At 62.1% G+C, this 56,374-nt stretch carries 54 protein-coding genes, 1 rRNA gene and 2 pseudogenes (1 of these 57 cut by a window edge); 21 read left to right on the top strand and 36 right to left on the bottom strand.

What is annotated here, in order from left to right:
- The 8 genes and pseudogenes from M5J06_RS07140 to M5J06_RS07105 all read right to left on the bottom strand — a co-directional run.
- Positions 1–1,020, bottom strand: the 5' portion of a protein-coding gene (locus tag M5J06_RS07140; protein ID WP_369815760.1) for an alpha/beta hydrolase-fold protein. The gene continues 894 nt to the left of window position 1, outside the view; the window shows 1,020 of its 1,914 coding nt (coding positions 1–1,020); the start codon lies at positions 1,018–1,020; its stop codon lies beyond the left edge, outside the window.
- A 302-nt stretch (positions 1,021–1,322) separates the two neighbouring features.
- The gene (locus tag M5J06_RS07135) at positions 1,323–2,354 is read right to left on the bottom strand and encodes an alpha/beta hydrolase (RefSeq protein ID WP_250224301.1); all 1,032 of its coding nucleotides are present in this window, start codon (positions 2,352–2,354) and stop codon (positions 1,323–1,325) included.
- Positions 2,355–2,498: 144 nt separating this feature from the next.
- Positions 2,499–4,244, bottom strand: coding sequence for an arabinofuranosyltransferase AftB family protein (locus M5J06_RS07130; RefSeq protein ID WP_250224300.1), 1,746 nt, complete (start codon positions 4,242–4,244; stop codon positions 2,499–2,501).
- 48 nt (positions 4,245–4,292) lie between these two features.
- Positions 4,293–5,300, bottom strand: coding sequence for a decaprenyl-phosphate phosphoribosyltransferase (locus M5J06_RS07125; RefSeq protein WP_070523811.1), 1,008 nt, complete (start codon positions 5,298–5,300; stop codon positions 4,293–4,295).
- Complete coding sequence (locus tag M5J06_RS07120) at positions 5,297–5,824, bottom strand: phosphatase PAP2 family protein (RefSeq protein ID WP_070517733.1); 528 nt, start codon at positions 5,822–5,824, stop codon at positions 5,297–5,299. The genes M5J06_RS07125 and M5J06_RS07120 overlap by 4 nt, the downstream gene beginning before the upstream one ends.
- Positions 5,814–7,766: a glycosyltransferase gene (locus M5J06_RS07115; RefSeq protein WP_250224299.1), complete on the bottom strand. Its 1,953-nt coding sequence runs from the start codon at positions 7,764–7,766 to the stop codon at positions 5,814–5,816. The genes M5J06_RS07120 and M5J06_RS07115 overlap by 11 nt, the downstream gene beginning before the upstream one ends.
- 94 nt (positions 7,767–7,860) lie before the next feature.
- Positions 7,861–8,019, bottom strand: a pseudogene (locus M5J06_RS07110) (three-helix bundle dimerization domain-containing protein); the annotation flags it as partial.
- Positions 8,020–8,548: 529 nt separating this feature from the next.
- Complete coding sequence (locus M5J06_RS07105; protein WP_250224298.1) at positions 8,549–8,722, bottom strand: hypothetical protein; 174 nt, start codon at positions 8,720–8,722, stop codon at positions 8,549–8,551.
- 64 nt (positions 8,723–8,786) lie between these two features.
- Here M5J06_RS07105 and M5J06_RS07100 point away from each other — a divergent pair.
- Together M5J06_RS07100 and M5J06_RS07095 are read left to right on the top strand one after the other, a co-directional pair.
- Positions 8,787–10,003, top strand: a protein-coding gene (locus tag M5J06_RS07100) for an IS3 family transposase (RefSeq protein ID WP_250224349.1) whose coding sequence is annotated in 2 segments (ribosomal slippage) — positions 8,787–9,048 and positions 9,048–10,003 — 1,218 coding nt in all. Because the reading frame shifts where the segments join, the coding sequence is not laid out codon by codon here.
- Between the two features lie 561 nt (positions 10,004–10,564).
- Positions 10,565–10,960: pseudogene (locus M5J06_RS07095) on the top strand (IS110 family transposase); the annotation flags it as partial.
- Positions 10,961–10,962: 2 nt separating this feature from the next.
- Here M5J06_RS07095 and M5J06_RS07090 read toward each other — a convergent pair.
- From M5J06_RS07090 to glf, 3 genes are all read right to left on the bottom strand, one after another.
- Positions 10,963–11,571 (bottom strand): three-helix bundle dimerization domain-containing protein, encoded by a 609-nt coding sequence (locus tag M5J06_RS07090; protein ID WP_250224297.1) that lies wholly within the window; start codon positions 11,569–11,571, stop codon positions 10,963–10,965.
- Positions 11,572–11,660: 89 nt separating this feature from the next.
- Complete coding sequence (locus M5J06_RS07085; protein WP_070821746.1) at positions 11,661–11,858, bottom strand: hypothetical protein; 198 nt, start codon at positions 11,856–11,858, stop codon at positions 11,661–11,663.
- Between the two features lie 81 nt (positions 11,859–11,939).
- On the bottom strand, positions 11,940–13,136 hold the full coding sequence (glf, locus tag M5J06_RS07080; protein ID WP_046647608.1) for a UDP-galactopyranose mutase: 1,197 nt from the start codon (positions 13,134–13,136) through the stop codon (positions 11,940–11,942).
- A gap of 168 nt (positions 13,137–13,304) precedes the next feature.
- Here glf and M5J06_RS07075 point away from each other — a divergent pair, with 168 nt between their 5' ends.
- Entirely contained in the window at positions 13,305–15,236 is a 1,932-nt protein-coding gene (locus M5J06_RS07075) for an N-acetylmuramoyl-L-alanine amidase (protein WP_250224296.1), read from the top strand.
- Positions 15,237–15,325: 89 nt separating this feature from the next.
- Here M5J06_RS07075 and M5J06_RS07070 read toward each other — a convergent pair whose 3' ends face one another.
- The 7 genes from M5J06_RS07070 to serS form a co-directional block, all read right to left on the bottom strand.
- Positions 15,326–16,426: an HNH endonuclease signature motif containing protein gene (locus tag M5J06_RS07070; RefSeq protein WP_250224295.1), complete on the bottom strand. Its 1,101-nt coding sequence runs from the start codon at positions 16,424–16,426 to the stop codon at positions 15,326–15,328.
- A gap of 45 nt (positions 16,427–16,471) precedes the next feature.
- Positions 16,472–17,317: an HAD family hydrolase gene (locus tag M5J06_RS07065; protein WP_144014310.1), complete on the bottom strand. Its 846-nt coding sequence runs from the start codon at positions 17,315–17,317 to the stop codon at positions 16,472–16,474.
- A gap of 115 nt (positions 17,318–17,432) precedes the next feature.
- On the bottom strand, positions 17,433–18,980 hold the full coding sequence (gene glpK, locus M5J06_RS07060; RefSeq protein WP_250224294.1) for a glycerol kinase GlpK: 1,548 nt from the start codon (positions 18,978–18,980) through the stop codon (positions 17,433–17,435).
- 24 nt (positions 18,981–19,004) lie between these two features.
- Positions 19,005–19,742, bottom strand: coding sequence for an MIP/aquaporin family protein (locus M5J06_RS07055; protein ID WP_250224293.1), 738 nt, complete (start codon positions 19,740–19,742; stop codon positions 19,005–19,007).
- Between the two features lie 74 nt (positions 19,743–19,816).
- Positions 19,817–21,541: a glycerol-3-phosphate dehydrogenase/oxidase gene (locus tag M5J06_RS07050; RefSeq protein WP_070531823.1), complete on the bottom strand. Its 1,725-nt coding sequence runs from the start codon at positions 21,539–21,541 to the stop codon at positions 19,817–19,819.
- Between the two features lie 324 nt (positions 21,542–21,865).
- Positions 21,866–23,563, bottom strand: a complete 1,698-nt coding sequence (locus M5J06_RS07045; RefSeq protein ID WP_250224292.1) for a lysophospholipid acyltransferase family protein — start codon at positions 23,561–23,563, stop codon at positions 21,866–21,868.
- Positions 23,564–23,657: 94 nt separating this feature from the next.
- A complete protein-coding gene (gene serS / locus M5J06_RS07040; RefSeq protein WP_070531816.1) occupies positions 23,658–24,920 on the bottom strand; it encodes a serine--tRNA ligase in 1,263 nt (420 codons plus the stop codon).
- A 66-nt stretch (positions 24,921–24,986) separates the two neighbouring features.
- Between serS and M5J06_RS07035 the strand changes: the two genes are divergently transcribed.
- From M5J06_RS07035 to M5J06_RS07025, 3 genes are all read left to right on the top strand, one after another.
- The gene (locus M5J06_RS07035) at positions 24,987–25,718 is read left to right on the top strand and encodes a GntR family transcriptional regulator (RefSeq protein WP_185963230.1); all 732 of its coding nucleotides are present in this window, start codon (positions 24,987–24,989) and stop codon (positions 25,716–25,718) included.
- A gap of 72 nt (positions 25,719–25,790) precedes the next feature.
- Positions 25,791–26,921 carry a septum formation family protein gene (locus M5J06_RS07030; RefSeq protein ID WP_070523861.1) on the top strand — a complete coding sequence of 377 codons (1,131 nt, stop codon included), beginning with the start codon at positions 25,791–25,793 and terminating at the stop codon, positions 26,919–26,921.
- Between the two features lie 30 nt (positions 26,922–26,951).
- Entirely contained in the window at positions 26,952–27,299 is a 348-nt protein-coding gene (locus M5J06_RS07025) for a metallopeptidase family protein (protein ID WP_070523864.1), read from the top strand.
- Between the two features lie 23 nt (positions 27,300–27,322).
- Here M5J06_RS07025 and M5J06_RS07020 read toward each other — a convergent pair whose 3' ends face one another.
- Both M5J06_RS07020 and pheA read right to left on the bottom strand, forming a co-directional pair.
- Entirely contained in the window at positions 27,323–27,970 is a 648-nt protein-coding gene (locus M5J06_RS07020) for a histidine phosphatase family protein (protein ID WP_070523866.1), read from the bottom strand.
- Positions 27,971–27,981: 11 nt separating this feature from the next.
- Positions 27,982–28,887 (bottom strand): prephenate dehydratase, encoded by a 906-nt coding sequence (pheA, locus tag M5J06_RS07015; RefSeq protein ID WP_250224291.1) that lies wholly within the window; start codon positions 28,885–28,887, stop codon positions 27,982–27,984.
- Between the two features lie 41 nt (positions 28,888–28,928).
- Here pheA and M5J06_RS07010 point away from each other — a divergent pair, with 41 nt between their 5' ends.
- The 3 genes from M5J06_RS07010 to M5J06_RS07000 all read left to right on the top strand — a co-directional run bounded on the left by M5J06_RS07010 (position 28,929) and on the right by M5J06_RS07000 (position 32,265).
- A complete protein-coding gene (locus M5J06_RS07010; RefSeq protein WP_250224290.1) occupies positions 28,929–30,074 on the top strand; it encodes an amidase in 1,146 nt (381 codons plus the stop codon).
- The gene (locus M5J06_RS07005; RefSeq protein ID WP_250224289.1) at positions 30,071–30,769 is read left to right on the top strand and encodes a CPBP family intramembrane glutamic endopeptidase; all 699 of its coding nucleotides are present in this window, start codon (positions 30,071–30,073) and stop codon (positions 30,767–30,769) included. Before M5J06_RS07010 ends, M5J06_RS07005 begins: the two co-directional genes overlap by 4 nt.
- A 206-nt stretch (positions 30,770–30,975) precedes the next feature.
- Positions 30,976–32,265: an LCP family protein gene (locus M5J06_RS07000; RefSeq protein WP_230307981.1), complete on the top strand. Its 1,290-nt coding sequence runs from the start codon at positions 30,976–30,978 to the stop codon at positions 32,263–32,265.
- A gap of 109 nt (positions 32,266–32,374) precedes the next feature.
- Here the strand turns inward: M5J06_RS07000 and M5J06_RS06995 are convergent, their stop codons facing one another.
- The 3 genes from M5J06_RS06995 to M5J06_RS06985 are packed head-to-tail and all read right to left on the bottom strand — an operon-like array spanning position 32,375 to position 34,977.
- Positions 32,375–33,304, bottom strand: coding sequence for a DUF5926 family protein (locus M5J06_RS06995; RefSeq protein ID WP_250224288.1), 930 nt, complete (start codon positions 33,302–33,304; stop codon positions 32,375–32,377).
- A 21-nt stretch (positions 33,305–33,325) separates the two neighbouring features.
- Positions 33,326–34,030, bottom strand: a complete 705-nt coding sequence (locus tag M5J06_RS06990; RefSeq protein WP_070523881.1) for a glycerophosphodiester phosphodiesterase family protein — start codon at positions 34,028–34,030, stop codon at positions 33,326–33,328.
- Positions 34,030–34,977: an L-lactate dehydrogenase gene (locus M5J06_RS06985; protein ID WP_070523884.1), complete on the bottom strand. Its 948-nt coding sequence runs from the start codon at positions 34,975–34,977 to the stop codon at positions 34,030–34,032. Before M5J06_RS06985 ends, M5J06_RS06990 begins: the two co-directional genes overlap by 1 nt.
- Positions 34,978–35,117: 140 nt before the next feature.
- Between M5J06_RS06985 and M5J06_RS06980 the strand changes: the two genes are divergently transcribed.
- A complete protein-coding gene (locus M5J06_RS06980; RefSeq protein ID WP_250224287.1) occupies positions 35,118–36,959 on the top strand; it encodes an alpha/beta-hydrolase family protein in 1,842 nt (613 codons plus the stop codon).
- Positions 36,960–36,983: 24 nt separating this feature from the next.
- On the opposite strand, the gene msrA is transcribed toward M5J06_RS06980, so the two are convergent.
- Complete coding sequence (msrA, locus tag M5J06_RS06975; protein ID WP_250224286.1) at positions 36,984–37,634, bottom strand: peptide-methionine (S)-S-oxide reductase MsrA; 651 nt, start codon at positions 37,632–37,634, stop codon at positions 36,984–36,986.
- Between the two features lie 165 nt (positions 37,635–37,799).
- Here msrA and M5J06_RS06970 point away from each other — a divergent pair, with 165 nt between their 5' ends.
- From M5J06_RS06970 to M5J06_RS06955, 4 genes are all read left to right on the top strand, one after another.
- Positions 37,800–38,402 (top strand): superoxide dismutase, encoded by a 603-nt coding sequence (locus M5J06_RS06970; RefSeq protein ID WP_070523894.1) that lies wholly within the window; start codon positions 37,800–37,802, stop codon positions 38,400–38,402.
- A 217-nt stretch (positions 38,403–38,619) separates the two neighbouring features.
- Positions 38,620–40,326 carry a carbon starvation CstA family protein gene (locus tag M5J06_RS06965; RefSeq protein WP_250224285.1) on the top strand — a complete coding sequence of 569 codons (1,707 nt, stop codon included), beginning with the start codon at positions 38,620–38,622 and terminating at the stop codon, positions 40,324–40,326.
- On the top strand, positions 40,316–40,573 hold the full coding sequence (locus M5J06_RS06960) for a cory-CC-star protein (protein WP_046647629.1): 258 nt from the start codon (positions 40,316–40,318) through the stop codon (positions 40,571–40,573). The genes M5J06_RS06965 and M5J06_RS06960 overlap by 11 nt, the downstream gene beginning before the upstream one ends.
- Entirely contained in the window at positions 40,564–41,538 is a 975-nt protein-coding gene (locus M5J06_RS06955) for an ArsA family ATPase (RefSeq protein WP_070562191.1), read from the top strand. Before M5J06_RS06960 ends, M5J06_RS06955 begins: the two co-directional genes overlap by 10 nt.
- Here the strand turns inward: M5J06_RS06955 and M5J06_RS06950 are convergent.
- The gene (locus tag M5J06_RS06950) at positions 41,535–42,407 is read right to left on the bottom strand and encodes a LysR family transcriptional regulator (protein ID WP_070562188.1); all 873 of its coding nucleotides are present in this window, start codon (positions 42,405–42,407) and stop codon (positions 41,535–41,537) included. The genes M5J06_RS06955 and M5J06_RS06950 overlap by 4 nt on opposite strands.
- Before the next feature lie 70 nt (positions 42,408–42,477).
- Between M5J06_RS06950 and M5J06_RS06945 the strand changes: the two genes are divergently transcribed.
- Complete coding sequence (locus tag M5J06_RS06945; RefSeq protein WP_250224284.1) at positions 42,478–43,629, top strand: MFS transporter; 1,152 nt, start codon at positions 42,478–42,480, stop codon at positions 43,627–43,629.
- A gap of 11 nt (positions 43,630–43,640) precedes the next feature.
- Positions 43,641–44,933: a copper oxidase gene (locus M5J06_RS06940; protein ID WP_250224283.1), complete on the top strand. Its 1,293-nt coding sequence runs from the start codon at positions 43,641–43,643 to the stop codon at positions 44,931–44,933.
- Between the two features lie 127 nt (positions 44,934–45,060).
- Here the strand turns inward: M5J06_RS06940 and M5J06_RS06935 are convergent, their stop codons facing one another.
- Positions 45,061–46,497: a TM0106 family RecB-like putative nuclease gene (locus tag M5J06_RS06935; RefSeq protein ID WP_186312199.1), complete on the bottom strand. Its 1,437-nt coding sequence runs from the start codon at positions 46,495–46,497 to the stop codon at positions 45,061–45,063.
- A gap of 75 nt (positions 46,498–46,572) precedes the next feature.
- On the opposite strand from M5J06_RS06935, the gene M5J06_RS06930 reads away from it, so the two are divergent.
- Positions 46,573–47,205, top strand: a complete 633-nt coding sequence (locus M5J06_RS06930; protein ID WP_070523907.1) for a DUF6474 family protein — start codon at positions 46,573–46,575, stop codon at positions 47,203–47,205.
- Between the two features lie 195 nt (positions 47,206–47,400).
- On the top strand, positions 47,401–47,718 hold the full coding sequence (locus M5J06_RS06925) for a histone-like nucleoid-structuring protein Lsr2 (protein ID WP_070523909.1): 318 nt from the start codon (positions 47,401–47,403) through the stop codon (positions 47,716–47,718).
- Here the strand turns inward: M5J06_RS06925 and M5J06_RS06920 are convergent.
- Positions 47,715–48,353, bottom strand: a complete 639-nt coding sequence (locus M5J06_RS06920) for a LuxR C-terminal-related transcriptional regulator (RefSeq protein WP_010188464.1) — start codon at positions 48,351–48,353, stop codon at positions 47,715–47,717. The two genes, M5J06_RS06925 and M5J06_RS06920, sit on opposite strands and share 4 nt — an antisense overlap.
- Before the next feature lie 36 nt (positions 48,354–48,389).
- Positions 48,390–49,562 carry a sensor histidine kinase gene (locus M5J06_RS06915; protein WP_250224282.1) on the bottom strand — a complete coding sequence of 391 codons (1,173 nt, stop codon included), beginning with the start codon at positions 49,560–49,562 and terminating at the stop codon, positions 48,390–48,392.
- Between M5J06_RS06915 and M5J06_RS06910 the strand changes: the two genes are divergently transcribed.
- Entirely contained in the window at positions 49,561–50,115 is a 555-nt protein-coding gene (locus M5J06_RS06910) for a DUF2020 domain-containing protein (protein WP_101736152.1), read from the top strand. The genes M5J06_RS06915 and M5J06_RS06910 overlap by 2 nt on opposite strands.
- A gap of 55 nt (positions 50,116–50,170) precedes the next feature.
- Here M5J06_RS06910 and M5J06_RS06905 read toward each other — a convergent pair whose 3' ends face one another.
- Together M5J06_RS06905 and M5J06_RS06900 are read right to left on the bottom strand one after the other, a co-directional pair.
- Positions 50,171–50,323, bottom strand: a complete 153-nt coding sequence (locus M5J06_RS06905; RefSeq protein ID WP_168162985.1) for a hypothetical protein — start codon at positions 50,321–50,323, stop codon at positions 50,171–50,173.
- Complete coding sequence (locus M5J06_RS06900) at positions 50,323–51,081, bottom strand: class E sortase (protein ID WP_154762766.1); 759 nt, start codon at positions 51,079–51,081, stop codon at positions 50,323–50,325. The genes M5J06_RS06905 and M5J06_RS06900 overlap by 1 nt, the downstream gene beginning before the upstream one ends.
- A 65-nt stretch (positions 51,082–51,146) precedes the next feature.
- Between M5J06_RS06900 and yidC the strand changes: the two genes are divergently transcribed.
- On the top strand, positions 51,147–52,133 hold the full coding sequence (gene yidC, locus M5J06_RS06895; RefSeq protein ID WP_070624361.1) for a membrane protein insertase YidC: 987 nt from the start codon (positions 51,147–51,149) through the stop codon (positions 52,131–52,133).
- Here the strand turns inward: yidC and M5J06_RS06890 are convergent.
- The 4 genes from M5J06_RS06890 to M5J06_RS06875 form a co-directional block, all read right to left on the bottom strand.
- Complete coding sequence (locus M5J06_RS06890) at positions 52,090–52,698, bottom strand: TetR/AcrR family transcriptional regulator (protein ID WP_250224281.1); 609 nt, start codon at positions 52,696–52,698, stop codon at positions 52,090–52,092. The two genes, yidC and M5J06_RS06890, sit on opposite strands and share 44 nt — an antisense overlap.
- Positions 52,699–52,766: 68 nt before the next feature.
- Positions 52,767–53,027: a GlsB/YeaQ/YmgE family stress response membrane protein gene (locus M5J06_RS06885; RefSeq protein ID WP_144268948.1), complete on the bottom strand. Its 261-nt coding sequence runs from the start codon at positions 53,025–53,027 to the stop codon at positions 52,767–52,769.
- 140 nt (positions 53,028–53,167) lie between these two features.
- Positions 53,168–54,064, bottom strand: coding sequence for a universal stress protein (locus tag M5J06_RS06880; RefSeq protein ID WP_070523921.1), 897 nt, complete (start codon positions 54,062–54,064; stop codon positions 53,168–53,170).
- A gap of 40 nt (positions 54,065–54,104) precedes the next feature.
- Positions 54,105–54,251: a hypothetical protein gene (locus M5J06_RS06875; protein WP_167595824.1), complete on the bottom strand. Its 147-nt coding sequence runs from the start codon at positions 54,249–54,251 to the stop codon at positions 54,105–54,107.
- Here M5J06_RS06875 and M5J06_RS06870 point away from each other — a divergent pair.
- A complete protein-coding gene (locus tag M5J06_RS06870) occupies positions 54,187–55,239 on the top strand; it encodes a pseudouridine synthase (RefSeq protein WP_144268947.1) in 1,053 nt (350 codons plus the stop codon). The two genes, M5J06_RS06875 and M5J06_RS06870, sit on opposite strands and share 65 nt — an antisense overlap.
- A gap of 34 nt (positions 55,240–55,273) precedes the next feature.
- On the opposite strand, the gene M5J06_RS06865 is transcribed toward M5J06_RS06870, so the two are convergent.
- On the bottom strand, positions 55,274–56,089 hold the full coding sequence (locus tag M5J06_RS06865; protein WP_250224280.1) for a hypothetical protein: 816 nt from the start codon (positions 56,087–56,089) through the stop codon (positions 55,274–55,276).
- Positions 56,090–56,279: 190 nt separating this feature from the next.
- Positions 56,280–56,374, bottom strand: a 5S ribosomal RNA gene (gene rrf, locus M5J06_RS06860); the annotation flags it as partial.

Below are 56,374 nucleotides of genomic sequence, written 5' to 3'. Positions count from 1 at the left end.
GGTCGGACGGAACTTGACCACCGGCTCGACGCCAGCGCGCTTAGCGTAATCAACGAAGGTCTGGGTGGACATGCGGGAGATGGCCTCCAGGCCCACGCCGGCCATGTTGGCCTGGCCCTTGGCCACCGATCCGATCTGGCCGTAGTCATCCTTGCCGTTACCGGCGGAGACATAGACCTTCATGTCCTTGAGGTTCTCGATGCCCAGCTTCGGATCGTGGTCGATCCAATCCTGGGAGTACAGGTCACCCCACATGTTGGTAGAGGTGAATCCGCCGGCATCGGCCTGCGCGGCTGTAATGGCCTCCGGCATGCCGGTGGTGGTGGTATCGAGGTAGCCCGAGAAGGAGCCAACGTACTTGAAGGCCCAAGGGTTGCGCTCAGCAAGGTTGACAGCGGCGGTACCGCCCATGGAGATACCGGTAACGGCGCGCTTGCCGTTGGAGCGGTAGCCCTTCTCCAGGATCGGGATGAGTTCCTTCATCAGGAAGGTCTCCCACATGTAGTGCCTGCCGTTGTCTTCCTTCTGCCAGTCGGAGTAGAAGGAGGACTCGCCGCCCACCGGCATGATGAGGTTGACGTTGCGGTCAGCGTACTGGGACAAGATATTGGTCTCGATGGTCCAGCCGGACTCGTCATCGCGGGCGCGCAGGCCATCAAGAGCCCAGACCTCCGGGAAGGTCTTGTCCGGGTTGGAGTACCAGTCACGCGCGAGCTGGATCTGCACGACCTGTTCCTTATCCGGCATGGCGGCGGACTTGATGTAGACCTTGAGGTGGCGGTTGGTCAGGTACTCAACGCGGGACACGGACACGCCCTCCGGCAAGCCCTCGATCTTCGGGTATTCCGTCTCCACCGGGGTACGCTGCGGCGGATTGGACGGGGCGAAGGAATCGGAGAGGTTGGAGCTGCCCAGAAGATCAGTAATTCCGTCGCTGGAAGAGCCGGAAGACTGCGCGTTTGCAATAGGCAGCAGCGCAAAGCCCACGGCCACGGCGGTGGGCAGTGCAGCGATGGTCAGGCCCTTGCGGGCTGCGGACGGGGAACGCAGGCCGGAAGCCTTGGCGGACCGGCGGGGCTGAGTTGACGCAGTGTTCGGCATTGAAGAGTCCTTGTTAGGGGTAAATCGAGATGAGGGCACGCGCTACCGCGAGCGGGCTCCGCAGGTTCCCCTCCTGCGGAACTCGCCACCGTACGCGTAGTGAGCGGTCTAATGTGTTCTCAAGTTTAAGTTTAACTTGAGACTTTGGGAAGGGGGACACGCCCACCATGTCTATGAAAAAGCCGCCGTGCTCAAGAGCACGGCGGCCACGCAGGAGATGATTACCAAGCGTTCATTACGTTAAGCACCTGTGGCTTGGAGCGTTCGAGTTGGTATCCGAACTGCTCCCAGTTGTGCAGGCCCTGTGCCGGGTAATTCGTCTGCAGGCGAACGCCCATTGCGCGGGCCTTCAGCTCCCACAGGCGGGTCGTGCCGTTGGCAAAGCCCTCCAGCGCCACGCCGGCCGCGATGTGCTCCGGACGGTAGCGCTGCTGATCCACCGGCCCCGGGATGCCGGACGCGGCGGAGACATAAACATCCGTTCCGTTCGCAGCCAGTTCCGGGATCAGATTGAAGGGGTCATTGCTGAAGCGCTTCGGGTTGATGATGGACCCGTACATGGCGTTGATGTTGAAGCCGCCAGCGTCGAGAAGCGCCAGGCGCATAAAGGTCTGAGCACCCGGCAAGGTCGTGGTGAGGTAGCCGGAGTAGGACAGCGCCTGGCGGAACTGCCCCGGGTGCTTGCCAGCGAGGGTGATGGCAGCGGTAGCGCCCATGGACAGGCCGGCAACTGAGTTATTGTTGCGGGCCACTCCAAAGTTGCCCTCCAGGTAGGCCGGCAGCTCCTGGGTCAGGAAGGTCTCCCACTGGTAGTTGACCGGCTTGACCAAGTCATAGGTGGCCGGGCCGTTCCAGTCCGCGTAGAAGGACGCTGCGCCACCCACCGGCATCACCAGGGTGATGTTGTGGTCGACATAGGTGCGCGCGGCATTGACGTCATTGATCCAGGCATTGGTGGAATCGGTAGCGCGCAGGCCATCGAGCAGGTACAGACCTGCGTTGCCGCCGTTCTTAGCCGGCTGGATCTGCACTGGGATGTTGCGGCCCATTGCCTGGGACCACACGTCGCAGCGCTGCACCCAGTAGCCGACGCGGTCCCACTCGCAGGCACCGGTGGCGTCGCCACGCAGCCAGTCCCGGTTGGCGGCGGATGCTTCTTGCGTACCCGCGGTCGCTACCAGGCCCAAAGCCACAGCGATGGCTGCCACCACTGAGAGGACCCGAGTCCGCAGGCCAGAGCTTAGTGAACTCATGTTTCTCCTTAACGTTTTTACTGCCACTACTACATCGCCAACACGCCAGCGATAGTTACAGATCAATAACAAGAATCTTGTTTAGCGTAATGCACCCTGGCAATTTTCGCCTACCCATGGGGGTGCTCCCCAGCTCACGCCAAGCTAATGGACAGGATAATCGCTCGGGTCAGACGGCAACATGAGCGTGCGCCCCGAGGTCAGCGAGAAAGCTAGGTTCGCGCGGAAGCGCTCCCACGTCAGGGGCGCGCTATAGGAAGCGATGAGCTCCTGCACTTCTGGGCTGTCCAGCGCGGCGCGCGCCTGGCGGGTCTTGTCCTTGTCATACCACGGCGGGAGATACTCGATGTCCGCGCCCGTGAGTGCTGCTTGCCATTCCAGCTCAAGGGATTTGTCGTGGCCCACGCGCCCGCCTTCCTCGCGGGGCATGCGTGCGGCCATCGGCGTGGCCAGACCAATCGTGTCAAGAACCCGGACATTGAGCGGCGCGTTCATCGACGTCATGCCCAAGTTCACCAGGTAGACCGTCGGCGGTTCGTTCATTCCCGGCTCGCGCGGAACGGTGAGCCAGTTGAGGAGGTCCTTTTCTTTATCCTCCACATAGATGGTGGCCAGGGCATCTCCGCCGACGAGTTTCTCGCCGGCTTCTTCATAGCCGCGCATGAACTTCATCCCCAGGTAATCCCGCGCCGAGCGCGGCGGGTGGCCCGCCTCGCGGTGGGTGGCATAGGTCCAGAAATCACGCTCATCCACGATGGACAGCGGCTTTTCATAGGCATCCCAATCCGTCGGATGCCCGCGCAGCACGATGATGAATGCCCACACCGCGCAGAAGGCCACCGCGAGCGAAGACACAAGACCCTTGAGCGGCAGCACGAAAACGGGGAGAAGGGCGGCGAAGAGCGGCAGCAGCAGCATACGTCCGTGCATGAAGTCACCGCCGACGCGCAGCACGTACAGCACGTGCACCGCCGCCGCCCCGACCATCAGGTAGGTCACGGTCGTGGCGCTGCGCAGCGCTGCCGGGCGCAGCTGGGCGCGGAAGGTCCACAACGCCGCACCCGCCAGCACGAGAACGGGCAGGTACAGGGCATAAGGCCCCACGAAATCCTTCAGGTAGTTCAGGCCGCTGCCCCACGCGCTTGACGACGCCGACTTGGCCACCGCCGTGTGCGGAGTCACCAGGCCGTAGTAGCCCATGCGGAAGAATTGGTAGCCCGCGGGGATGGGAAGGGCCGCGCCGAGGATGCCCAGCCACGCCTTCCAATTACGGTGTGCCGCCAAGAGCAGCAGGCCGGCCAGTCCGCCGTAGAGCGCGAACTCCGGGCGCACGAGCCAGGACAGCCCGGCCCACAGCGCTAGCCAGTAGGCGCTGGCGCTATCGCGGGACTGCGCCCAGTGCTGCAGCAGCGCCCACAGGGCCGCGAGGTAGAAGATGGACAGGCCCCATTCGAGCCCGGAGGTGAAGAAGTCACGGGCTGGGGGCAGCGCGAGGTAGACCAGCGCGCCCGCGGGAGCCACCAGCGGTGCGGCAGGCTGGCCCGAGCGGAAGAAGGCGCGTGCCGTGGCCCACGCCCCCAGCACCATCGCCGCAACCGCCAGCACGAGGCCCAGGTTGACGGCGATGGATTCCAGCGGGGCGTTCGTTACCCACCGCACGAGGAGGATCAGGTATTGCCACAACGTCGAGGTATTGGCCTCCACGCGCTCGCCCGCGTTGAAGACGGGCCCGTTTCCCTCCTCGAGGTTGCGCACAGTGCGCAGGACGATCAGGCCGTCGTCGGAGATCCAGCGGCGGGCGAATCCACCCCAAAACGAGAAAACTCCGATCACGATGACCGAGGCCAGCGCGCTGAGCGCGGCCGCGGTACGTGTATCGGATTTTCGCATGAGGAGAGAGTTTAGCACTTGCCTTGCCCTGTTCCCGATCGCCGCTGGCTAGCCCACCATTACCGGCATGATGTAGACCGCCATGGCGATGCATGCCAGCCACACCAGGGCCAGAATTTGAAGGACGCGGTCCTCCAAGGCGATCTCGTCTGGTGCACCGCCATTGCCGCGGTCCACATCGGCGGCATAGCGCAGGATGGCGATGGTGAACGGCACCATGGAGATTTGGTACCACACGCTGGCCGGCCCATCAGACTCGTTGGAGAGCTGGAAGCCCCACAGGGAGTAGGACATAACCACGGCAGTAGCCGCCAGCGTCCATACGAAGCGCAGGTAGGTGGGCGTGTAGCCCTCCAGGGATTTGCGGATCTTGGCGCCCGTGCGCTGGGCTAAAAGGATCTCCGAGTAGCGCTTACCCGAGGCCATGAACAAGGAGCCGAACGCGGCCACCAACAGGAACCACTGGGAAAGCTCAATGCCCGCGGCCACGCCGCCGGCCATGGTGCGCAGCATGAAACCGGAGGACACCAGGGCGATGTCGATCACCGGCATGTGCTTCCACCCGAAGCAGTAGCCCAGCTGCAGGCCGATATAGATAGCCATGACGATGGCGAGCTGCAGACCGGCCGTGGCCAGGAAGGACAGGCCAATCGAGCCGATGATGAGCACGGCCGCCATGACATAGGCCAGGCCCACCGGAAGCACGCCCGCCGCGATCGGGCGGAAGCGCTTCGTCGGGTGTGCACGGTCAGCCTCCACATCGCGGGCATCGTTGATGAGGTAAATGGAGGACGCGCCCATGCAGAAGACGATGAAGGCAAGGAGGACGTCGAGAAGCACGCGCGAATGGAACAGCGAGTCCGCACCCGCGGCCGCAGGGGCGGCCAAGACCAGGACGTTCTTGACCCACTGCTTGGGGCGCAGGGCCTTGACCATGCCGTCGGCAAGGTTCTTCGGGGGCTTGCGCTTGCGGCCGGTATCGATGCCGGAGGTGTGCGGCTCAGAGTGGAAGACTCTCTGCTCACCGTCGTCGACGCGGTTTGGTCGTTCGCTCATGCGGTCTTCCTTTCATAGCGGTGACATGCTTCCGCGGTGGCGGCCCCCAGCAGGGCGCCGAACGCCGTATCGGATGGGTAATGTACCCCGAGCACCATACGCGAGGCCATCATGACCGGCACACCGACGAGCGGTGCCGGGGTTCCCAGAACGTGCGCGGCGCCCACGAGGAACGCGGTTGTCGACGTCGCGTGGGAGGACGGAAAAGACAGCTTAGACGGGGTTTTCACGCCCACCTTGACGTAGTCATAGTCCGGGCGCTTGCGGCGCACAATGCGCTTGATCACAACGCTGGCCGCGTGCGCCGTGAAAGCGCCCACGCCAACAGCTACCCACTGGCGGCGGCGCGCCGGCTTCTGGTAATTCACAGCGGCACCCAGACCAGAGAGAGCCAGCCAGCCCAGGGCGTGCTCGCCGAAGTGGCTTAAGCCCCGCGCGGTGGGCAGAACGCCGGGGGCCTCGAAGGCCACGTCCTGAATCTTCTCGAGGACGTGGGATTCGGCGACAGAAAGCTTATTGGGCATCGAAGACCTTTCGCCAGGACTCGCGGGAGGTCAGCTCCGGCAGGGCCGCGCGGTACTCGGCGCGCAGGTCGTCGAAGTTCTCCTCGATTTCCTTGAGCAGCTCGCGGGTGGACTTCACCAGCTCGAGGGCCAGCTCTCGGTCGCGCTTGCGGAAGGCCACGCCGGTGCCGCCCGCGGTGGAAACGGTGGCGGAATCGACGCGGGAGAGCGTGAACCAGCGGGCCTCCTCCGGGGTGAGGTTGAGCTGCGGCGCCTCGTGATGAGCCGGGTCTTCCTTGGTAACCAGGTGCTTGGCAGACTTGATGAGCCACGGGATCTTCTTGATCTTGCCCAGGCGGCCGCCGATGTTGCGGGTCGGCACGCCCGGCGCGCCGGTGGGCGCGGGCAGCTGATCCGCCGACTCGATGATGACGGCGTCCGGGAATTCCTTGCGGATCGCCGCGATGCGCGGCAGCGAGGACTCCAGGATGTCGAAGAGTTGATCCGGGCCGGCCAGGAAGTCCTTCATGGCTTCTAGCTGGATGGCCATGGTGGAGTACTCCATGCACATGGTGTGCTTGAGGGTGGACTTGAAGATGGACTTGGTAATCCCGCGCGCATCGCCCTCGTGGTAGAGGGCCGCCACGATGAGGCGGTTGCGCAGGTGAAAGTAGGCCTGCCAGTCGATGGCATCGTCCTTATCCGCCCACGCCATGTGCCAGATGGCAGCGCCCGGCCAGGTCACCGTCGGGAAACCGTGGGCGGCGGCGCGCAGGGAATATTCAGTGTCATCCCACTTGATGAACAGCGGCAGCGGCTGCCCGATGCTCTCCGCGACGACGCGCGGGAAGAGGCACATCCACCAGCCGTTGTATTCCACGTCGACGCGGCGGTGCAGCGCGCGGGAGTCGTACTTCTTCGGGTCGAGGTGGGACTGGGCGTCACCGATGGCGCGCAGCGGGTACTTGGCAAAGTCGTGGTCGTAAACGGCGTGCTCGGCCGCGCCCCACATGAAGTCGGCGCGGTTGACGCGCTCGCCGGTGGTGCGCAGCTGGGAGCGCTCCTGCAGGTTGAGCATCTGGCCGCCCACGATGAAGGGCTTGGCGGCGTAGCGCGCTGCTTGGACCGCACGGAGGATGGAATCCGGCTCGATGGCGATGTCATCGTCCATGTAGAGGATGTAGGGCGAGTCGGTATTCTCCAGCGCCTCGAACATGATGCGGGAGTACCCACCCGAGCCGCCCAGGTTTCCCTGGCGGAACTCGCGGAAGCGCTCACCGAAGTGCGCCACCGCGTCGTCGTAGCCCGGCTCGTCCGCCGGGTGCTGGTTGCCCTGATCCGGCATAAGGACGTAGTCGATGATGCCGTCCACCACCGGGTCCTCTGCCAGCGCCTGCAGCGCCGCGACGGCATCGGTGGGGCGGTTGAAAGTCGGGATGCCCACGGCGACGCGCTTGTCCTGCGCCGGGTACTCACTGCCGTCCGGTAGGAGCTGCGGGTTCGGGGCGTGGGGGGCGCACCAGGAGGCGTCGGCAAGCACGGTGTCCTTGACGGCGGAGGCGTCGAACCACAGCAGGCCGCCGTCCTCGAAGTTCTTCAGGGGCAGCTCAAACTCGTGGTGGCCGGTGGTCACCACGTGGTTGGCCACGGCGATGCGCTGGCCATCCTGCTTGGAACGGTAGAGGGAAATGTTGGCCTCGCCCTCGACGTCCATCACCAGCACGATGGACTTCAGCTGAGACCAGCGGCGCCAGTAGGCGGCCGGGAAGGCGTTGAAGTAGGTCTCGAAGGAGGCTTCCTCGCCGGCCGGGATGGTCACGGAGGTGCGGCCGCTCCAGCTGAGGCGCTCGCGGTTTTGCTCGGACTCGATGAGGTAGAGCATGCGGACGTCGACCGGCTCGCCACGCTTGGGCAGCAGGATGCGCTGTACGGGTTCGTACGCAGCAGATTTGTTGGCAGTCACGATATTTTCGGTTCTCCACACAGGTTTCGACAGTATTCAGGAACCAAGATTAGTGGTTTCGCACTCTTCAGCTGAGTTCCCACGCGGCTGAAAGCTAAGCCGAGAGGGGTGCATCCTCCGAGATGGGTTCGATGCCCAGACGGTTGAGCATGTAAAGCACGCGGGCGCCGAGGTCGTCAGCCAGCTCGCGGGTCTCCTCTACGGTTTCTGCCGTAGCGATATCCCAAATCTTGATGTCCTTGCCGACTTCGTCGCCTATGATTGCGGCGCCAAAAGGAAATCGACCTCGATGGTCACGAACTCGTGGCCGCAATTGTCAGAGGCTCAAGAGAGTGTCGAATCGGAGGGAGATTGAGAAAGTAGAGAACAATACTGACTAATTTTTCGCTAACTGACAACTATTAACTCTGTGCAATAAGAAGGATACTCCTCATAGCAACACATGATCAGAGTGTCTTTCTTCCTATTTCAGTCAGCTCAAAGAGTCGACTTTAGCGAACCTCTTCCCAACTGCTCCCCAAGTGAGATAAACGCCGGTACAAACAAGAAATGCTGCAAAAAGAACGCCAGCAAGGGAAAACGAAACCTTCAGAGAAATCCCCGCCATCACATGCCCCAATGAGGAACCAAGGATAGCCAGATGCAATGTAGAACTCAGCACAGCGAAAACTACCGACAAGGCCATTGACAAAGTCAAGTAGCAAAAAGGCAAGCCGATGAACCGTGCGACATTGATCATCGGAGTTGCAACACCAATTCGCGCGAGCCGCTCAGTGGTGACTTTAATCTGGTCCACCCCCCGCGAAAAAAGAAAAAACAGATAGCAATCCAACGAATAGCAAGGGAAGACCAAAGATGATAAGAAAATCCCAGTCTTGAATGCCCTGGCCAAACTGCTCTAATGCCAGCACCTCTGTCTGGGAAACCGACAACACAATAGCGGGAATGCCAAGCACGTAGTGAGGTTACCCTCGTTTAGTGGACACCCTATTTGTACGGATCTTGTGTCCGTGGGAGAGGATGTTCATTGTGAGTCAACAGCGCAAGAAGTACACGCCGGAGTACCGGCGTGAAGCCGCGAACCTGGTAATCGAATCGGAGCGCCCGATCGCTCATGTGGCTAAGGAGATTGGTGTTTCCGCCGGGCTTTTAGGCCGATGGGTCAAACTCGAGCGGGAACGCCGAGGAGCCTCGGATGGGATGAGTGAGGCTGATCTTCGTGCTGAGAATGCTCGCCTGCGCCGTGAGTTGGCTGAAGCCAAGATGGATAACGAGTTTTTGTCAAAAGCGACAGCCTTCTTCGCCGCGAAGCAACGCGAGCAGAAAAGTTCGAATTGATGCAGCAGGAGAAGGCGAACTACAGCATCAAGCGCATGGCACGGCTATTAAAAGTGTCTCGGTCTGGGTACTACAAATGGGCTGATGCTCAGCAGAAACGACTATCCGGAAAAGATGATCGTGCAGCGTTTTACGATGATGTTGACCGAAAGATTCATCGGATTTGGAAAGACTCTGATGAGGTTTATGGTGCTCCGCGGATCACCGCAGAACTTACCGAGCGCTACCGCATTTCGCTTAACCGTAAGACTGTGGCGAAGCGGATGCGCGTGATGGGCATTGAAGGGATTTCACCGCGTGCCTTTGTCCCGGTGACAACGATCCAAGCCAAGCGTAGATCTACGCTTCCTGACCTGGTTAAACGCATGTTTGATACTGGTGAGCTCAACCGGGTGTGGATGTCGGATATTACCTACCTGCGCACCGGTGAAGGATGGTTGTACTTGTGTGCGGTCCGCGACGGCCATTCCCGCAGGGTATTGGGCTGGGCAATGGATAGCGTTCAAGATACACACCTGGTCGAGCGGGCCCTGCGGATGGCGCACACACTGCGTGGTGACGTTCCTGAAGGACTGGTGTTTCACGCTGACCGTGGAACGCAATTTACCAGTGAGAAGCTCTGGGAGGTGTGTCGCAGCCTGGGCATTGCTCAGTCTGTGGGGCGTACTGGTGTGTGCTTCGATAACGCGATGGCCGAGTCGTTCTGGTCGACGCTTAAAACCGAGTTTTACGACCGTAAACGCTGGGCGACCCGTGATGCCGCGCGCAAGGCCGTTGCCTACTGGATTGAAGTCGTCTACAACCGTCGGCGCCGGCACTCCGCACTCGGAATGGTCAGCCCCGTCGACTTCGAGAACAAGTCCGGTTCAACCACCAGCAGAAAAGAAATAGCTGCCTAACCACTAGGTAGCTCCACTAAGTGTCCACGATTTGCGGGCAACCCCAGTAGCACAACGGGAGAACTATCGCCTTTGTCGCTGAATGAAGCTCGGCCGAAAGAGCACCAACTATTGAAACACCCGCAGCAATCTTCGAAAAAGACGCCAATAACCTTTCAAGAGAGACAACTACAAAAAGCACTGTTCGACTGCCCACCCGCGGAGTTGACAACCTATATAGGAACACATTACGTTGTTAGCAGTTCCACCTCAGGGCACCGAAGATTCATAACCTGTCCACCCGATTGGCTGGTTATGTTTATTTCCGTTCCCTCCGTCTGAAAGGACAGTGGAACTAGTCGCTGGCTTCGGTATGGCTTATTCCCGCCCCTGTCTGAAAATGATCCGGGGGTGATGCCGCCGAAGACGGTGGCACACTCAAACTGCTAATAGGAACCTGACCCAGCCCAGGTGGTATGAGGTCTCACAGTAATGTGGATGCCAGCGCAAGCATGTCCGACAACCCCAGCGATGAAGCTTAAATAGTCCAACTTCTAATTCATCGCTAGGAGGCATACACCCATGGCCTATGACTTCGTCATTGGCGTAGACGTCGGCAAATACTTCCACCACGCCTGCGTCCTCGATCCCCAAGGCAGGCAAGTCCTGTCCAAACGCATCAATCAGCATGAAGGCTCGCTACGCAAGCTCTTCGGCCAATTCCTCGCCGACAACGCCTCGGTCCTTGTCATTGTCGATCAGGCCAACAACATCGGCCGATTAACCGTCGCAGTCGCCCAAGACATGGGGGCAGATGTTCGCTATCTACCAGGGCTTGCGATGCGACAGCTCTCTCGCATCCACGTCGGCAACTCCAAGACCGATGTACGCGACGCCTACGTCATCGCCCATGCCGGTCTTAACCTTCCAGATTCCCTGCGCAGTGTCGACCGCGTTGAGGAAGTCTTTATCCAGCTGATTTAGGCCGTGACAGCGGCATCCTCCGAGATGGGATCGATGCCCAGGCGGTTGAGCATGTAGAGCACGCGGGCGCCGAGGTCATCGGCCAGCTCGCGGGTCTCCTCCACGGTCTCGGCGGTGGCGATATCCCAAATCTTGATGTCCTTGCCGGCCTCGTCGCGCGGGATCTCGCGGCCCAAGTACACGATGTAATCCGGGATGGTCACCAGACGCAGGTCCTCGAGGTAGCGGTCCGGGTGCTCCGCCATGCCGCGTTCTTGGAGCACGTGGGCCATGTGGGAGTCGGGGTCGTTTTCGGGGTGGGCTACGGCGGCATCGACGAGCAGGGCCTCGCCGGCGTACTTCTTCGTCAGCGCTACGGCAGCCTGCGCCAGCGCGTGGTCGGTTCCCGCGGCGAAACGCACGTGGATGCGGTGGGCGCCGAAGTGCTCGCGGACCTCGCGCTCCACCATCACAGGGATGAACTCTTCTAAGGTTGCGCCGGCCTCGTGGCGCTCAATGGTGGCGTCGAGGAAGGAGTCAATCTCCTGGGCGGTGTACTCGTGGCCATAATCTGCGTGTAAATCCTGGCGCAACGTATCGAAACGGCGGGCGTTCGGGGAAGTCATCTCTAAACTCACTTTCTGTTCGCCTATTGTTAACCTACTGTTAACCTTAAGTGATTGTTGGCCAGACCACAAGTTTTATTTTCTTTGGTCTAGTTCCGTACGCTGGCACAACCTCCCCATAAACGGCCAAAGGCCCGCCGGGTGTTCCGGCAGGCCTTCTTGGATTGTTCCTTCTTCTTATCGGGAATGCGCGTTGCGCGACTGCGCAGCTTGAGGTGTTCCTCGAGCCGCTCCGGGGACATCTTCCACATGCTGCGGTCTGCGCGCTTCTTCTTGCGCTGCGCCATGCCGTCACCTCCTTCCATCGAGGTGTTTCAGCATAGCGCGCCACGCTGCGCTACCGGGAGCGGCCGGGCCAGCGCCGTGGCCTAGTGGCCACGCTCCTGCTCCAGGGCCTTGCCCTCGTTCCAGAATGGAGCCAGCTTGTTATCGAACATGCTCAGCGCGGACGCGATGGCCATGTGCATGTCCAGGTACTGGTAGGTGCCCAGGCGGCCGCCGAAGAGAACCTGGTTCTCGCGGGCCTCAGCGGCGGCGAGCTTGCGGTAGGCCTCCAGCTTGGAGCGGTCCTCCGGGGTGTTAATCGGGTAGTACGGCTCATCGCCCTTCTCGGCAAAGCGCGAGTACTCCTTCATAATGACCGTCTTGTCCTTGGGGTACTTATCGGCGCGCTCGGGGTGGAAGTGGCGGAACTCGTGGATGCGGGTGTAATCGACGTCCGCATCGTTGTAGTTCATCACCGGGGTGCCCTGGAAGTCACCGGTTTCGAGCACCTCCAGGTCGAAGTCCAGCGTGCGCCAGCCCAGCTCACCCTCGGCGAAGTCGAAGTAGCGATCCAGTGGGCCGGTGTAGACCACCGGCGCGCTTGGCGACGCCCCCCGCACTTCCTCGCGCACGTCGAACCAGTCGGTGCCCAGACGGACGTCGATAAGCTCGTGCTCCGCCATCTTCTCCAGCCAGGCCGCGTAGCCGTCGACGGGCAGGCCCTCGTAGGTGTCATTGAAGTAGCGGTTGTTGAAGGTATAGCGCACCGGAAGGCGCGTGATGTTGCCGGCCGGCAGCTCCTTCGGATCGGTCTGCCACTGCTTTGCGGTGTAATCGCGGATGAATGCCTCATAGAGCGGGCGGCCAATGAGCGCGATGGCCTTTTCCTCCAGGTTCTGCGCCTCATCCACGGCGAACTCGCCGGCCTGCTCCTTGATGAGCTCGCGCGCCTCGTCCGGGGAGTAGTAGCGACCGAAGAACTGGTTAATCAGGCCCAAGCCCATGGGGAACTGGTAGGCCGTGCCATCGTGCATGGCGAAGACGCGGTGCTGGTAGTCGGTGAAGTCGGTGAACTGGTTGCAGTACTCCCACACGCGCTTATTCGAAGTGTGGAAGAGGTGCGCGCCGTACTTGTGAACCTCGATGCCGGTCTCCGGCTCGGCCTCCGAGTAGGCGTTGCCGCCTAGGTGCTCGCGGCGCTCGACGATGAGCACCTTCTTGCCCAGCTGGGAGGCTGCGCGCTCGGCCACGGTCAGGCCAAAGAATCCAGATCCAACAACGATGAGGTCATATGCAGTCATGGCCACCAGCTTAAGGCAGCAACACGTGCAAACGGCGGGTGACACCCAAGCGAGGAAACTCGCGTGTCACACCTTCTGCCACTCCAACACCTGACGTAACATCTGTCCCGTTAGTTAACTTTTTGCGCTTCTCTTAACCTTGTGGCGCCACCATCCTAGGGAGTAACAGTGCACCTCAAACGTCGTCTTGTTCCCGCGAAATCGACGTGGTCAACGCCGGTTATCGCCACGGTCACCTCGATCGCTGTGGTCGCTGCCGCAGCCGTGGGCGGCCAAACCCTCATCCAGACCCAGGAAGCGGGCAGCGGCCCCATCGAAGTGAGCTCGGCCTCCGAAACCTTCGGCTCTGGCGAAACGGTCGTCGTGGATGACCCGGCCATCGCAGCCCAGGGCGAGGGCGAAGGCCCGCGCGCCGTCAAGCAATTCCACCGCGATGAGACCTTCTCCTCCTTCGCCGTCACGTGGAAGGGCACGCGCGATGTCGCGGCCTTCGTCCGCGCGAAGCAGCCGGACGGGTCCTGGTCCGAGTGGTACGACATGGACTCGATGTCCTACAACAACGATGACCCCAACGCCACGAACGGCACCGAGCTCATCTTCGTGGGAGATACCAACGACGTGCAGGTCTCCATCAACAACGTGGACCTGGTGACCGGGTCGAACTTGGATGAGAAACTCACCGAGTCCCCCGTTGAGGACGCCGCGCTTGACGACGCCCCCTTCAACGTCGGCGACATCGCCCCCGTTGCCGAGACCGAAGAGCTTCCGGCCAACAGCGACGTCGAAGGCCTCGAGGCTGTCTTCATGGACGGCAACGCCCAGGAGGGCGAGGGCATTGAGCCAACCGCTGAGACCGATGGCATGCCGCGCGTGGTTTCGCGCGCCGGCTGGGGCGCGAATGAGAATATCCGCTGCAAGGGCGCCGACTACGACGACGGTGTGAAGGCCATCGCGCTGCACCACACCGCGGGTTCCAATAACTACACCCGCGCGCAAGCAGCCGCGCAGGTGCGCGCTGCTTACCAGTACCACGCCCAGAATTTAGGTTGGTGCGATATCGGATACAACGCGCTGGTGGATAAGTACGGCACCATCTACGAGGGCCGCTACGGCGGGCTCGCTAAAGCTGTGCAGGGTGCGCACATCGGCGGTTTTAACAAGAACACGTGGGGTATCTCCATGATCGGCAACTACGAGACTGCGCAGCCGACGGAAGCCCTCTTGGAATCTGTCACCGACCTTGCCGGCTGGAAGGGCGCCATTTCCGGTGTCGATCCGACCTCCCGCGTCTCCCTTCGCTCGGAAGGCTTCGGTGGTTCGCGCTACCCAGCAGGCGCTTCTGCCCCCGTCTATGGCCTCTTCGGCCACAGCGATGTGCACTACACCGCGTGCCCGGGGCAATACACCATTGCCCAATGGCCGAAGATCCGCGCGGCGGCGCACAAGAAGTACCTGGCCATCAAGTCGGGCGCGTCTGGTTCGACGTCGACGGACTGGGACAACGAGTATACGACCACACCAGACACCCCTGACTCCACGCCGAGCACGGCTGCGCCGTCTGCCCCCGCACCGGCCCAGGAGGCAACATCCTCGCTGGGCGATACTGAAATCCCGATGAGCACCGTAACAGCACTGGTAGGCCTGGCCGGCACGCTCTTCGCCATCATGTATGCCCGCTCGGACCAGCAGATTGACACGGACCAGACCGTCAACGGGCTGCCGGTGGAGCAGATCCCGGGCATCGTGACCAAGGTGCTGTCCTTGAGCAAGAACGAGGGCTTGAAGGAAACGTGGACGGCGGTCCTTAACGCCTTCGGCCCAGCGCTGGGATTGGCTGTGGGCGGGCCGGATGAGTCGGCCGGCATCATCTACCAGCTCTTTCAGAACGGCATCGTCCTAGGCTCTGAGGACACTGGTACGCACGCACTCGTGGGACGCATCGCCAAGGAATGGGCTTCCGGCGACAACTCGGCGACGCTCGGCTTGCCGACGTCCAACGAAGTCCCCACCGGCCTCGGCAAGGAAGTCCGCGTGCAGTTCCAGGGCGGTTCCATTGTCTACAACCCGGAGACTGAGCAGATTCAGGTGTTCACGGACTAACCCCAAAGCACCCCAAGTCTAAGCGGGATCGCCGATGTAGCGGGAGCCACCTGATGGCTTCCGCTTCGGCATTTATTTGGGCTTGGGGTTTAGGTATCCGGGAGGGCTGAACCTAAAAAGTCCCCTGTGGTCTGCTGCTTCAATGCTGCCTGTGCCGCTTGGTATGCCGGCTGCGAAGTAATCGGCTCCGCCCAGGGTGGTACATACCCCACCCCGCCCCGCAACCTAAAGACATAGCCGGCACCAGTCGGCTTATCCGGGTCATCATCATTGATGCCATTGTGATAAGCACACAACATCGTCAGATTCGGCGGATCCGTCGCCCCACCCGCCTGCCACGGCACTAAATGATGCACCTGGCAATAATCCGCCGGCTTATTACACCCCTCACGCGCACACGTCGGATGCTCCGCACTCGCCATAATCCGCTGCTCAAACCCCGCCAAACGCCGCACACGATGCAACCACACCGGCCCTATAGTCGGATGCACCAACGTCACATACCCAACCTCCGCAAACTTATAAGACACAAACTCCCGGCCCGTCATCCGCCCACCGTTGGTAAGCACGAGCTCAATATCATCGCCCTCACCCCGCACAATCTGGTCCAACTCATCCAAGGTGACCACCACATTGGTTGCTACCGCAGGCTTCGAACCCCCATGCGCCTGGTTAAAGAACACCTGACCTGCCGCATCCAATAAATCAGTCGGATTAATCGACTCCAATGTCCCGCGCATCTCACTAATGCGCAAGGCTGAATCAGTAATCGTCAACGAATGCGGCCCCACCTTCCGATACGTCAAGCGCACCCCAGGTTCAGGCACCCGCTGCGGCCGCAACTGCTTCAAGCGTTCCTTCGCTACCTTTGGGATTTGGTGTGCTGGAGTCCCTGCCAACCTGACACGCAGATTCCACGCATCCAACTCCTTTTTCACCTTGGCGGTATACGACTCAATCAAACTCAACGTCGCCACATCATGTCCTTGGGCAACCGCAGCCGCACGCGCTTGGCGCTGCTTGCCCGTAAAACGCGTCGACCCAAAATACACACGATGCAGCCCAGCTAACTCCACCGCATCAGCCAATGAAGCGCCACGCGCGCGTAAATCATCCACACTGCCTACCGCAAGCCCCACAAGATCCAACCCCGAACTGCGGTAGGAGAAATAAGTCTCCAAATCCCCCATGCGACAAAGACTAAAACACCACCACACACCCCGCAACCGGAGATATCAGAACCAGCGCTCGAGGACCTTTGCCACACCTGCTTGATGGTGCGGCAGCGTCACTGCATCTGCAGCGGCCACGACATCCGGATGCGCATTCTCCATGGCAACACCGCACCCTGCCCACTCAAGCATCTCGATATCGTTGGGCATATCGCCAAAGGCGATGATGTCTTCGCGGGCGATACCGTGATGCTCAGCCAGCCACTTCACTCCGCGGCGCTTCGTCACGTTGGGGGCCGCAACCTCTAGAACGCCCTCGGACATCGAGTAGGTCACGTGAGCAAGCTCGGAATCAATGTGCGGCGCGATGAGTTCGTAGAGTTCCGGCGCCGAGAACGCGGTATTACGAATCAACAGCTTGACCGCCGGTCGAGACACCAACTCCCCCACGCTCACCAGCCCGAAGCCCTCAAAGAGCGCGTTCTCTGAATAGTGCGATTCCACCACGAAGAGTTCCTCAACCGGGTCCAAGACCGAGCCTCCCGCGCGCTCCGCCCCAAAGCCAACCCCGCCATGCGGCTCGAGCACCTTTGCAGCGACCTTCACGGTTTCCGCGAGGGCCTCAGGCGAAAGCTCGTGGGCGGAGAGAACGCGGTCCTCCGCCGAGTCATAAATCACCGCACCATTTGATGTCACGCAGACTGGGCGCACGGTCAGCTGCTCGAGCACGGGCATGATCCACCGGAAGGGGCGCCCAGTTGCCAGCGCAAACTCGCTGCCCGCGGCGACCGCACAGGCCACAGCTTCGCGGTTTCGCTTGGGCACCCGGTGGTTTCGGTCCAACAAAGTACCGTCGATATCGCTGATGATGAGGCGCGGAGCGTGGTCCGAGAATACTTCATTGGCCATAGCCCCGAGTCTACGTCAGGTTGAGACACACGACGGCACGGATAAGCGCCCAACGACGAAAGCGGCCGCCACGAGACTACTCGTCACGGCCGCGCCTTCGTGCGTCGTTCAGGTCTTAGGCAATCACGTCGTCATCGTCCACGTCTTCCCAGTTCAGGGAACGCTTGATGGCGCGCTTCCAATCGCGGTAGAGAGCCTCAACTTCTTCCTTTTCGCGTTGCGGCTTCCACACCTTGAAGTCACCTTGCTGGGAGCTCAGCACGCTGAGATCATCCCAGAAGCCGGAGTCAAGGCCCGCAGCGAAAGCAGCACCCGTTGCGGTGGTCTCCACGTTCTTCGGGCGGTGCACCTCCACGCCAAGCATGTCCGCTTGGAACTGCATGAGCAGCTCGTTCATCGTCATGCCGCCGTCGACGCGCAGCTCGGTGATCTCCACGCCGGAGTCCGCCACCATGGCATCGGCGACGTCGCGAGTCTGGTACGCCGTGGACTCGAGGACCGCGCGGGCCAGGTGTTTGCGGTTGGCAAAGCGGGTCAGGCCCACGATGACGCCGCGGGCATCCGGGCGCCAGTACGGGGCGAACAGACCAGAGAAGGCAGGAACGATGTAGACGCCACCGTTGTCCTTAACCTCACGGGCCATGTTCTCGATGGAGGCAGAGTTCGGGATGATCTGCAGGTTATCGCGCAGCCATTGCACCAAGGAACCGCCCATGGACACGGACCCTTCGAGCGCATAGACAGGGCGCTCGCCCTCGCGCTGGAAGCACACGGTGGTGAGCAGGCCGTTCTCGGAGAACTTCGGGGTAGTACCGGTGTTGAGCAGGAGGAACAGGCCGGTACCGTAGGTATTCTTGGCGGAACCCGGGCGGAAGCAGCCCTGGCCGAACATGGCGGCCTGCTGGTCACCTAGAATGGCGCGAATCGGCACGCCGGCCAGCGAGCCGCGCTCGCGCACGGTTCGGAAGTCACCCAGGGACGGGCGGATCTCCGGGAGCATGGACGTCGGGATACCCATCTCCTTGCACAGTTCCTCATCCCACTCGAGCTTCTCGATGTCCATGAGCAAGGTGCGTGAAGCATTAGTGACGTCGGTAGCGTGCAGGGCCTCCTGGCCGTTGTCGCCATCGGCGCCGCCGGTAAGGTTCCACAGCAGCCAGGTATCGATGGTGCCGAAGAGCAACTCGCCCTTTTCAGCGCGCTCGCGCGCCCCCTCGACGTTATCGAGGATCCACTTCACCTTCGGACCGGCCGGGTAAGAGTTGATGATGAGGCCGGTGCGGCGGCGCCACTTGTCCGCGCCCTCCTCGCCGGCGAGCTCCTTACAAATCTCGGTGGTGCGGGTATCTTGCCAGACAATGGCGTTGTACACCGGCTCGCCAGTGTTCTTGTCCCACACAACGGTGGTTTCGCGCTGGTTAGTAATACCGAGGGCGGCGATGTCCTCGATGTTGATGTCGCCGTTGGCCAAAGCCTCACCCACCGCGCGGCGGGTGTTGCTCCAGATTTCCTCCGGGTCGTGCTCGACCCAGCCCTTCTCTGGGAAAATCTGCTCGTGCTCGAGCTGGCCGACGGACACCTGCTCTCCGTCGTGATTGAAAATGATGCAACGCGTGGAGGTCGTACCCTGGTCAATCGCTGCAACGTAGCTCTTGGTGGACATAAGTTTCTCCTTGTCGGGGGTGTTTTAAAGGGCTATGGATAGCAGGCCAACGGCGACGGCCGCCAGCGTCGGTGCAACTACCGGGACCCATGCATAGCCCCAGTTGGCGTCTCCCTTGTCCTTAATGGGAAGGACGAAGGCGTACATGATGCGGGGGCCAAGGTCACGGACCGGGTTAATCGCGTAGCCGGTGGCGGTGCCGAGGGACAGACCAATAGAGACGATGACGAAGGCAACACCGAAGTAGCTCAGCGGCCCCAGCTCTCCTCCGGTTGGGCCGAAGGCGATGAACATGAGCAGCACGCAGGTAGCGATGAACTCGGTAACCGCGTTCCACCCGTTATTCGGGTGCGCGGGCTTGGTAAAGAAGATGCCCCCGGTGTTCTTGTTGGCGCCGGTGACGTTGCCGGCTTCGTCGAGATTGTTGGCGTCGAAAAGCTGCTTAAAGGTAGCCCAGGCAAGGAATGCACCAAGCATGGCGCCGAGAATCTGTCCCAGCAGGTAGTAGGGAACGAGGCTCCACTCGAGGGAACCATTCACGGCCAGCATGATGGTGACCGCCGGGTTGAGGTGGCCACCGGTGGGGTCGGCAACACTAGCGCCGATGAACACCGCGAGGCCCCAGCCCATAGCGATGACGATCCAATCCGAACCGCGTGCGCCCGAGGTTCGAAGGTTAACAACGGCGCACACGCCGTTACCGAGCAAGAGCAGCAGCGCAGTGCCGATGAACTCCCACAGGAATGCATCCATTCCGGTCATTAGATGTCCTTTCTTATCTGCCTAGGCCAAGGGCCCAGCGAGGGATATCCACCGCTCGCTGGGCCCCGTGACTTTTAGGCTTCTTCCTTGGTGGCTCGTGCGCTTCCTGCGCGCTCGAGGATGTCATTTGCCTCACGGTCGGTCAGCGCTGCCTCGGCGGCGAGCTCTGCCTCGGTGTGCTTGGTGAAGTGGGAGACTTCGCGCTCAATATCGGCCTGATCCCAGCCCAGCAGCGGGGCAACGAATTCAGCGATCGGCTGCGCAGCGGCGACGCCGCGGTCGGCGAACTCGATGGCCACGCGCAGACGACGGGTCACGATGTCGTCGATGTGCAGGGCGCCCTCGTGGGTGACGGCGTAGCGAACCTCAGCCCAGATGTAGCTCTCGGCGCCTGGAACCGGCTCGAGCAGCGTGGCGTCCTCAGCAGCCGGGGCCAGCACCTCACCGATCAGAGAGCCATAGCGGCCGAGCAGGTGCTCGATGCGGTCCTCGCTGAGGTTATAGCGGCGAGCCAGCGCCGGTACCTGGTTGGCCAGCGCGTGGTAACCATCCGCGCCCAGAATCGGGGTGCGCTCGGTAACGGACTCGGACACCTTGGAACCCAGCTCCTTCACGGCCAGGTCCACGGCGTCCTTACCAATGACGCGGTAGGTGGTGTACTTGCCGCCGGCGACGGAAACCATGCCGGGTGCCACGCGGGCCACGGCGTGGTTGCGGGAGAGGTTGGTGGTGGAATCGGACTTGCCGGACAGCAGCGGGCGCAGGCCGGAGTACACGCCGACGATGTCATCGCGGGTGATCTTGTTGCGCACGCGCTGGTTGACCTGGTCCAGGATGTAGTCAATATCCGCCTTGGTCGGGGCCGGATCCGGCAGGGATAGGCCCTTTTCCCAATCGGTGTCGGTGGTACCGATGATCCAGTATTCGCCCCACGGGATGACGAAGAGCACGGACTTTTCGGTGACGAAGCACAGCGCGGCTTCCGCGTCGAGGGCATCCTTCGGAACCACGATGTGCACGCCCTTGGAGGCATGAACCGTGAACTTTCCTTCGACGCCTGCCATCTGCTGGAGCTTGTCGTTCCACACGCCGGTCGCGTTGATGAAAACCTTGCCCTTGACGGTGGCCTCGCGGCCGGTTTCCAGGTCGCGGACCTTCGCAGCGGTGACGCGCCCGCGGGCGTCCTTCTCAAAGCCAATGACCTCAGTGCCGGTACGCACGTTGGCCCCGTATTCGGCGGCGGTGCGCAGGACGGTCATGGTGTGGCGGGCGTCGTCGACAAGCGTGTCGTAGTAGCGCACGCCACCGACGACGGCGTCCTCCTTGAGGCCCGGGGTCACTTTCAGCACGCCCTTACGGGTGAGGTGCTTCTGCATCGGAACGCTCTTGGCGCCACCCATGAGGTCATAGAGGGTAAAGCCGCCAAACATCATGACGCGCTCCCAGCCGCGGTGGGTCAGCGGGAAGATGAACTTCAGCGGCTTCACCAGGTGCGGTGCAAGAGTGGACATGTTGAGCTCGCGCTCCTTGAGGGACTCCGCCACCAGGCGGAAATCAAACATGGCCAGGTAGCGCAGGCCACCGTGGAACATCTTGGAGGAGCGCGACGAGGTGCCAGCGGCGAAGTCGCGGGCCTCGAGCACAGCCGTCTTCAGGCCACGAGTGGCCGCATCCACGGCGGCGCCGGCGCCTACGGAACCTCCGCCGATGATGACGACGTCATAATCCTCGGTGGAGTAGTCGTTCCAGGTCTTTTCAAAATACTCAGGGTTGAAGCTTGTAATACTCGTCGTGCTCATTGTTGACTGAGTCTCCTCTCTCGCTGCACGGCGTCAGAAAGTCCTGTCCAGTTGACGGAATGCGCAGCATATCGTGCTCATCCACCACGAGCGCCCTGCTCACCGATGCCTCGGCTACCTGCCCGAAAGACGGATGAAGAAGAAGTTTTCTCCCACTGCCCATGCTATAGATCACCCATTTTTCTCTCTGGAGACGCTACTCACACGTAGGTTTCCATGGCGTAAGCTGGCGTTTTTAAGACATTCCATAGGTGAACAAAATAAAATAACACCCCCTTGCGGGGGTGTTTGCGGGCTTTTACAACTCTCGGCGTGCCGAGGATGTTAACGCTTATTCTTCTCCTGCAGGCGCGCCATCGTCTCCAGCACCTCAGCCATGCCATAACGCTCTGTGGAATAAGTCACCGCTTGGGCAGCCTTAATCACCTCAATGGGTGCAGTCTCCAGCGCCACCATATGCACAGCGACACCTTCCCCACCCTCCGCAAAGGTCTCATCCCCTGGCTCGTTTGCAAAGAACAAGAGATCCTTGGGCTCGGCTCCAATCTTCTTCACCACGGCTGCCAACCCCTCCGCAGGCGAAGACGCGGTCACCACTGCGCCACCAGGAGCATCGTTGAACTGCACCCCTTCGGCCCCGTCCGCGCAGGCAATGCGCCAGCAGGTTTGGGGGAGATCCCCAAAAGCCGCAGCATCCAGCACCTCGCCCTGCGGCGAAATCACGATCACTTCCTCAACCTGCGGGTGCAGTTGTACAAGCGCCTCCTGGAGCCGCTTCGAAATCTCGCCGTTCTCCATGCTCAACGCACTCTGATCCGCCGCAATCACCCGCGGCGCTTCAGAGTATTCAGCCTTCACCCGGTGTGGCAGGCGGGAAACGATGATGCGCGATTGCGTCGCCGCAGACAGCAAGCCCTGCTCCACCACGGATCCGGCGAAAATCTCCTTGCTGCTCGCCGTCATCGAGGCCTGGGCTTCCATCACGTCGGATTTCAGTTGCGCCATGACCTCCGTGACCTTGTCGCGGCCTTCCCCGACGCCGCGCATGGCCTCTTCGACCACCGAATTGAGGTTTTCCTTGATCCAGTCCAGGGTCTCGGGCGCAGTACGCGGGCGATTCTTCTCTGCGGCGTCGGCTCCAGCTTCTGCAGTACCGGTTTCCTCGTTACTGCCCGGCTTCATCAGTGCCATCCGATCCCGCATAAGCTCCACGGTGGCCTCAGAGACGCGGTCCTTAAGGCTTGTCAGATCATCGCGCAGCCGACGCACGCGGTAGCGCTCGGACTCCACCTCGGAGTCCTTTGCCTCTGCCTCCTCCAATGTCGGGGCGCCGCCGCCCTTGCGTGCCGGCACCCAGAACTCGCCGGCCGGCATCGGGCCAAACTCCGCTTCGTAGTCGGCCCACAGGCCCTCCAGGGCCTCCTGCATCCGGCGGCGCACCTCAGCGATGTCCGCGTCAAAGTCACCCGTCGTGTAATAAGGCTCCAAGGCCTTAATCAGCACAGGCGTCTTCGTGCGGCCCAGGTGCTTCTTCTGCCCCTTCGTCCACAGGCGCTGGGAACCAAAGATAACCTGCGGAATAATCGGCACCCCCGCGCCATGAGCAATCCGCGCCGCGCCATTGCGCATGCTGCGAATCTCGAAGCTGCGGGAAATCGTTCCTTCCGCGAACACCCCAACGAGCTCCCCGCTCTTGGCCAGCTCAATGCCCTTCACAATCGACGCCCCACCATCGATGCGGTCCACCGGCACATGCCCCATCAGCCGAAAAAGTTGTCCTGCCACCGGCGTCTTAAAAATAGAGGCCTTAGCCAGGTAGCGCACCAAGCGGCGCTTGCGATACGCCAGGAAAGCCCCAAAGAGAAAATCCATGTAGCCGGTGTGATTGCACACGATGACGGCCCCGCCCTTATCCGGGATATTCTCCTCCCCGGACAGGCGCATCTTGAGCCCCTGAGCAATAGTCACCCCGCGCCCGATGTGCGTGATCTGCCGGTAGAGGAAGTTAGCCACAGCGCTCATAGTGCTCCAAATGCTTAAGACCTTGCCGCCGGCGGAAGGCAGCAAGGAGGGGACAAAAGTAAGCGGCGCGCGAGCCGCCGTGCGCCGCGTTCTTCTAGGAGTTTACGGGGTACAGAACGTCCTTGCCCACGAATGGGCGCAGTGCCTCCGGAACCACGACGGAGCCGTCTGCCTGCTGGTGGTTCTCCAGAATGGCCACGAGCCAGCGGGTGGTAGCCAGGGTGCCGTTGAGCGTAGCGGCGTACTGGGTCTTGCCGTTCTCATCGCGGTAGCGCGTGGACAGGCGACGGGCCTGGAAGGTGGTGCAGTTCGAGGTCGAGGTGAGCTCGCGGTAGGTCTCCTGAGTCGGCACCCACGCCTCGTTATCGAACTTGCGCGCCGCGGAGGAGCCCAGATCCCCGCCCGCGATGTCGATGGTGCGGTAGGGAAGCTCCATCGCCGCGAGCATGTCCTTTTCCATGTTCAGCAGCTTCTGGTGCATCTCCTCGGCGTCTTCGGGCTTGCAGTAGACAAACATCTCCAGCTTGTCGAACTGGTGCACGCGCAGGATGCCGCGGGTGTCCTTGCCGTGAGAACCCGCCTCGCGGCGGAAGCAGGAGGACCAGCCCGCATACTGCAGCGGCCCCTTCGACAGATCGATGATTTCTTCCTTGTGGTAGCCGGCCAGAGCCACCTCGGAGGTACCAACCAGGTAGAGATCATCCGCCGGCAGGTAGTAGATCTCATCCGAGTGCTGGCCCAGGAAGCCGGTGCCTTGCATGACGTCCGGGCGCACGAGCACCGGCGGGATCATGAGCTGGAAACCGGCCTCGCGGGCCTTCTGTGCAGCCAACATCAGCATGCCCAGCTGCAGGAAGGCTCCATCGCCGGTGAGGTAGTAGAAACGTGCGCCGCCGACTTTGGCGCCCCGCTTGACGTCGATAAGCCCCAGCGTTTCACCCAATTCCAGGTGATCCTTCGGCTCGAAGTCGAACTGCGGCTTCTCGCCGACCTCCTCGAGCACGATGAAGTCATCCTCACCACCCGCCGGGGCGCCCTCCACCACGTTGGAGAGCTGGTACTGCAGCTCCGTCACCTTGGCCTCGGCCGCGGCCGCTTCCTCGCCGGCCGCCTTGACCTTCTCCTTCAGCTCGTTGGAGCCCTCCAGCAGCGCGGGGCGCTCCTCCGGGGAGGCCTGGCCAATCTTCTTGCCAAAGGCCTTCTGCTCCGAGCGCAGCTGGTCTGCCTTCACAATTGCCGCACGGCGCTGTTCATCGGCGGCGAGCAGCTGGTCCACCAAGGCGGGGTCCTCCCCACGGGTTACCTGGGAGGCGCGGACGACATCGGGATTTTCGCGAAGAAACTTGAGATCAATCACGCCGGTTAGTCTAGCGCACGGCCATACCTTTGCGCTGGTAATAACCAGCGGATTATCATGGATAACATGGCACCTCACATCATTACCGACGGCCCCGTGCCCAAGCACGCTCAGCTGCGGGATATTCTTTCCGAGCTCTGCCGAACCACTCTCAAACCCGGTGACATCCTTCCGGGCGAGCGCATCCTCGAGGAAACTTACGGCGTTTCCCGCATCACCGTGCGCCGCGCTATCGGTGACCTAGTAGCTGAAGGCCGCCTGCGCCGCGTGCGAGGAAAAGGCACCTTCGTGGCCCCCAACCCTCTGGTCTCCCGGCTTCATTTGGCCTCCTTTTCTGATGAGATGGGCTATCAGAAAGTACAGGCCTCCTCGCGCATCCTGCTGGGTGAACGCAGCGCCGCCCCCGGTGAAGTCTGCGCCTTTTTCGGTACGGAAGCCTCGGTTTCCCATACCCACCTGCGGCGCCTGCGCTTGGGCGATGGCGAGCCTTATTCCATCGACGATGGCTGGTATAACTCTGCCTTCGCGCCCACGCTGCTGGAAAATGACATCTACAACTCTGTCTACTCGATTTTGGATAACACCTTCAAGGTCCCCATCACCGAGGCCGAACAAACCGTCACCGCCGTGGCAGCTGAGGAGGACATCGCCGAGCTTCTCGACGTCTCACCGGGCACCCCGCTCCTGCACATCACCCGCCTCGCCCGCTCCGGGGACCGCCCGGTTGAATGGTGTTCCTCGGTCTACCGCACCGACCGCTACCGGCTCACAACACACGTCTCCCGCTCGCGCATCTAGTGATTCTCCCGCCGCCTTAGCCTTGGGCGGGCTAGAAGCCTGAGCCGTTGAGGGGGTAGTATGAAGAGTTCTATGAGCACTTCATCTGCGTGGCGCTCCGCCTCCGCCATCCGCGTCGTCCTCGTTGCTGCCGTGGCCGCGGCCGTCTTCTTGGCGTTCTACGGTCTCTTCAGTGGCGGGCCAACTGGCACCGATTCGGCCGCACATGACTCCGCTTCCCCCAGCGCCGACGGTAGCCAGGCCGCTGATTCCTCCGAAGGCGAAGCCGCATCCTTCACCACCGCCTCCGCGGGCTCGTGTGTGACGTGGGATATCGCCCCGGACGGCACTGCCACAGGTTTTGAGCAGACCAGCTGCGATAAACCGCACCGCTTCGAGGTCTCCGCCCGAGAGGATCTCAGCGCCTACCCCACCAGCGAGTTCGGCCCCAACGCCAAGCGCCCAGACGTCACGCGGCAAAACGCCCTGCGCGACGAGCTATGCGAGGCCCCCACGGTGAGCTACCTCAACGGCAAATGGGATCCCAACGGACGCTACGACATTGCTTCCATCCTTCCGCCGGCCGGTTCCTGGGATCAGGGTGACCGCACCCTCCTGTGCGGCCTGCAGACTACCGACGCCAACGGCGTACCGCAGGAGTCCACGGGCAAGGTCAGCGAGGTGGACCAGGCGATCGTCGCCAAGCCCGGCGAATGCCGCAAGGTGGATGACAAACAGGTAGTCAGCACCGTGCCGTGCCAGGAACCGCACCAGATGGAGACCGTGTCCGTCATCAGCCTGGCAGAGAAGTTCCCCGATGCTTACCCCAGCGATGAAGAGATGGATAAATTCCTCTCCGAAACGTGTACCCAGAACGCCATGGATTACCTGGGCGGCGAGGAGAATCTCTACCAATCCACGCTGCAGCCTTTCTGGGGCGCGATGAGCCGCGAATCGTGGGAGGGAGGCTCCCGTTCGGTGAATTGCTCGCTGATCCACATCAAGGACGGCCACTTCTCCGAGATCACCGGCTCTGCCACGGGCGGCCGTGATGCCCTGAGCATCAATGGCGCCCCGCCCACGGAGCAGCCGAAGCGCAACCCATTGCGCGACCCGAATGCCCAGCCAGCCGAGCAGAACTCCCAGCAGGGCAGCGAGAATGCCCAGCCGGCCGGGCAGAACGCCGATCCCGCCGCGCCTGAAGCCGTGGCACCGGCCCAATAAACCCCCGTCCGCTCAACAGGGAGTAAGCACATGTACGAGGTCAGCGAGGAACGCTTCGAGGAATTAGTCGGCGAGGCCCTGGACAAGATCCCGGATCGCTTCGTCGATCAGATGCGCAACCTGGTCATCCTCGTCGAGGAAGAGCACCCGGATAACCCCAACCTGCTTGGGCTTTACGAGGGCGTAATGCTCACCCACCGCACGGCCTCACACACCGGCCACCTGCCAGACACCATCTCGATCTACCGGCAGCCTTTGCAGGCGATAAGCAACTCGGAGGAAGAGCTCGCCCACGAAGTCATGGTGACCGTCTTCCACGAGGTCGGGCACTACTTTGGTTTCGAGGAGCACCGCCTCCACGAGCTCGGCTGGGGGTAGGTGCCTACCGTTGCCGCAATGAACTAAACTTCGGTATCCGCCCAGCGCCTCAGCACCCACTGGCCAAAGGGCTTGCCCTGGGGCTCCATGAGGGTAAAGCGGCAGTTGGGCATGTATCCGGTGTAAGCAAAATCGGGGTCCACGCCGCAGGCGTGCGTCGTCACCACACGAATGGCGGCGCCGTGGCTGACGACGACAATGTCTTCATCATCCTCCAGCTCAGCAGCGAGATCCTCCAGCACAGGCTGGTAGCGCCCCAACACGTCCACGTAGCTTTCCCCGCCCGGCATTCGGGCCTCCGGGTCGCCGTCGACCCAGCCGCGCAGCGCCACCATGTACTCGCGATGGGTATCCTCGCTGCCGCTCATTTCATGTTCGCCGGCGAAGACCTCGTGCAGGCCCACGCGCACTTCCACCGGAACGCCGCGCTCATCGGCTGCCTCGCCGTATGTGCGGGCGGCCAGCATCGCCGTCTGCTGGGCGCGCAGGGCAATAGAACACACAAAGCGCACGCGGCGACCCGCGCACAGCTCAGCCAACTCGCGGCCGACATCTTCCGCCTGGCCGCGGCCGCGCTCGGTGAGCTCGGCACCCGGCGGGCGGGTATCCATGATGCGGTCAATGTTGGAATACGTCTGGCCGTGGCGCAGGAGGATGATTCTTCCGGTCATGCTTCACCACACTATTGGCCGGTGCGCGCCTGCGCTACCCAGTCATCGGCCTCTTTCAGCCGCGCCAAATCCCGTGGGCCCTCCCCGAGTTTTACTGCGGAAGGCCAGGAGCCGACAAAAACGACGTTCTCCGCACGCAACCACAGCGCCCGCAAAGCCTCCGCCACCGGTTGGTCCTCGATGTGCCCGATGAGGTCGGCGTGGAAGCGGTAGTTACCGAAGACGGTGCGCAGCGGTCGGGATTCGATGCGGGAAAGATCCACCCCGCGGTGCGCGAATTCCTGCAGGGCGCCGACGAGGGATCCCGGCTCGTTGGGCAGGGTGAAGATGACCGATGTCCTGTCATTTCCGGTCCGCGCGGTGGGCTTTCCGGCTGGCCCCACCAGGACGAAGCGGGTCGTGGCCCCGACAACGTCCGCGACATTCTCCGCAATCGAGTCCAGCCCGAAGACCTCCGCTGCCCGGGCAGGGGCGGCCGCAATGTCCACGTCCCCGCGCGCCACGGCCTGCGCTGCCGCGCCATTCGACGCCGCCGGGACATACTCCACGTCCGGCAGGTTCTGCTCCAACCAACCGCGTACCTGCTGGTAGGCCACAGGATGCGTGGAGAAGGTTGTGCGGCTGGAACTGCCGGGACGCACCAGAATGGAGAAGGACACCGGCAGGTCTACCTCGCGGTAGATCTGGACCCGGGAGCCGTCGGCAAGCGCGTCAAAGGTAGCCGTGACGGGTCCGTCCACGGAGTTCTCAATGGCCACGCAGGCATAGTCCGCCGCGCCCGAGCGCACCGCCGCCAGCGCCTCGGCCGGCGAGCTCACCGGAAGGCCCTCGGGGGAATCAAAGTCAGCGGCAAAATGCTGCATCGCCGCTTCTGTGAAGGTTCCGGCGGGCCCGAGGAATGCGATGGTGGTGCTCATGGCAGCAACTTTATCCCACTCAACTACTAGACTGAGCCGCCATGGAGAGAAGCGAGTTCACACTGGACAAGCTGCGCGAGGATCTAGCGGGCCTGAGCCCTGCCGAGCACGGCTTCACGTACCTCGATCTCGAGCGCCGGCCACAGGCACACGGGCGCTTGAGCGGGTGGATTCTCTCGGTCAAGGATCTCAACGACGTCGCCGGCATGCCCACCACGCTCGGCCATGCCGAGCGCACCTACGTGGCGGAGGAGACTGATCCTTTCGTGCAGGAGCTGATCGACGCCGGCGCGCGAGTCGTCGGCAAGTCCGCCGCGCCCGAGCTGGGCCTGCGTGTGGACACCGAACCTGTCGGCCTGCCGCACCCGGATAATCCGCTCTACCCGGGCCATACCCCAGGCGGTTCCTCCGGCGGGGCAGCGGTCCAGGTGGCGCGAGGATTACTGCGCGCCGCGCATGCTTCCGACGGTGGCGGCTCCATCCGCGTGCCGGCTGCCGCCTGCGGCGTCGTCGGTTTTAAGCCCGGCGGCGAGGACCTCTCGGTACAGGGCTTCATCACGCGCAGCATCGCCGATACCGCAACGCTGCACGGCCTTCGCCCGCGTGCCCGGCGCGCCCGCATCGGCGTGCTGACGGATCCCCTCTTCGCTCAAGCCGAGGTAGCCCCACACATGCTGCGCGCGGTCGCGGAGGCCACCGCCGCCTTTGAAGGCGCGGGTTTCGAAACCGTGGCCATTTCACCCTATCCCCAGGCCGCGGCTACCTTTGAGGCCTTCCAGCACATCTTTAGCCGCCGGCTGGCTAGGCTTGACTTCGCGGAGGGCTACGCGGAATGGATTCGCGCGAAGGGCCGCCGAGTCACGGATTCCGAATTTGCCGCGGCCCGCGCCCACGCCGCTCAGCTACCGGAAATGCTGGCACAAGAGTGGGAAGTAGACGCCATCTTAAGCCCCATGCTGGCCTTCGATCCGCCCCGGCGCGGGCATTTCCTGGCGCTGGAGCACCAGGCCAACTTTGATGAGCAAACGCGGTGGTCACCGTGGGGTTCGTTGTTCAACGTGGCGCAGCTGCCCGCCATCTGTGTGCCGTGGCCGGTGCGCGATCACCCGCCGGTGGGCGTGCACTTAGGGTCAATCACGCTTGATGACGCCTCCCTTCTCGGCCTCGCCCAGGTGCTTCACCCATGATCGCGCGCTCACGCCTGCGGGCGGAAATACTCATCGTCCTCACCATCACCTTTGGTATTTCGGGTGTGCGCGCCGCGTTGCGTCTGACCGATTCTCTGCTCAACCCGGCGCCGCTCAATGAGCAATCGGTCACCATCAACGCTTCGCAGTCAGCGACTACGTTGCTCGACCTCGCCTTCCAGCTGTGCAGTGCCGCGGTGCTCTTCGCGTGGGGAGCGCTTGCTCTGTACTTGATTTCCTCTCCACCCCGCCCGCAGTGGCGGGATGGCCTGCATGGCGCGGCGTTGGCGGCGGTAATCGGTCTGCCGGGTCTGGCGCTGTATTACATAGCGCTGCACTTCGGCTGGACCAAGGAGGTCGTCCCGGGAGCTTTCGATACGTGGATTGAGATTCCCGTGCTGCTCATCAAGTCCTTTGCTAATGCCTGGGCGGAGGAGCTCGTGGTGGTGTATTGGCTCATGACCAGGCTTAAGCAGTCTGGGTGGGCCCTGCCCGCAACGCTGGCGGCTTCCTCCATCCTGCGCGGCTCTTATCACCTTTACCAGGGTGTTTCCGCGGGCTTCGGCAATATCATCATGGGCGTGGTCTATGGCTGGTACTTCCACCGCACGGGCAAGGTGTGGCCGTTGGTCATCGCGCACTTTCTTATCGACGCCATCGCTTTCGTTGGCTACGCCCTCCTCTTCGGCGCTTAAATAAGAGCTATCAGCAAGCCACAGCGAAAAGACAGCTACCGCCCCCTGTGTGATAGGTGGGGCAGAAGTTGTTTCGCGGTACAGTGTTCCCCATGACCTACCAAGGACGCGATCCAGAGCGCGAAGCCCGCCGTGCCGGCGAGCCCCACGGCAGACCTCGCCGCGCGGACTCCGCTAGCTCTGCAGGCCCTTCCCGCCCCCGGAACATGGCCAGCCCACGCGGCTCACACGCGGCCGGTGATGACGCTGGCGAGTTCGTCCTTGGTGCCGACGGGCAGCCCTTGCGCGATCGCTACGGCCGCCCGGTGCGCCGCCGCCCATCCGCGCAGCAAGCTAATCCTGCGCATTCATCCTCCCGCGCTCAGCGCCCCAGCGCGCGGCGCTCCCGGCCAGAGGAGACCCGCTTCGACGTCGACGCCTACATGGCCCAGCGCTCCCCCGCACGCCCTGCGCCCCGCCGAAGCGCGCCTTCACAACAGTCTGCTGTCCGCACCAATCGGTACACCCCGGATGCCCCACCGCGTAGCTACGCTCCGCAAGCCCCCACCCGCAGGCGTGCCGAAGGTCGCCCGCACAGCCGCCGCAAGAAAGTAAACCCAGCCAAGCAGGCTTTCGGTTGCCTGGGCTGGCTCGTCGTCATCGCCCTCGTCTTCATGGTGGCCTTTACCCTGTGGACGGATTCGCGTTTAACGCGCATCGATGCCCTACCCACCGAGCAGGTGGCTCAGACCTCTGGTACAAACTGGCTGCTCGTAGGTTCGGACTCGCGCCAGGGGCTCACTGAAGAGCAGCAGGCGGAGCTAGGCACCGGTGGCGATGTGGGCGTCGGCCGCACCGATACCATCATGCTGCTGCACATTCCCGCATCCGGAAAGGCCCAGTTGGTCTCCATTCCGCGCGATAGCTACGTCGACGTCCCCGGCTTTGGCATGGACAAGGTCAACGCGGCCTTTACGTACGGCGGCCCGCAGCTGCTGACCCAAACCGTGGAGCAAGCCACCGGCCTCCACATCGACCACTATGCGGAGATCGGCATGGGCGGCTTGGCCAACGTCGTGGATTCCGTCGGCGGCGTGGATATCTGTGTTAAGGAGCCCATCAACGATCCGCTTGCCGGCATCGACCTCCAAGCGGGCTGCCAAAAGCTCCGCGGGCCGGATGCCCTCGGCTACGTGCGCACCCGCGCCACCGCGATGGGTGACTTGGACCGCGTGGAGCGCCAGCGCGAATTCTTCGCCGCACTGCTGGATAAGGCAACGTCTTTCTCCACGATTGGCAACCCCTTCAAGGCAATTTCACTGGTTAACCACACCGCCGACTCCTTCATCGTCAACGAGAAGGACCACGTCTGGCACCTTGCCCGCGTGGCGCTATCCATGGCCTCCGGCGTGGAGACGAAGACGGTTCCCATCGGCGGCTTCGAAGACACAGTCGTGGGCAACGTCGTCCTCTGGGACGACGCCGAAGCCCAAGCGCTCTGGGACTCCCTGCGCTAAGGCTTCGGCCGGTCGTTTCGATCAAATAAGGCTCCAAAACCACAAGGTTTTGGAGCCTTATTTGATCGTTTCGTACCCACGCCTCGGGGGGGCGAAGGCGCCAGGGCAACTAGCGCAGCGTCACCTGACGGGACTTGATGTTTTGCAGCTGCTTGCGCTCATCGGCGTCGAGGTTGGCGTCGTTGGTGATCTCCTCCTCCAGCGCCTTGTTCACGCGAGACAACTCTGCCTCGTAGGAATCGTGCGCAACCTCCGGATCGAGGTCGAAGACCGGAGCGATGAGGCCGTGGGTACGGAAGACACCGGCAAACTTGGTGTTCTCTCCCAGGTTGAGCTCACCGCGAGCGGCGATGCGCGCAAGGGCGTTAAGGAAAGCATTCTCGTCATCGCAGGGGCGGACCCAGCGGATGTGCGCCTTGCCGCCACCGGCGTTAGCCCAGAAGGCGGTGCCCACAAAGCCTTCAGCCTCCTGGCCCACCTGGTAGGACTCGATGACGGAATCGTTAGCGCGCTGCAGGGCCTGCGCCATCTGCGGAGGAACCTGCGCGCCTTCCGGCATCCACCACGCGAAGTCCTGGTAGACGTTGATTTCCAGCTCGGCGTCCTCCTCCAGCAGCTCCTTGAGCTCCGGCTGGGAGCCATCAGCAGCGGTGGACTCGAGAGTGGAACCCGGCGCGTTGTTCTTCACCCAGTTCAGGGCGAAAGCCAGGTCGCGGCCCGGATTGTGCGTGTGGGACTGCACCTGCAGGCCCACGAAGGCCTCACCGCCGGACTCCTCATCACGGATGAGTGCGGCGGTAGCCCCGGGCAGCACGGTGGCGACGTAAACGTCCTTGTCAAAGCCTTTCACAGACAGCTTCGCCGTTGCGGAAGGAACGAATTCCTGCAGGGCGACGAGGCTAGCCTCAGCGGCGAGTCCACCGAAGGGGCGGGGGTGCTTTTCTAGGGCAGCGCGCTCGGCGGCGCGGGCAGCGAGCTTAGCTTGGCGGCGGGACATGCCCTCCGGCAGCTGTTCGTTCTTCTTTTTCTTCTTGGCCATACTGAACAACTTACCTGTTCATTACAGCTCAATGGCATGCAGGGCCACTTCCGGCTGGTTCGTGGCGAGAATATCCACCCCATTGGCCCACGCCCACTTCATATCCTCAGGTTTATCGATGGTCCACATGTACGTGGGCAGACCATGCGCACCAATGGCGCCTGGTTGGAGCTTGCCGCGCAGCAGCGACATGCCTAGGCCCGTGGGCTGCGATAACAGGATGTCCGGGCGGTTGAAATGGCGCTCCCAATCGCGGCGCAAATATATGCGGTCGATATGCGGGGCGAGCGCTGCCATTCGACGGATGGCCCGGTGGGAAAAGGAAATCATGTGGATCCGGGGGTCGTCGACAAGCCCTGCGTAGCGCAACCGCAGCACCATCTGTTCTTCGAGGATGTCGCCCTGCCCCGAGGGATGCTTGGTCTCGATGTAGAGGTGATGCTTCTTATCGCCGAGCATCTCGAGGAGCTCGTCGAGAAGCAGCATGCGCTGGCCACCACCGATCTTGAGGCGGCGCAGCTCCTCCCATGTCATGCGAGACACTCGGCCTGAGCCATTCGTGGTGCGGTCCAGGGTGGGATCATGGTGAACCACCACCTTGCCGTCACTGCTCAGGCGGATATCGCACTCGATGCCGTGAATGGGAAGCTCGAGCGCTTTTTCAAAGGCAAGAGGGGATAGCTCCGGATATTTCCCGGAGTATCCCCTGTGGGCGACAATCTTCACTAGCCGAAGATTTCTTCCTTGATGGTGTTGAGAGTGTTGAAGGAGTTCTCGAAGCGCTCCTTCTCGTGGTCATCGAGGGCCAGCTCGATAACACGGTTGACGCCGGAGCGGTCAACGATGGCCGGGGTGCCGATGAAGACATCCTCGTGGCCGTACTCACCCTGCAGGTAAGCGGAGACAGGAAGTGCGACGGCCTGGTTCTGGATGACCGCGCGGGTGATGCGGGCCAAGGCCATGCCGATGCCGTAGGAGGTGGAGCCCTTGGCGTCGATGATGTGGTAGGCGGCGTCGCGGGTGTCCTCGAAGATCTTCTCGATGCGCTCGTTGTAGCCCGGGTCCTTTTCAGAACGGTGGGACAGGGAGACACCAGCGATGTTGGCGGAGGAGACGACCGGCAGCTCGGAGTCACCGTGCTCGCCGATGATGTAGGCGTGGACGGAGGTCGGTGCCACGTCATCCATCTCAGAGAGCATGTAGCGGTAGCGGGCCGAGTCCAGGACGGTGCCGGAGCCGATGACGCGCTCGTGCGGGAAGCCGGAAGCCTTCCACACCGCGTAGGTCAGCAGGTCCACCGGGTTGGAGGCGACCAGGAAGATGCCGTCGAAGCCGTTCTTCATGACGTCACCCACGATGGAGTTCATGATCTTGACGTTCTTGTCCACGAGCTGCAGGCGGGTCTCGCCGGGCTTCTGAGCGGCGCCGGCGCAGATGACGACCATGGAGGCGTCCTTGCAGTCTTCGTAGGTGCCCTTGGTCACGCGGGTGCGGGACGGGGCCCAGACAACACCATGGTTGAGGTCCATGACGTTGCCCTCGAGCTTCTTTTCGTCGATGTCGATGATGGCCAGGTGGTCAACAGTTCCCTGGTTGACCAGAGCGTAGGCGTAAGCAACTCCAACGTCGCCCGCGCCGATGAGTACTACTTTGTTTCCAACATGATTTCCCATGCCTCCTATTGTGCCCCCAATGTCCGAATTTTGCTCGTTATGCGCCCGAATTCACAGACCCAGTAGTCCGATCTCACATTTTCATGTCCGATCGGACATCTATGGAGGCTGCGCTGCACGTCGCACCTAAAGCTGGTTCAATGGCCAGCATGCGTCAACTTGCGCGCCGCATCGCACTCAGAACCGCCCGCACGGGCCTTCAGGCTGCAATCTTTTCCTTGGAGATCATCAGCGATCTCACGCCCGGCATGCGCATGACTGGCCGGCGGCGCCTGCCACAAAACATGTGGCCCGGGCTCTTCGGCGCCGAAGTCGCAACGTGGGCAGCCGTCTCCCCTTCCCTTTTGCCCCGCCCGTGGTGGGTCACCGCCGCCAACGTGGCCATCGGCCAAGGCGCTGGACACCTCGCCGCGACCACCGCGGCCTTCGCTGCCAAGCGCGCGCTGCACCACGCTGGCCGCCGCCCCCAGGACCGCGTCGGCCCCACCACTCGGCGCTATTCCTACTACGCACTGGGGGTTGGCACACTCATCGCAGGCATACGCTCCCTGCGCAACCAGACGGAGCAAGCCCGGCTCGTGGGAAAGCTCAATGACCGCGGCCCGCAGTCCGCAGCACTGGGCATGGCCATGGGCACGGCAGGCTACGGCGCCTTGCTCGTTGTGGGGGAGGCAGCCCAGCTCACCGTCACTCAGCTGTCCCTCCAGGTCCAGCGCTGGCTGCCCAGGTGGATTGCCTGGCCGCTAGCCGGCGGCGCGGTCGGCTTCGCCACAGCCCTGGTCAGCGACCGGATGGTGTGGCGTCGCCTGCTCCGCAAGGCCTCCGTCCAAGGCTTGGCGCTCAACAAACTGGTATACCCGGGCTCCGCCATGCCGTGGGAGCCCGAGCGTTCAGGCAGCCCCTGGTCCCATGAGCCTTGGACGGCCGTCGGCTCACAGGGCAGAGCGTTTCTTGACCGCGGCCCGCGCGCCCAGGACATCAAGGAGGTCATGCACTTCGAGCGCGCCCACGAGCCAATTCGCATCTATATCGGACTCATTCGCGGTCGCGGCCCGCACGCCGCCGCACGCCACGCAGTGGCGGAGATGGACCGCACGGGTGCGTTCCACCGCGACACGATCGTGCTGCAAATGCCCTCCGGCTCAGGGTGGATCAATAACTATGCGGTCAGCGGCTACGAATTCCTCACGCGGGGCAATTGCGCCACCGTGGCCCTGCAATTCGACTACTTGCCTTCCATGTTTTCCTACCTGGTGGACAAGAACCTCTCCCGCACCTTTGCGCGCGAGCTCATCGCGGCCGTCCATGCCCGCCTCGAGCTCCTCCCCAAAGACAACCGCCCCAAGCTGTATTTCAGCGGCGAGTCCCTAGGCTGCTATGCCATCGTGGAGAACTTTGAGACGCTCGAGGAACTCCTCGCCGCCTGCGATGGTGCGGTCTTCACCGGACCCCCGCGGATGACCAGCTTCATGCGGCGCCTGCACCGCGAACGCGGTTCCCTAGAACGCCTGCCGCTTATCGACGGCGGCCGGCACCTCCGCTTCGCCGCCGTTCCCGCCCACATGGAGCACGACGCCTTTGGTGAGCCTTATGGCCGCTGGGAACGCCCGCGCGTGGCGGTGGGCCAGCACGCCTCCGACGCCATCGTGTGGTGGGACAGCAAGCTCATCTACGCCCGTCCCAACTGGATCCACGAGCCCACCCCGCAGACCCTGTACGCGGATACCTTTAAGAATCTGCGTTGGCACCCGTTCATTACCTTCTGGCAGGTAGCCCTGGACCAGATCAACTCCCTCAACGTGCCCGGCGGCCACGGGCACAACTACTTCGAGGAAACGTTTTGGTACTGGGATTCCGTCCTTGGATCCCAAACGCGCACTCAACTCACCCCGGAGCTAGCCGAGCGTATGCGGGTCTTCGTGGAGCGCGACCAGCTCAATAAACCTTCCGACTTCCGGACGCACGTGCGCAAACAGCTCTAGCCGCACGCATGTGCGCTCACTGCGCTAGCCGCACTTCACACCGGTGCTGTGGTGCGGGCAGTAGCCATTGGGCACCTTGTGCAGGTACTGCTGGTGCTCGTCCTCAGCCAGGTAGTACTGGCCTGAGTCCGTCTCACTGAGGAGGGTGACTTCGGTGGTGGTGGCGCCGAAGCCGGCGTCGGCAAGCTTGCCCGCGTAGGAATCCACGAGCTGTTGAATCTCGGCGCGTTCCTCCTCAGTCTCTGGGTAGAAGGCCGAGCGGTATTGCGTGCCCACGTCGTTGCCCTGGCGGAAGCCCTGGGTGGGGTCGTGAGCTTCCAAGGCTTTAACCACAAAGTCGTGCAGGCTCACGCGCTGTGGATCATAGGTAATCTGCACAGACTCCGCATGGTTGGTCAGCCCGCGGCAGACCTCGTAATAGGTGGGGTTTGGCGTGGTGCCGCCCGCATAACCCACGGAGGTTGCCTCCACGCCTTCGGTCTCCCAGAACATCTTCTCGGCTCCCCAGAAACAACCGATGGCAATGATGAGGGATCTCTGCCCCTCTTTCCACGGGCCGGTAATCGGAGTGCCCAGGACCGCGTGGGGCTGCGGGTTCTTAAGAACAGGCTCCGCGCGCCCGGGAAGAGCGTCCTTAGCTGCCACCAGCGTGGGTTCTGGCTTGAAAAGAAACATGCTGGGTTCTCCTTACACTTAGCGTTGTCCTCCCTCTTATACTCCGCCGCACTGCCCGCAATCCAGGTTTTTGTTCACGGCGACTCCCATAGAAAAATTATTGTGGCCAAATTCTCATCCGGGCCCTACCATGGGGCCTCGTACCCCAAAGAAAGGATGAAACAAATGGCTGTTTACGAACTTCCGGAACTCGACTACGCATACGATGCCCTGGAGCCGCACATCTCCGCTGAGATCATGGAGCTGCACCACTCCAAGCACCACGCTGGCTACGTTGCTGGCGCTAACGCTGCGCTCGAGGCTCTGGAGGAGCAGCGCAACGGCGAGGCTAATGCTGACGCCATCCGCGCTCTGTCCAAGAACCTGGCCTTCAACCTGGGTGGCCACACCAACCACTCCATCTTCTGGAAGAACCTCTCCCCGAACGGCGGCGGCGAGCCCACCGGCGAGCTGGCTGAGGCTATTAACCGTGACTTCGGTTCCTTCGAGAAGTTCAAGGCTCACTTCTCCGCCGTTGCCACCGGCCTGCAGGGCTCCGGCTGGGCAGTTCTGGGCTATGACCACGTTGCTGGTCGCCTGGTTATTGAGCAGCTCACCGATCAGCAGGGCAACATCTCCGTGAACTTCACCCCGCTGCTGATGCTGGATATGTGGGAGCACGCCTTCTACCTCCAGTACAAGAACGTGAAGGCTGACTACGTTAAGGCCGTATGGAACGTCTTCAACTGGGACGACGTTGCTGAGCGTTACGCTGCTGCTACCAAGTAAGCACGACGGCCTCCTTTAAGGCCACGTAGCTTCAACCCGCGCTGGGACCTCTTCGTTGAGGCCCGGCGCGGTTTCGCGTTTTATGGACCACTCCCCTTCCGCCCTTCCCTATAGGGATTTAGAAATTAAACCCCCTTTCACAAAACTGCTATGGCATAATTCACACCACTCGCACATATGGATGCGACATCTCAACTGACTCTCTTCAGGTGGTTTTGTGAACTCACTTCTTCTCGTCTTTATCGGACTCGCCATGATGCTGGCGGGCTACCTGCTGTACTCGCGCTTTCTTGCCTCGAAGGTGTATCAGCTCTCCGATAGCTTTTCCACGCCGGCCCACACCATGGAGGATGGCGTCGACTACGTCCCCACCAACAAGTACGTGCTGTGGGGCCACCACTTCACCTCGGTTGCGGGCGCAGCACCCATCATCGGCCCCGCCGTCGCCGTGATCTGGGGCTGGCTGCCAGCCTTCCTCTGGGTCACGCTGGGCACGGTCTTCTTCGCCGGCATGCATGACTTGGGCGCGCTGTGGGCTTCCCAGCGCCACCGCGGACAGTCCATCGGCACGCTCTCTGGGCGCTATATCGGCGCCCGCGGGCGCGCGCTCTTCCTCGTCGTCATCTTCCTGCTGCTGCTCATGGTCAACGCGGCCTTCGCCGTGGTCATCTCCAACCTGCTGATTTCCACACCAACCGCCGTCATCCCCACGTGGGGCGCCATCCTCGTCGCTTTGCTCATCGGCCAGGCTATCTACCGTTTTCGCTGGAACCTGACCATCGTCTCCATCGTGGGCGTCGCCGCTTTGTACGCGCTGATGATCATCGGTGACCGCGTCCCGCTGGCCCTGCCGGAAACCGTCCTGGGCATCCCGGACCGCGGTGTGTGGATCATCCTGCTGTTCGTCTACGCCTTTATCGCCTCCCTGCTTCCGGTGTGGGTCCTGCTGCAACCGCGTGACTACATCAATGGCCTGCAGCTTTTCGTGGGCCTCATCATCCTCTACGGTTCCTTCCTCATCACCCGCCCAGAGATTGTTGCGCCCACCGTGTCGGATCACGTCCCGGACAACACGCCTGGCATCTTCCCGCTGCTCTTCGTCACCATCGCCTGCGGCGCTGTCTCTGGCTTCCACGGTGTGGTCAGCTCGGGCACGTCTTCCAAGCAGTTGGATAAGGAAACTGATGCCCGCTTCGTCGGCTACTTCGGCGCTGTCGGCGAAGGCCTTCTCGCGCTCGGCACCATCGTGGCCACCACGGCCGGTTTCAAGACCGCCGCCGATTGGGAGGCCGTCTACAACGAATGGAATGCCGGCGGCGTCGACGCCTTCGTGCAGGGCGGCGGTGCCCTCATGAACGAAGGTTTGGGCATCCCCACCTCGCTGTCCGCCACCATCCTGGCCACCATGGCCGTTCTCTTTGCGGCAACGACGATGGATTCCGGCGTGCGTCTGCAGCGCATGGTGGTCTCCGAGGCCGCCGAACTCATGGGCATCAAGCTCAGCGGTCTGGTTGCCACCATTATCGCCGTCGGCTGCGCCTTGGGCCTGACCTTCTCCACCGGTGTTGACGGCTCCGGCGGCATGCTCATCTGGCCGCTCTTCGGCACGACCAACCAGCTCATGGCCGGCCTGACACTGTCCATCATCGTGGTCATCCTCACCCAGCTGCGCCGCCCGACGTGGCCGGTGCTGATCCCGCTGGTCTTCGTCACCATCATGTCCCTGTGGGCTGCGGTGCTGCAGCTCAAGACGCTGTTCCAGGCCGGAAACTGGCTCCTCCTCGTCATCGATGCCGTCATCATCGTCGCCGCTATCTGGGTTATCGCCGAGTCCATCGCCGCCATCTCCCGCGCGCGCAAGGCCCCGCAGGTGGTGTGGAAGGACGAAGACATCGAACCTCCCTTGCCGGTCAATGCTCGATAAACTCAAAGCCTTCGGGCGCGGTCTCGACGAGTTCTATTCCGCGCCCTATCGGCGTTCCTTTGCCAAGGCACAGCAGGAGGAAGATGATCTCTTCATGCTGCTTATCCTCTCGGAGGCTCTCGGCCTGCCGAATCCCGCCAGCTATTACACCTTGGAGTTACTGCCGCTGATGTATGAAGATTTCCACGCCTGGCACACGCGCATGGGCATGGAGCGCTCACCCTTGAATGGAATCTCATGTTGTTAGCCCCCATCATGTTCTTCGGCGGCAAGGGCGGGGTGGGTAAAACCACGCTGGCCACCGCCACCGCGCTGCGTCTGGCTCAACAAGGCAAGCGCGTGCTGTTGGTATCCACGGACCCAGCGCACAACCTGGGGCACATCTTTGACACCGCGCTTGGCGACGTCCCAACGAACGTCCGCCCCAACTTAAACGTCATCGAGATCGACCCGGCGCGGGCGACGGAGGAGCACCTGAGGGGCGTCGGCAAGCAGATGCGCCGCTTCATGCCGGAGCGTCTGCACCGCGAGGTCGACCGGCACCTGGACCTCGCGCGGCACTCGCCTGGCACGCACGAGGCGGCGATGCTGGAGCGCATAGCGGAACTCATCGAAGAGCAGCAGGACAGCGGGGAGTTTGAGCACATCATCGTCGATACCGCTCCTTCCGGTCACACCTCGCGGCTCATGGCGCTGCCGGAAATCATGGCGGCGTATACCGATGGGCTTCTGGCCCGGCGCGAAAAGTCGGATAGGTTTGGCGCGGTGGTGCGCGGCATGACCTCGGCGGAGAAGGCGGTATCCGCCAGCTCGCAGGATCCGGTGGACCGCCGTAATCAGGAGATCCGTTCCACGCTGCTCAAGCGCCGCCGCCGCTTCGAGCGTTTGCGCTCCGTGCTTTCCGACGAAACCACGACCGCCTTCTTCCTCGTCCTCACCGCGGATCGCACCCCGGTGTTGGAAACCGCCGAGTTCTTCACGGACCTGAGCTCCCATGGCGTGCACTGCGGTGGGCTGCTGGTCAACCGCCGCACTCCGGAAAGCACGGAAGAGTTTCTTCAGCAGCGCCGCGCCTCGGAGGATGCGGCCCTCGCGCTGCTCGCGGAGAAGCTGCCGGGCCAACCGGTGCACACCATCCCCTGGCTGCCCCACGAGGTCTCCACCCCAGAGGCGCTCGCAGCTCTGGCCGCTGAGCTTCCCTTCGATATCTAGTCGGCGCTGCGTGCCACGACGAAGTCCTTAAAGTGCTCGACCGGCGGAGCATCATCGCCTTCGCGCCACACCAAGCCCAGCTCGCGGTAAGCCGCGGGCTGCAGGGGCACGGGGTTGCGGGCTTTGAGGTAGGGGTCATCGAGTGGCAACAGAGCCGATCCCAGCCCGGCGGCCACGAGGCCCGCCACGGTGGTGAGCTCCATGGATTCGAAGACGAGGCGCGGGGTGAAGCCGGCCTCGCTCGCTAGGGAGTCGAGCAACATGCGCGTTCCATAGCCCGGCAGCATGCCGATGAAGGGTTCATCGCGGAAGTCTTCCATGCGCACCCCGTCTCGCCCTGCGGCCCAATGACCTTCCGGAACCGCTAGACCGAGGCGTTGCAGTTTGAGCTGGTGCCACCCTAGCGGTCCGGGGGCCGTAGGGCGGGGGCCGACCAGCGCCAAGTCGGATTCGCCGGCGGCTACCCTCTCCACGAGCTCGCGGGCCGCACCCTGGTGCAGACGGATATCCACGTGGGGATGCTGGGCGCGGTAGGCCTTGAGCAGCTCCGGGACCATCCACGTGCCCAAGGAATGCATGAAGTCGAGGCGCACGGTGCCGCGCTCCGGATCCATGAGGCGGGACACGGCATCGCGCGCGGCAGCTTCGGACATCAACATCCGCCGAGCGTGTTCCACGAATGCCTGGCCGCGGGCATTCAGCCGCAGGCGCCGGCCGCTGCGCTCGAAGAGGCTGGCCCCCACCTCCGCCTCGATGCGCTGCACGCGGCGGGTCAGCGCGGATTGGGAGAGCCCGAGGGCGTCGGCAGCCGCGCCGACGAGTCCATGGTCCGCCACGGCGACCACGCCGCGCACATCCTCCAGGTTCATGCACACCTCGCATGCTTTAAGTAACTTTCGGACATTTTACACATAATCCGCGCTAGACCATGCTTGATGCATGACCAGAACGCGGCGCGCCACCATTGCCATGCTCTTCGTGGGCCTGGCAATTTTTTCTTGCCTCTACCCCACCCAAGCCATGCTGCCCACCCTGGTGGAGGACATGGGCATGTCCCCCACCGAAGCCGCCATGACCATCTCCGCGGCCACCGGTGCGCTGGCTATTTGTGTCATCCCCGTGTCCATCATCTCCGAGCGCATCGGCCGCGGAAAACTGCTGCTTGTTTCCACCATCGCGGCCACGCTCATCGGCATGCTTGTGCCGCTGGCCCCCAATCCAGAGACCCTCATCGCCACTCGCGCGCTCCAGGGCGCTGTCATCGCCGGTGCACCCGCTACCGCCATGGCCTGGATTTCGGAGGAACTCGAAAGCTCCTACGTCGCCCGCGCCATGGGGCTGTACATCGCCGGCACCACCATCGGCGGGCTGACCGGCCGCCTCATCCCCACCGGGCTTCTCGAGCTCACCTCCTGGCGCTGGGCCCTGGCCGGCTCCAGCCTGGTCACGCTCATCCTCGCCATCATCGCGGCAATCTTGCTGCCCTACCAGCAGAATTTCACCCCAAAGGAAATCCACTTCCGCTCGGAACTGCGCGCTATCTTCCGCCATGCCCGGGATACCCGCCTCATCCCCTTATTCATCGTGGCCTTCGTGGCCATGGGCACCTTCGTGTCCCTCTATAACTTCCTGGCATTTAGGCTCATCAATCACTTCCACCTCGCGCCCGGTTTGGCCGGCTTGGTCTTCCTCTTCTACCTCACCGGCACGTGGTCCTCGGCGCGCGCCGGCCGGCTGGTCTCGCAAGTAGGCCACGCCAACACGCTGCTCCTATCGTGCCTGCTTTTTGCCGTGGGCATCGCGCTATGCATGGGCTCTTTAATCCCCACCCTGCTCGGCATCGTGTTATTCACCATCGGCTTCTTTGCCGCGCACTCCACGGCCTCGGGGTGGGTGGGCCATATCGCCACCCACGACCGCGCGGAGGCCTCCAGCCTCTACGTCTTCTTCTATTACCTGGGCAGCTCCATCCTGGGCGCGCTGGCCGGCGTGCTCTTTGATTCCTTGTCGTGGACCGGCTTCATCGCCGTCTACACCGCCCTCGCCGCGGGCATCGCGGTATTGAGTTGGGTTGTAAGAAAAACCGGATAAACTCGTGTTTTATGGACAAGTGGTCGCCGCGCACATGGCACAGGAAAGCATCCCGCCCGGTCAGCCTGTGGATGATGGTGTTTCTTCTCGCCGGCGCAACCCACACCCTTATCCCAAACTACCGCTGGGTCCTCATCCACCTCTTCACCCTGGGCATCCTCAGCAACAGCATCGTGGTGTGGTCCCAACACCTCACCGAAAAATTCGTGCAGCTCAAAGTTCCGATGTCGGCCCGCCCTCGCCAGCTCGCGCGGATTTACCTGCAGAATGCCGGCGTTATCCTCACCCTCGTGGGCCAAATCCTCAGTGAATATTGGGGCCACCACTGGGTGCTCACACAGATAGGCGCCACACTCGTCGCTCTTGCGGTGTCCTGGCATGGGTTGGCCCTCTTTGCTTTGTGGCGCCGCGCGGAATCCAAACGATTCCGCCCCGTCGTCGCAGCTTATGTGGCCTCGGCCTTCTTCCTTGCCGTGGGCGCTACTCTTGGCGCATTCCTCGCCACACACCCCTCCCATCCGCGCCTGCTCATTGCACACGTTGCCGCCAACATCGGCGGTTTCGTCGGCCTCGCAGCCGCCGGTTCACTCACCATCTTGTTCCCATCTATCTGGCGCACCAAGGGAATCAACCCACACATGAGCCTAAGCTTCACGCTGCTGGCGCTGGGCGTGGTGACCACCGTGATCGGCAGCGCGTGGAATGTACCGCAAGCGGGTCTGATCGTCTACTGCGTCGGCTGGGCGCTCAGCCTGCAGAGCTGGCTGCTCAATGCCCTCACCGTGTTCCGAGAACCACGCGGGCGCATCACCTTCCCGGCGCTATCTGTGCTCTTTTCCTGCTTCTGGTTGCTCGGCAGCCTGGTGTATTACACCACCCAGCATTTCTTCTCCAGCGAGCCACAGATTCCCATGCTCGCGCTCGTCGTAGGGTTTGGCGCCCAACTGCTCATCGGCGTCATGGGCTATATGCTGCCCACCACGATGGGCGGCGGCCCTTCAGCGGTGCGGGCTGGCCTGCGCGAATACAACCGCTGGGGGCTGGGGCGCTCGGTCTTCATCAACGGCGGGCTTGCCCTGTGGCTGGCCACCTCCAGTTCCCTCACCATGGTTGCCGCCTCCCTGCTCTGCCTCGGTTCCATGGCCATCATCCCCGTACTCACCGCTCGCGCGGTCAAGGCTCAGAAAGCCGTGCTCCTCAAGAAGGCCGAAGGCCCAGCGCCCACGACCACCACGGACTGGGACCAGGTGTGGGTGGCCCTTGCGGTGCTCATTATCCTCGGCGGACTCAGCCTCATCCTGTAGATCCCCAGACCTGAAACCCGCAACCTCCTGGGGTGGGTGGTGGGGCGTCGGCAAGCGCTTGGCGACGCCCACCTGCAGGTTGCGGGTTTCAGGTCTGGGGACTTGCACACGGGAGGGCAGGGAGAAGCTAGGGCTCGAGGGATGGCACTCCCGGCGCGCCGTGAGACATCCACTCGCGGACGGCATGGGTCGCGCGCACATCGCCGGCGTTATAGCGCAGAATCTGCGCACGCGCGTCCGTGTCACCGGCGAGGGCGGCTCGGCGGGCATTGACGGATTCCTCGCCATCGAACTCTTCCGGCCATTCAAAGCCAGCGACGGGCGCCACGGTTTTCAGCCCCAGGCCCGCAGTGCCGGCGAAACTGCGCTTGACGTGGACGAACATGTCCACCCATTCCTCTGAGGAGATGAATTCCTCGACCTCCTCCAGGCTCGGGGAGGAGAAGCGCTGGGCGGACCTGCGCATCCAATGGTTTTCGCCGTGGGCGGAGTAGCAATAGGCCGCGAAGGTCTTGCCCGCTGCATGCGCGTCAGCGCGCACCCCCATGAGCCACTCCCAAAACTCGGCGAAATTCTCCGCCTCGGCCCGCCCTCCCAGCGGATCCCAGGTCACAAAGGGGTGGTACTCGCCGTCCAGGAGCGCGCCCCACAGGTAGGCACCTTGATCCAGGTAGGCCTCCATATCGACGTCGACTTCCACATCCGCGCGAGGAACGCTAACCCGGTCGCGGCGCAGCAAAGGGACGCCCTCGCGCCACGCAGCAGCGAGGGCGGAGGGGGCGCCGAGGGAGGCGTCGATAAGCCCCTGCACCGTCGTGATACCGCGCTCGCGGTAGGGGTTAGCGCGGTCGCCCGGCAAGAAGAGGGAGATATCATCCCGGGCCTCCAGCTCTTGCTTACACAAGGGCCAAAAGCGGCAGGAGGCGCACTCCTTGACGCGGCGCGGCCCAGCGGGAAGCGGCTGTACGAGCGCCTCATCGATGCCGAAGCGCGAGGTATCCGTGACAAAAGCCTGACCGCGGTCCTGCCCAATCGCCGCACCCCTGCCAGAATTCAGGCCGACGTCCTCCAAACCCCGCGCGGCCAGGGCTAAACGGTAGCCATCGACGGCGTGATGCTTAATCTTGTATTTCGCCGGCAGCGGCTCACTCAATCCCAAGCGATGGGTGGGGACAACCAGCGTGCGCGAGTTCTCATGCGGGCGGGCCACGCGGTGATCCGAGACGATAACGGGGCTGTACTTATCACCATCCCGAACCAGAAGCTCCACGCGCACCATCCACTCCGACGTGGAAATGACGGCGTTGGTGATGTGTGTGTAACCGTGAGCCAGCGCCTCCAGCGTGGCAAGCGCCCGCTCGAAATCATCCCCCTCCAGATCAATCCGGCGGAAACGGCCAGGCCCCTTCTTGGGAAGGCGAGCGAGCGCGGCATCGATAGCCGCGGCGTGGCGCTCCGCCCGGGCTTGGCTCACCGCGGTGCGTGGGATCTCGGGATGGGCGCGGCGCTGCACCAAGCGATAACGGCAGCCCACGAGGTCCGTGGCGACGAGCACATCCTTCACAGCAGGTGAGCTTAGTAGACCACCTTGCTAGAGTTGTAGCGAGACCCTAAAGATAGATTATTTAAGGACGTTTCAATGGGCATTATGAAGAAGATCCGCAAGGCCCGCCGTGAGGCCCGCGCCGAGATCAAGGCTGCCAAAACCCGCGCAAAGGCAGAGGTAAAGGCCGCGGATAAGGCCAAGCACCGCCAGCAAAAGCTATTGGCCCGTCAGGAAAAGGCGCTTATCAAGTCCGAGGAAAAGGGCCTAAAGAAGCGCCGCAAGCACGAATACAAGATGGCCAAGAAGGAACTCGAGCGTATTAAGGAAGGCCGCTTTAATAAGAACAATGTCAAGCGTTATGCCGGCGCCCTGCGCACCGCAGCGCCCCTTCTTTTGCCTCTCCTTTACCGCGGCATCACCGTTGCCCAGCGCGAGGTTGAGAAGAAGCGCGCGCAGAAGGCCGGCGTCAGCGCCGAGCAGCTGGCCTCCTTCTCCGGCCACGGCGCACCGCTCAAGGCCCGCACCGCCGGTATCCGCAATTCGCTGAAGGATGCGCAGCTTCCCGCCGGTTTCAAGCGCGACGTCAAGGAGCGCCTCAACGAGCTTGATTCTGCGATCGACAATGCCGAGTACATGACCGATCAGCAGCGCCAGCGCGCGCACCGCTCCATCTCCGGTGAGATCGACTCGCTCAACGACGAGATCCAGTCCAAGCTGCGCGCATAGCCGCTCACACGGATTCTCTACGCCTTCGGGCCGCTGCCTTCCCCGCTTTTAGACGGTGGAGGATATGCGGCCCGAAGGCTTTTTCTTTCGCACTCAAAACCCCTTTTTGAAAACCCGCATTAGCGGCGTCACGGAATTTGTTTTCGTTCTATAGTTAATAGCGGGAGAATCAGTTTAGAGCTCGAATGGAGAAACATGGCACGCCGCGAAATCACCCAGTTTTTTGACGATATTGATAATTCGCCCCTCAATGAAGATGAAGTGATCGTTATCCGCTTCAGCGTTGACGGTAAGGATTACCTCCTCGACGTCTCGCAGGAGAATGCTGACAAGTTCCACGCCGCCCTGGAGCCTTTCGTGAAGGCTGCCCGCCACCCGGTCAAGAAGGACACTCGCCGCTACAAGCCGGCCGATGTCCGCGCTTGGGCCGCCAAGCACGGCTACGAGGTGGCCGAGCGCGGCAAGATCCCCAACGACGTCATCTTGGCGTACCGCGACGCCAACAACCTCTAAAGAACGCCCTGCTCGCGTGCTGCCGCCACGGCGGAGGTGCGGGAGCGCACGCCCAATTTGTCGTAGATGTGGACCAGGTGAGACTTCACCGTCGCCTCCGACAGCATCAGCTCCACCCCGATCTCACGGTTTGAGGAACCCGCCGCGACCAGCTTCAGCACCTCGAGCTCGCGCGGGGTGAGCGAGGTGCGCGGCGTGCGCACGCGGGTCATCAGTTTGTCAGCAACCACGGGCGAGAGCGCCGAGTCACCTTCCGCCGCCGAGCGCACCGCCGCGAGCAGCTCTACCGGCGGCGCGTCCTTGAGCAGGTAGCCCACCGCGCCTGCCTCAATTGCGCCGAGGATATCCGCGTCGGTGTCGTAATTGGTCACCACGAGCACCTTGGGGGGATTCTCCATGGAGTAGCGGATAGCGGCGGTCGCTTCCGCACCACCCATGACGCGCGTGCCCTCGATCCCCGCACCAAAACGCAGGTCCATGAGGAGAACATCGATGCCACCCGCCTGGGCTGCGGACACAGCAGCTTCGGCCGTGGCAACTTCGCCCACAACCTCGATGTCCTCAGCCCCCTCGAGCACCGAGCGTAGACCTAGGCGCACGATCTCATGGTCGTCGGCAAGCAAGACCCTAATCACGGGCTTCCTCCTCATTGGTACAGTGTGGACAATTTCCTAATCTACATCGTTGTTTAAGGGCACACTAACTGAGACCGCCGTGCCACTTCCCGGCGTGGATTCAACCACGACCTCGCCGCCGAGTTCCGCCGCGCGCCGGCGCATGGCGGTTAGACCAATATGGCCCAGCCCCGCCGGTTTATTTTCCACCGCCTCCGCATCAAAGCCCTGGCCGTTATCCACCACGTCCACGCGCACCTCATCCGGCGCATACGTCACGGTCACGCGAGCCTTCGTGGCGTGGGCATGCTTGACGACGTTCCCCACCGCTCCCTGCGCAATCCGCAGCAACGCGGCCTCCACCTTCATGGGTAGCTGTTGCGCATCGCCTTCTACGTCCACTGAGACGTCGAGGCCACCGGTCGCCGCAAAATTCTCGGCCATCCTTGTCATGGCCGCCCCCAAGGAGGTTTCGGACAACGCCGCCGGCTGCAACGCCGCGATCATCGCACGCGCTTCGTGGAGGTTATCCGCCGCTGTTCGCCGAGCCAGTTCGATGCGTTCCTGCGCCTTGGGGATGTCCTCCTGTGCGAGATCGCGGTCAGCGGCATGCAAAAGCATCTGAATGGAGGACAAGCCCTGTGCCAGCGTGTCGTGGATTTCGTGGGCGATGCGCTGGCGCTCAGCGGTCATGCCGGCCGTGCGCTCGGACTCCACGAGCTGGGAACGGGTCTTCATCAACTCCTGGTTCATGCGGCTCAACGCCCGGAAGGCATAGGTAATAGCAATCGTCACCAAGGCCGATACCGCCGGGCCCATGATGCCGCCGAAGGAGAGCCCGCCCGGTACTTGCACCAGGATGGTCACCGCCGTGGCCGCGAGCACGCAGATGATGCCGGGAATCATCTCCAGCACATAGAGGTAGACAAAGTACAGAGAGAACACGAGGTAGATGGCCGCGGGCGCCACCGCTATATCCGCTAACCACAAGACCGTGAGGATAACCATCCAGCCATAGCGCGCGACGCGCGGCAGGGCCTCCATATAGGCCGAGCCCCCGAAGTACACCACCGCGAAGGAGACCAACAGCAGCAGGTTGAGCACGCCCTGCCACAGCGGCAGGCGTACCGTCATAAATATCGCCACCACCAGCAGCGTCGCCGTCAGGACGTGGATACCGTTGCGCAGTGCATCCGATTCAACCGAGGGCTGGTCTAGTGTGGACGTCATGCGCCACAGCCTACTTCCCCCACTCGCCGCCTGCCTGATCGGCATAAGTTTTGCCGCGGTGGGGTGTTCAGATGCAGCCGACCCCGCCCCCACCACCCAGGCCGCCAACCCCTCGTCCGACACAAACTCAGGCGATGGCCTGCCCACGGACGCTACCGCCGAGGTCAGTGACTGGGAAGACTGCCCCTACCTGGACACGCAGTGGGTGGCCGATACGAATGGGCAGAGGATGACCCGGTGGGGCGTCGACAAGCGCTTTAGCACCCCCGCCTGCGTGTTCTGGTCCTACCCCGAGGACCCACAGGTTACCGTCCTGGTGCGGCAGATGCCCAGCGTGGAGGAGGCCCGGGCGGTCGTGGATTGGGCCGCACCGGTTGAGGATACGGAGCTCGCCGAATTCGATGGGTGGTCCGGCGGGCGCGGCGTCTTTGAGAATCACTCGGTCTTTGCCGTCCAGAAGGACAACCACGCCGTGGTGGTGTGGTCAAACCAGCTGCAGACTCTCAAGCCCCAGCTCATAGCGCAGGAAGCAATCAACCGCTTAGGTCTGTAACGACCTATGCACAGTAACGACCTAAGCATTTAATGGTCTAAACAGCGACTAACGCCTAAACGGCGACGTCATTATAGGGCATCTGCGCCGCTACCCAGGGGAAAATCACCTCCATGAGCAGGAAGAAAACCCCCACGGCGAGGGCCAGCGCCAACACCGCCTTGACCACGGTGGGGCCGGGCAACAGGTTCCAGAGTGCGCGATACATTAGTTCTCCTCCAAGACAGCGGGGCGGTCATTGTCAGCTGATCCGGGTGCTTTAGCCTCGCGGTCAGTCTCCATGGCGTGGATGATCATGCGCTCTGCATTGGAGAACTGCGGGTGGCAGGTGGTGAGGGTGAGCAGGGATTCGCTGGGGTCAGCCCCTTCCATCCCGGGAACAGGCTGGAGCACGCTCACATCACCCGGCAGGGTGATATGGCGCCCCTGTACAGCCTGGTATTCCGGCTTGGCTTGCTGCTCTGGGCTGAAGCAGTCCCCCGCAGCCCCCTCGATAGGCAGCACGCGGTAGGTAATCCAGTCCGTCGCGGTTTCGATGACGATGGCATCGCAAGCCTGCAGGTTTCCCAGGTCATTGAAGGGAGCGCCCTTGCCCACACGGTGCCCGGCTACCGCGAAATTGCCCGGCTCACCAGGCATCTGCGTGTCGGTATAGTGCCCCGGCCCGCGCAACAAATCGTCTTCGTCGGTTCCTTCGAGAACCGCGAACGCGAAGTCCGAGCCGAAGGCCGGGATATAAAGGCGCGCAAAGGCCTCACCGAGCTTCGGGGCATGGCCCGCTCCGCGTGGGTTGTGCCATTCTTCCTGCAGCGTCTCGTTGGCTTGGTCCTGCTTGTGACCAGACTCGATGTTTGTCCAATAGGACTCATAAAAGGCAAAGAGAAGCAGAAGCACGCCGGCCGTCAGCATAAGCTCACCGATGACGGTCCCTACGGTCGGCCGAGTGCGCGCGGTGGGGTGGGGCATACCCATACCTTAGCCTCCCGGTAACGTGTAAGTGCCCCATCACCCTGCAGAAAGAGGAGTAGGCGATGATCAACATCTTCATGTACCCGGTCTCCGGAATCATGAAACTGTGGCACTTGCTTTTTGGTTCCTTCCTTGACGGCTCGATGGCGTGGATCCTCACCATCGTCTTCCTCGTGCTCACGGTCCGCGGCATTATCGCCCCGCTGAATTGGCTCTCCGTGAAACAGGGCCGCATCGGCGCCCTCATGCGCCCGGAGATGACCGAACTCAATGAACACCTCACGCAGGCCGATTCGGTCGACGAGGCTGTCGGCATCCTCACTCAACAGCGCGAGCTCAAGGAGCGTTTCCAGCACAACCCGCTGGTGGGCTGTTTCCCTGCCTTCCTCATCATCCCGGCTTTCATTGGCCTCTACCAGGTGGTTCTTCGGGTGTCAGGTTCCGCGAATGAACCGGTGGGGATGCTCACGCTTGACGACGTCTCCTCCTTCCGCACCTCCACCGTCTTCGGCGTCCCCCTCACCGATTTCGCGCGCGAGCATCACGACTTGGTCCTGCCGATGCTCGTGGCGGCACTCGTGTTCACCTCCCTCAATACGCTCATCACGCTCTACCGTGGCTTTCTTACCACGCTCTTCGATCAGAAGATTCCGCGCCGCCTGCTGTGGTTCATGGCGCTCATGGTGGTTCTCATTCCGTGGATGCTGTGGAAAGTGGCCTGGCATGGCCCCATCCCCGTGACCATCATCTTCTACTGGGGCTGCTCCTACCTCTTCACCCTGCTACAGACCTTGGTATATGAATTCATCCTGCACCGCCGCTATCCCCTACCGGAGGCCGTCCACGAACAGCGGCGCAACAGCATCCGGCGGTGGCGGGCTAAGGAAAAGAAGAAGGAAAAGAAGGCCGAAAAACAGCGTCTTAAGGAAGACCCTGCGCACAAAGAGGAGGTTGCTGCTGCCCGCAAGCGCCACTCTGCCATCGTGGCGGAGGCACGCAAAATTGTTAAATCGAATAGTCAGCAGGAGGCGCCGAGAGAAGCTGAATAGCCAGCTGCTTCGCGGTTACTAGTGGAGCGACGTCGCGGGTAAGGCGAGCGCCGGCAAGGCCGCCATCGAGGAAGATGAGAATTTGGCTCGCCTGCTCCTCTGAGGGGTAGCCGTTCTTGGCGTTGAGCAACGCTGTGATTGTGGAATGAATCCACGTGCGGTGTTCCACACAGGCGGCCACGATGCCCCGCTCGGCATCCGTCTCTGGACGCGGGTATTCACCGCCCGCGTTGAGGAAGTGCGAGCCCCGGAACTCCATGGAGGGCTGTTCCTCAATGGCCTTATCGAAGAAGGCCAGGATTTTGCTCTCCGGATCGGTCGCGTCCTCGGTGCGCCTCTGCCAATCAGCGCGGTATTCCTCATCGAGGGCCTCAACGTAGGCGATAACGAGGGCATCCTTGGAGCCAAAAAGGGAGTAGAGCGAGGCCTTGGCCACGTCGGCCTCGCGCAGGATACGGTCGATGCCGATGACGCGGATGCCCTCGGTGGTAAAGAGCCGCGTGGCGGATTCAAGTAGTCGGCTGCGCGGGCTCGGGCGGTTGCGACGCGACTTCTTTTCGGCCATTTCTTCTCCTTACATGACAAAACCGGTTCATCTATACAATATAGACAAACCGGTATGTATGCGAATTTTTACTTCTTGCGGCCCGTAATGGCTCCCACGATCCACAGCAAGATACATGCACCGACCGTTGCCGTAATGATCATCAGGAACCAGTTATCACCGACGCTCTTGTTGAAGAGCGCTAGCAATCCGCCACCGATGAGGCCGCCGATAACACCAACGATGAGGTTGGTAAACAGCCCCTGGTCACGCTTCATAATCTTCTCAGCGAGCCAGCCGGCAATGATGCCAACAACAATCGAGCTAAAGAAACCGAGACCGAGTCCCATGTCACTCACTCCTTCTAATAACAGTAAATAGCGTTTATCTACGTACCCTCCCACCGTACGCGTTAAAACACCAAAACGACCCGGGCCCACCCTATTTCCACCGGATGGACCCGAATCGTTATAGCGAGGTTATGAGATGGTTACTCCGAGTCTGGGCGAACCACCATCATCGGGCACGGCGCGGACTGCAGCAGCGCGCGGGAGGTAGAGCCCAAGAGCATGCCCTTGAAGCCACCGCGACCGTGGGAGCCCACAACGAGCAGCTGCGCACCTTCGGAGGCCTCCGAGAGTGCACGGACCGGGCGGTCACGGGCGATAACCTTCTTAACCTGCACGTCCGGGTACTTCTCCTGGAACTCCGCGAGGCGTTCGGTCAGCAGTTCTGCTTGCTCCTTCTCGACCTCGGCCCACTCCGCTTGGGCTGCTGAAAGCCCAGCCAGGGAAGCTTGAACCTGCATGTCCATCCAGGTGTGAACGGCGATGAGTTCAGCGCCGCGGGCATCTGCTTCCTTGAAGGCGTAATCGGTTGCCTTCTGGGAGACCTCAGAGCCATCGACACCGATAACAACGGGACCGTACTTCGTGGATTCGGTGACGTGGTTATCCTCACGGACCACGACCACCGGGCAGGATGCGTGGGAGACCACAGATGCAGATACCGAGCCCATGACCATGCCGGACAGGCCGCCCATGCCGCGGGAACCCATGACAATCATGGTGACGTCCTTGGACATCTCCAGCAGCATGTCGATCGGGGAACCCTCAGCCACGGTGTGGCCAATCTTCAAATCCGGGGCAATCTTGTGAGCCTCGGCGCGGGCCTCCTCGATCTTCTCTAAGGTCTCTGCCTGGAGGTCATCAAAAAGCTCCTTCGGCGGGACCATGCCTTCGGCGTAGAGGAACTGCGGCATCGTGTAACTCGATGCGATACGTAGCGGGATACCCCGCTTCACCGCAGTATTTGCAGCCCAGCGGACGGCGTTCTTCGACGCTTCCGAACCATCAACGGCGACGACGACAATGTCTTCCTTTGCCATGACCTTTCCTTTCGAAGTGCTTACACCTCCAGTCTAATACCTACTGGCCGACCTGTGGGGCGGTAGCGGCATCAGCGTTCGCTGGGAAAAGAATGTTGTAGGCAGCCACAGCAATATCACGGATGACGGCACCGATACCATTAGAGAAGAAATCGATGACGGGCGCGAGAATAGAGTTGAAATCCATGGGAAAAAGAATATCGCAAAAAGGGCGTGGCGCAACACCACTTCCTATCCGCGATGGGCTAAACCCCACCCACGCCCGCGTTGCCGAAGGCCCCATCACCGCATGGGACTTTGTGCACAACCTCATCGTGACCCAACGCCACCGCCACCCCGAAGATAACGACGCGGCCCTCCAAGCCCGCTTCACAGCGAACGAGGTTGTATCCCAAGACGGCACCGCGCTTAGTCCCGACAGCATCCTCAGCACCAACGCGATGGTGTATTTCTATCGCATGCCGGCTCCCGAAACACCCGTCCCATACGACATCCCGATCCTGCACGAAGACGAGCACCTCTTGGTCGTCGACAAGCCGCCCTTCATGGCCACGATGCCTCGCGCCCGCCACATCACGGAGACTGCCACCGTGCGCCTTCGCCGAATGACAGGCAACAACGAGCTCTCCCCCGCACATCGCCTGGACCGGCTTACCTCGGGCATCCTTGTCTTCACCAAGGACCGTTCCGTTCGCGGCGCCTACCAAACGCTCTTCGCCGAGCGCCGCGTCACCAAGACTTACGAAGCCATCGCCCCGCTTGCCGACGTCTCACCAGGCACCGTCTGGCGCTCCCGTATGGAGAAGACCCCGGGGGAGTTACAAGGCCGCATCGTCGAGGGCGAAGTCAACGCCATCACCGAGATCGGCGGCGTGGAACCAGTAGATAAGGCACCGTACGAAGCCATCCACGGTTCACTTCCCGAGATAGCGAAGTACACTCTCAAGCCGCAGACCGGCAAGACTCATCAGCTCCGGCTACACATGCTTCAGGCGGGCATCCCTATTATTGGTGACCCCATATACCCGGTTATTTTCCCTGCAGAGGCCGAAGACATGCGGATTCCCATGCACCTGACGGCGACACGCATTTCCTTTGTTGATCCATTAACAGCCAGACCCCGAGAATTCTCCTCTCAACTACCGCTTGAAACCCACCATTTATTGAGCCCGTAATTAGGAACCTTTAACCACCGTCAAGGGCTTCGACTTACCTTTCGAAGGCCGGGATCTCGCTTTCATTTCCAAGCGGACGCCCGGCCGCCCACCAGGTGCCCGTGTCCCGCGCGCCCTTCCACTCGGCAACGTAGGCCACCACCAAGCCCGCGACCGGAACGACGACAGCGCCAATCGGGCTGAACAGAGACGCCACGAAATCAATCACATGGTCAATCTGGAAAAACTCAAACACCATGCCGTAGAACTCACCCCGGCTATGCAGGTCTGGGACGCGATTAGCCACGGGTTCAATCACGGGTTCTAGACGGTCACCAATCGCCGGCCCGAAAAGCAAAAGAACAAAGGACAGCGCCGCCAATGCGAACTTCTTGCTGAGTTCCCGCGCGCCCGCGCGGTGGGGATGTGTGGCTAACTCAACGCGCCTCTTCCGTGCTGACTCGTTGGCAATCGGAAGAAAGTCGATCCGCTTAAGGCCATCACCGAGTCTTACCCGCGCTGAACGACTATCGGGCTCAAAGACATCTACAGTCTTGCCCGCAAAGAAGTGGCTCACGCCGTCCTCTTCCCACCCTGACGCCGCGTTCTCCCTTAACACCAACGAATGTTCAACGTCCTTCACGCGCGAAACGACCTGCCCCTCATGAATAAGACATGCAGCCGGCACCCTATCCATCAACCCACGGGGTATAGGACACTGCGCAACCCGCGTCTGAATCTCATCCGAGGTAGCAAGACTTTCAGCACTTTCTGATTCCGCCAGGGCAGAAACTTTGCTCCGTGCTGCAAGCAGAACATAGACGGTCTTTCCCTCATAGGGAAGTTCCCACAGGTCAATCTTGTCGCTCAAACGCAACGCCCCCAACTTTGACAGACCTGGTGCCGAGACGGCCCTAATGAATTGGTCCCTCCCAAAAAAGCCATTTGTTCAGACCTGGAAGTGCAGACCTGGCGCGTGTGAAAAACAAAAAGAGACCGTTAAAGCGGTTGTGCTTTAACGGTCTCCCTTTGTTTGTATTGAGTTGTTTGTTGTTGTTTGGTGTCGGCGGTTTCTTACTCTCCCACAACCTCCCGGTTGCAGTACCATCAGCGTTAGCAGGCTTAGCTTCCGGGTTCGGAATGGGTCCGGGCGTTT

The sequence above is a fragment of the Corynebacterium intestinale genome, from assembly GCF_023574125.1.
In the GTDB taxonomy this organism is placed as follows: Bacteria; Actinomycetota; Actinomycetes; order Mycobacteriales; family Mycobacteriaceae; genus Corynebacterium; species Corynebacterium hesseae.
Note: the sequence above shows the minus strand (reverse complement) of the source record. Positions and strands in the feature narration are given on the sequence as shown.

Bases quoted from the DNA above. Each gene is read 5' to 3' on its own strand.
- M5J06_RS07135 (WP_250224301.1), bottom strand. From the start codon at position 2,354: ATGAGTTCACTAAGCTCTGGCCTGCGGACTCGGGTCCTCTCAGTGGTG.
- M5J06_RS07130 (WP_250224300.1), bottom strand. From the start codon at position 4,244: ATGCGAAAATCCGATACACGTACCGCGGCCGCGCTCAGCGCGCTGGCC.
- M5J06_RS07125 (WP_070523811.1), bottom strand. From the start codon at position 5,300: ATGAGCGAACGACCAAACCGCGTCGACGACGGTGAGCAGAGAGTCTTC.
- M5J06_RS07120 (WP_070517733.1), bottom strand. From the start codon at position 5,824: ATGCCCAATAAGCTTTCTGTCGCCGAATCCCACGTCCTCGAGAAGATT.
- M5J06_RS07090 (WP_250224297.1), bottom strand. From the start codon at position 11,571: ATGACTTCCCCGAACGCCCGCCGTTTCGATACGTTGCGCCAGGATTTA.
- M5J06_RS07085 (WP_070821746.1), bottom strand. From the start codon at position 11,858: ATGGCGCAGCGCAAGAAGAAGCGCGCAGACCGCAGCATGTGGAAGATG.
- glf (WP_046647608.1), bottom strand. From the start codon at position 13,136: ATGACTGCATATGACCTCATCGTTGTTGGATCTGGATTCTTTGGCCTG.
- M5J06_RS07070 (WP_250224295.1), bottom strand. From the start codon at position 16,426: ATGGGGGATTTGGAGACTTATTTCTCCTACCGCAGTTCGGGGTTGGAT.
- M5J06_RS07065 (WP_144014310.1), bottom strand. From the start codon at position 17,317: ATGGCCAATGAAGTATTCTCGGACCACGCTCCGCGCCTCATCATCAGC.
- glpK (WP_250224294.1), bottom strand. From the start codon at position 18,980: ATGTCCACCAAGAGCTACGTTGCAGCGATTGACCAGGGTACGACCTCC.
- M5J06_RS07055 (WP_250224293.1), bottom strand. From the start codon at position 19,742: ATGACCGGAATGGATGCATTCCTGTGGGAGTTCATCGGCACTGCGCTG.
- M5J06_RS07050 (WP_070531823.1), bottom strand. From the start codon at position 21,541: ATGAGCACGACGAGTATTACAAGCTTCAACCCTGAGTATTTTGAAAAG.
- M5J06_RS07045 (WP_250224292.1), bottom strand. From the start codon at position 23,563: ATGAGCGCTGTGGCTAACTTCCTCTACCGGCAGATCACGCACATCGGG.
- M5J06_RS07035 (WP_185963230.1), top strand. From the start codon at position 24,987: ATGGCACCTCACATCATTACCGACGGCCCCGTGCCCAAGCACGCTCAG.
- M5J06_RS07030 (WP_070523861.1), top strand. From the start codon at position 25,791: ATGAGCACTTCATCTGCGTGGCGCTCCGCCTCCGCCATCCGCGTCGTC.
- M5J06_RS07025 (WP_070523864.1), top strand. From the start codon at position 26,952: ATGTACGAGGTCAGCGAGGAACGCTTCGAGGAATTAGTCGGCGAGGCC.
- M5J06_RS07020 (WP_070523866.1), bottom strand. From the start codon at position 27,970: ATGACCGGAAGAATCATCCTCCTGCGCCACGGCCAGACGTATTCCAAC.
- pheA (WP_250224291.1), bottom strand. From the start codon at position 28,887: ATGAGCACCACCATCGCATTCCTCGGGCCCGCCGGAACCTTCACAGAA.
- M5J06_RS07010 (WP_250224290.1), top strand. From the start codon at position 28,929: ATGGAGAGAAGCGAGTTCACACTGGACAAGCTGCGCGAGGATCTAGCG.
- M5J06_RS07005 (WP_250224289.1), top strand. From the start codon at position 30,071: ATGATCGCGCGCTCACGCCTGCGGGCGGAAATACTCATCGTCCTCACC.
- M5J06_RS07000 (WP_230307981.1), top strand. From the start codon at position 30,976: ATGGCCAGCCCACGCGGCTCACACGCGGCCGGTGATGACGCTGGCGAG.
- M5J06_RS06995 (WP_250224288.1), bottom strand. From the start codon at position 33,304: ATGGCCAAGAAGAAAAAGAAGAACGAACAGCTGCCGGAGGGCATGTCC.
- M5J06_RS06985 (WP_070523884.1), bottom strand. From the start codon at position 34,977: ATGGGAAATCATGTTGGAAACAAAGTAGTACTCATCGGCGCGGGCGAC.
- M5J06_RS06980 (WP_250224287.1), top strand. From the start codon at position 35,118: ATGGCCAGCATGCGTCAACTTGCGCGCCGCATCGCACTCAGAACCGCC.
- msrA (WP_250224286.1), bottom strand. From the start codon at position 37,634: ATGTTTCTTTTCAAGCCAGAACCCACGCTGGTGGCAGCTAAGGACGCT.
- M5J06_RS06970 (WP_070523894.1), top strand. From the start codon at position 37,800: ATGGCTGTTTACGAACTTCCGGAACTCGACTACGCATACGATGCCCTG.
- M5J06_RS06960 (WP_046647629.1), top strand. From the start codon at position 40,316: ATGCTCGATAAACTCAAAGCCTTCGGGCGCGGTCTCGACGAGTTCTAT.
- M5J06_RS06955 (WP_070562191.1), top strand. From the start codon at position 40,564: ATGTTGTTAGCCCCCATCATGTTCTTCGGCGGCAAGGGCGGGGTGGGT.
- M5J06_RS06950 (WP_070562188.1), bottom strand. From the start codon at position 42,407: ATGAACCTGGAGGATGTGCGCGGCGTGGTCGCCGTGGCGGACCATGGA.
- M5J06_RS06945 (WP_250224284.1), top strand. From the start codon at position 42,478: ATGACCAGAACGCGGCGCGCCACCATTGCCATGCTCTTCGTGGGCCTG.
- M5J06_RS06940 (WP_250224283.1), top strand. From the start codon at position 43,641: ATGGACAAGTGGTCGCCGCGCACATGGCACAGGAAAGCATCCCGCCCG.
- M5J06_RS06930 (WP_070523907.1), top strand. From the start codon at position 46,573: ATGGGCATTATGAAGAAGATCCGCAAGGCCCGCCGTGAGGCCCGCGCC.
- M5J06_RS06925 (WP_070523909.1), top strand. From the start codon at position 47,401: ATGGCACGCCGCGAAATCACCCAGTTTTTTGACGATATTGATAATTCG.
- M5J06_RS06910 (WP_101736152.1), top strand. From the start codon at position 49,561: ATGCGCCACAGCCTACTTCCCCCACTCGCCGCCTGCCTGATCGGCATA.
- M5J06_RS06915 (WP_250224282.1), bottom strand. From the start codon at position 49,562: ATGACGTCCACACTAGACCAGCCCTCGGTTGAATCGGATGCACTGCGC.
- M5J06_RS06905 (WP_168162985.1), bottom strand. From the start codon at position 50,323: ATGTATCGCGCACTCTGGAACCTGTTGCCCGGCCCCACCGTGGTCAAG.
- M5J06_RS06900 (WP_154762766.1), bottom strand. From the start codon at position 51,081: ATGCCCCACCCCACCGCGCGCACTCGGCCGACCGTAGGGACCGTCATC.
- yidC (WP_070624361.1), top strand. From the start codon at position 51,147: ATGATCAACATCTTCATGTACCCGGTCTCCGGAATCATGAAACTGTGG.
- M5J06_RS06890 (WP_250224281.1), bottom strand. From the start codon at position 52,698: ATGGCCGAAAAGAAGTCGCGTCGCAACCGCCCGAGCCCGCGCAGCCGA.
- M5J06_RS06885 (WP_144268948.1), bottom strand. From the start codon at position 53,027: ATGGGACTCGGTCTCGGTTTCTTTAGCTCGATTGTTGTTGGCATCATT.
- M5J06_RS06880 (WP_070523921.1), bottom strand. From the start codon at position 54,064: ATGGCAAAGGAAGACATTGTCGTCGTCGCCGTTGATGGTTCGGAAGCG.
- M5J06_RS06870 (WP_144268947.1), top strand. From the start codon at position 54,187: ATGACGGCACCGATACCATTAGAGAAGAAATCGATGACGGGCGCGAGA.
- M5J06_RS06875 (WP_167595824.1), bottom strand. From the start codon at position 54,251: ATGGATTTCAACTCTATTCTCGCGCCCGTCATCGATTTCTTCTCTAAT.